This is a genomic window from Roseovarius sp. (genome assembly GCF_027019125.1).
GTDB lineage: Bacteria > Pseudomonadota > Alphaproteobacteria > Rhodobacterales > Rhodobacteraceae > Roseovarius.
The window spans coordinates 168,380-225,769 of the sequence record NZ_JALUXE010000002.1 but is presented as its reverse complement, the minus strand read 5'-3'; the positions used below and the strand labels follow the sequence as shown (position 1 = coordinate 225,769).

Genomic DNA, 57,390 nt, shown 5'->3' with positions numbered 1-57,390 from the left:
TTTATATTCCAGGGTATGACCCGATCCCGCCGCGCCGCTACCGCGAGCTCTATCGCAAGGAAAGCGCGGCGCAAGCGACAATTTCAGGCTATGAAGTCAAGGTATTGCAAGCCAAAGCTCAGGCGCATTTTGGCTGGAATGTCTCCGCGCGGCTTGAGGGGGCAGAGGTCGAGAGCGCGTTCGAAGTGCTGGTCTGGTCCGATATCGTCAAGGGCAGCATGGATCAGGGGATTTGGGCCACCTATGCACAACTGATCCGCACGGCGACGATTTATATCGGCACCGGCGCGCTCTTTCGGTTGATGCGATTGCGCAAGGGGCCGGTGATCGCGGCGCTCTACCCGGTGGGGTTCTTGCTGGTGCAGCTTGGGATAGCTCTCTTGGCGGCATGGGGATTGGGGCGCGTTCTGGCCCTATGGCAGCCGTGGGCAGCCTGGGGTGGCCTGTTGGTCGTGCCCTTCATCCTCGAATGGTTCCGGCGATTGGATGGCCGGTTCTTTGCCTATTACCTGATGCATGATTATGCCTATTCGGCGCGCTATCTGGGGGCCAACCCGCCTGAGTTGGAGGCGCGGATGGCAGAGTTTACCGCCGAGATTGCGCAGGCCATGCGGGGGGATTGCGACGAGGTGCTGGTGGTCGGTCATTCCTCGGGGGCGCATCTGGGGGTTTCGATTCTGGCGGATCTGATCCGGGGCGGGCAGGTGCCGGACCGTGGCCCGGTGTTGTCGTTCCTGAGCCTTGGGCAGGTGGTGCCGATGGTATCCTTTCTGCCGCGCGCGCACCGCTTGCGGGCGGACCTGGCCTATCTGAGTGCGCGGGACGAGGTGACTTGGGTCGATGTCACCGCCCCCGGCGATGGCTGCGCCTTTGCGCTTTGTGATCCGGTGGCCGTGTCGGGCGTGGCACCGCAGGACAAGCGTTGGCCGCTGGTGATCTCGGCGGCGTTTACCCAGACGTTGAGCCCGGAGCGCTGGCGCGCCCTGCGCTGGCGGTTCTTCCGGCTGCATTTCCAGTATCTCTGCGCCTTTGATCGGCCCAAGGATTACGATTATTTCCGCATCACGGCGGGGCCGCTGACGCTGGCGGATCGGTTCCGTGGCCGCGTCCCGTCGAAAAGCCGGATCGAGCGCGCCACGTCGGGCTATACGAGCCTTGCGCCATGATGCCACCCAAACCGCCCGCGCGCCCGGATACTGTATCGCTCTGGCGCTATCTGCGGCTGTTTCGGGCCGATATTCTGTCGGCGCAACCGGCGCGGCTCTACCGTGCGTGGATGGCCGAGTTTCGCACGCCGTTCTTTCGCTCTTACCTGTGCAACGACACGGGGCTGGTTGATCTGGTGCTGCGCGCGCGGCCCGATGACTTCCCGAAATCCACCCGTGTGTCCGAAGGGTTGCGGCCTCTGCTTGGGCAATCGGTCTTTGTCACCAATGGCGCGACATGGAGGCGGCAGAGGCGCATCATTGATCCCGCGTTCGAGGGCGGGCGACTGCGCGATACCTTTGCGGCGATGGTGACGGCGGGGCAGGGTGCGGTGGCGCGACTGGCCCCGTTGGCCGATGGCGAAGCGCGTGAAATCGAGTTTCACACCAGCCACGTCGCCGCCGATGTGATCTTTCGCACGCTTTTTTCACTGCCGATCGAGGATGCAACGGCGGCGCAGGTGTTTGACGCCTTCAAGGCGCATCAACGCACGCAGCCGGTGCTGAACCTTGCCGCGTTCATTCCCTTGCCGCGCTGGTTCCCGCGGTTTCACCGGCGTCAGACACGGGCGACGGCGCGGACCATCCGAGCGCTGATCACCGGCCTGACCGCGCGGCGACAGGCCGAGATTGCGGCGGGGACCGCGCCCGATGATCTGGCGACCAAGATCATGACCACCGCCGATCCCGAAACCGGCGCGCGGTTCGAGACCGAGGAAATGGTCGATCAGGTCGCGATCTTCTTTCTGGCCGGGCATGAAACGAGTGCGTCTGCGCTGGCCTGGGCGCTCTACCTGCTGGCGCTTTACCCGGAGTGGCAGGACAAGGTCGCCGCAGAGGCCGAGGCAGTCTTTGGCGCCCGCGCGCCGGAATTTGGCGATATGGCGCAGTTGCGCATCACCCGCGACGTGTTCCGCGAGACGCTGCGCCTCTATCCGCCGGTGCCGATGATGGTGCGCGAGACGGCTTGTCCCGAGCGGTTCCGCGACCGCGAGATTGCCCCCGGCGCGCAGGTGGTGATCAGCCCCTGGCATTTGCACCGGCACGAGCGGCTCTGGGACAATCCCGACGGGTTCGATCCGGCGCGTTATGGCACCGAGAATGGCAAGACCTGTCTGCGCGAGGCGTTCATCCCGTTCTCTGCCGGTCAGCGGGTCTGCACCGGGGCGGGGTTTGCGATGATCGAGGGGCCGCTCTTGCTTGCGATGCTGGTGCGGGCCTATCGCCTGAGCCCGGTCGAGGGGCGCCCGCCCATGCCGGTGGCGCATCTGACGGTGCGCGGGCGCGATGGCATCTGGCTGAAACTTTTGCCGCGCTGATCCGACACCCCTTTGCAAGCAGCATCAGAGCGCCTATGTATGGGTCGTCCGCGCAAGCGGACTATGGACATAAACGCGCTCGTAATAAGCGGATCGGACCCGGGGGCGGTACCCGGCGACTCCACCAATCATCCTTCGTTTGGGGATCATGGGGTCGAAACAGGATCGACGAACGTCTAAAGGGGTTATGCTTTGTCCCGGTGAGGTACCACCGTTATCGGTCCGAAACGTACAGTTGCAAACGACAACCGTGCTCCGGTGGCCGTTGCTGCGTAAGCAGTAACCAAACCGAAACTTAAGTCCTTGCGCTTAGCCGCGTAAGGCGGGGTTCGCAGGCACCTGGCAACAGAAGCCTGCACTTTCACACCAGCCTTGACAGAGTTCGCCCCTTGCGTGCAAAAAGCGGCATGGGGCTTCACGCGACTGCCCCGTGAGGCCAAGGCCCAAAGTCGCATCCACTGAAATGCCAGAGGATGTGCCATGCCTGCCACCACTGAAATCACCGTATCGCAGCTTAATCGGCTGATCGGCACGCCCGATTGTCCGGTCATCGTCGATATTCGTCTACCAGAGGATTTTGAGACAGATCCGTCTGTCATTCCCGGATCTATCCGTCATTCCCACAGCGATATCAGGGGGTTGATCGTGCATCTTGAGGGGCGCCGCGCGGTCATCGTCTGTCACAAGGGGCTGAAACTCAGTCAGGGGATGGTGGCCTTGCTCGCGTGCGAGGGGGGAAAGGCCGAGTATCTTCAGGGCGGAATCCAAGCGTGGCGCGCGGCTGAGGAGACGCTCTGCGTGCCCGTTGCAGCGGTGCCTGCGCCGGTTGAGGGGGCAACCCTCTGGGTCACGCGCCACAGGCCCAAGGTGGACCGGATCGCCTGTCCTTGGCTGATCCGGCGGTTTATCGATCCGTCCGCGCGGTTTCTTTTTGTCTCGCCCTCCGAAGTCTTGGGCGTGGCCGAGCGTTTTGGGGCGACGCCCTTTGACATCGAGGGCGTTTATTTCAGTCACCGTGGCGAGACCTGCACATTCGACACGATGCTTGAGAGCTTTGGTTTGAGTTCGCCCGCTTTGCAGCGGCTGGCGGCTGTCGTGCGCGGGGCGGATACCAACAGACATGATCTGCATCCGGTTGCGGCAGGGTTGCTGGCGATTTCGGTGGGGCTGTCGCGGCAATATCGCGATGATCTTGGTCAGTTGGACGCTGGCATGACGCTTTATGATGCTCTTTATCGCTGGGCGCGTGACGGATTTGACGAGGGCCATGACTGGCCAGCCGCGCGGGGGTGAGAGATGACGGATGTATCCACAAGCCAGCTTTTCCGCAGCTTTACCCGTATCGGCCTCCTGAGCTTTGGCGGGCCTGCGGCGCAAATCTCGATGATGCATGACGAACTGGTCGTACGGCGCGGCTGGCTGAGCGAGCAGCAATTCCTCGGTGCGCTGTCGTTTTGCATGCTCTTGCCGGGGCCAGAGGCGATGCAGCTTTGCACCTATGCGGGTTGGCGGCTGCGCGGGGTGCTGGGCGGGCTGATCGCGGGGCTGCTTTTCGTGCTGCCGGGCGCGGCGGTGATCCTGGCGCTTGGCCTTGGATATGCGACCTATGGCGATTTGCCCATGGTTCAGGCGGTCTTTCTGGGCGTCAAGGCGGCGGTGGTGGTGATCGTGTTGCAGGCGCTTTTGAAACTTGCGCAGCGCGCGCTCAAGGGGCGGGCATCCTGGGTCTTGGCGGGCTTGGGCTTTGTCGCGATGTTTTTCCTCTCTGTGCCCTTTCCGCTCATCATCGCGGCGGCGGGAGTTTGGGGAGCGTGGAGCACACGGGGGGCGATTGCGGTGCCCGCGCCTGCCGATGGTGTGGTGTCATTCCGCCAGACGGTCCGAACGGCGCTGATATGGGGCGCGCTCTGGGCGGCTCCGGTGCTGTTGGCCTGGGGCATGGGGGCCGAGTTTCTGACGGATCTGGCGCTTTTCTTCAGCAAGCTGGCGGTCGTGACCTTTGGCGGCGCCTATGCCGTGCTGGCCTATATGACCGACACGGTGGTGGCGACAAAGGGGTGGCTGACCACCGCCGAGATGATCGACGCGCTCGGACTGGCCGAGACCACGCCGGGGCCGCTGATCCTTGTGACAGAATTTGTGGGCCTCTTGGCGGGCTATGCGCAGGGAGGGGCAGGCACGGCGGTGCTGGCGGCCTGTCTCACGCTCTGGGTTACGTTCATTCCCTGCTTTTTGTGGATCTTCACCGGCGCGCCTTATATCGCGCATATCCTCGCGCGGCCCCGTCTCAAGGGGGCGCTCGCAGGAATTTCAGCGGCGGTGGTGGGGGTCATCCTGAACCTTTCGGTGTGGTTCGCACTGCATGTGCTCTTTGGACAGGTGACGAATGGTGCGCTTGGACCGCGCCCCGAGATCAGCAGCTTTTCGCCGCGCGATGCCGCCTACATCGTGGTGGCGGGCGTGATGTTGCTCGGTCTGCGGCTGTCCATGGTGCCGGTTCTGGCGCTTATGGCGGCGCTGGCGGGGCTGGTTCATGTTTTGACCTGAGGGGCGCATTGCAGGTCTTTTGTTTTGCTTCGAATCCCCTATGCTGGCGTGCAGCAATTCCCCAAGGGTCAACCATGTCTCGTTCAATCGACTACGGCAATCTCATGCATCGTGCCATGCGCGGCCTCATTCAGGAGGTGCTGAGCAAGGTGCAGGCCGAGGGGCTGCCGGGGGCACACCATTTTTTCATCACCTTCGACACCAAACACCCCGAGGCCAAGCTCGCGGATTGGTTGAAGCAGCGTTATCCGTCCGAAATGACGGTGGTGATGCAGCACTGGTATGATGACCTCAAGGTCACGAATGACGGTTTTGCCGTGACGCTGAATTTCGGCGATGCGCCAGAGCGGCTTTATGTGCCCTATGATTCGATCCAGACTTTTGTCGATCCGTCGGTGGAATTCGGCCTGCGGTTCGAGACGCAGGAAGTGGACGAGGATATCGACGATCTGGACGATACCGATCCCCCCGATGACGATCCCAGCCCCGGCAAGGCCGAGGTGGTTCGGTTGGATAGTTTTCGCAAGTAACAGGCGCTTTGTCGCGGCCTGAGGGCTTTGTATTCCGTCGTATACAGCATTGATCTTTTGGCAAACTGCGGTATGAACGGGGCAAACCCGTCACGAAAGGCTTTGCCATGACCGCCACCCGCACCGAAACCGATAGTTTTGGCCCCCTTGAGGTGCCCAACGACAAATACTGGGGCGCGCAAACGCAGCGCTCGATCATGAATTTTCCGATCGGCTGGGAGAAACAGCCGGTGGCCATCGTGCGCGCGCTTGGGGTCATCAAGCAAGCCTGCGCGCAGGCCAACAAGGCCAGTGGCAAACTCGAGGCGCGTCTGGCCGATGCTGTCATTCAGGCCGCACAAGAGGTGGTCGCGGGCAAGTTCGACGACAATTTCCCGCTGGTCGTCTGGCAGACGGGGTCGGGCACGCAATCCAACATGAACGCCAACGAGGTCATTGCCAACCGGGCGATCGAGATTCTGGGCGGCGTCATCGGTTCCAAGGACCCGGTGCATCCCAATGATCATGTGAACATGGGGCAATCCTCGAACGACACCTTCCCCACCGCCATGCATATCGCGTCCGCAATGACGGCGCGCGACGTGCTCTTGCCGGGGTTGGAGAAGCTCTTGGCGGGGCTCGAGGCCAAGTCGGAAGAGTTCAAGGACATCATCAAGATCGGTCGCACCCATACGCAGGATGCCACGCCGCTGACCTTGGGACAGGAGTTTTCGGGCTATGCGCATCAGATCCGGCAGGGGATCGTGCGGATCAAGCTGTGCCTGCCCGGCATCTATGAGCTGGCGCAGGGCGGCACCGCCGTGGGCACCGGCCTGAATACCGCGAAGGGCTGGGACACGACCGTGGCCGCGCAGATCGCCGAGATCACCGGCCTGCCGTTTGTCACTGCGCCCAACAAGTTCGAGGCGCTGGCGGCGCATGATGCGATGGTGTTCATGTCCGGCGCACTCGCGACTGTGGCGGGCTCTTGCTACAAGATCGCCAATGACATCCGCTTTCTTGGCTCGGGTCCGCGTTCGGGCCTCGGGGAATTGATCCTGCCCGAGAACGAGCCGGGATCGTCGATCATGCCCGGCAAGGTCAACCCGACGCAGGCCGAAGCCCTGACGCAGGTGGCGGCGCATGTCATGGGCAATGACGCCGCGATCAAGTTCGCAGGTTCCCAGGGACATTTCGAATTGAATGTCTACAACCCGATGATGGCCTACAACCTCTTGCAATCCATGCAGCTTTTGGGTGATGCGGCGGACAGTTTCACCGAACGGATGCTGAATGGCATCGAGGCGAACGGGCCGCGCATCGAAAAGCTGATGAAAGAAAGCCTGATGCTGGTTACGGCGCTTGCCCCCACCATCGGCTATGACAACGCCACCAAGGTCGCCAAGACCGCGCACAAGAACGGCACGACCCTGCGCGAAGAGGCGATTGCGCTTGGCTTTGTCGACGGCGAGACCTTTGATCGCGTGGTGCGCCCCGAAGACATGATCGGCCCGAAATGAGCGAGGGCCCGGTCAATCTGAACCGGGTGCGCAAGCAAAAGGCGCGGGCCGCGGACAAGGCCCGCGCGGATGAAAACGCCGCGCGCTTTGGCCGGACCAAGGCGCAAAAGGCGCTGGAGCGGGCGCAGGCCGACAAGGCACGCGCCGTGCTCGACCAGCATCGGCGGGATGAGGACTGAGCTTGGCTTCATCTGGCCCAAAATACCTCGGGGGCGTCCTCGATATCATCCAGGACGGGGGCGGCGCCCCCATATCTGACCAATGACGGGCGCGCGCCCTGTAAAGCGCTCGCTTACCCTGCGCGGTCATCGCACCAGCGTATCGCTTGAGGATGCCTTCTGGCAGGCGTTTCGAGAGATTGCCGATGAAAAATCAATGGCAATCAATGTCCTGGCGGCGGAAATTGATGCGGGACGCGGGGTCGAGACAGGATTGGCCACGGCAATCCGGTTGTATGTGCTTGCCCATTATCGGAACCGGATGCCGCAAAGAGAATGACGCCGCGCGATGGCGCGGCGTCATTTGCTTTTTCTTTAGGGTGGTCACTCGGCCGGTTGTTCGGCGATGATCCCATGCTTTTCGCGCAGATAGTCGCGGTAGAGCGCCTTGGTCAGGGCGACGACCATCAGCACCATCACCATGGCAAAGGGCAGCGCACCGATGATCATGGCGTTTTTCAGCGCCTCGAACGGATCGGCCGCAGCGCCGGAGTTGCCCGCGATGATCAGCGCGCCGATGACCAGGGTCAGGATAACACCCCAGATGACGCGGTGCTTGATCCCGGTTTCGGCCTGACCGCCCGACATGATCGTGTTCATCACAAGGATACCCGAGTCTGCCGAGGTCACGAGGAAGGTGAGGATCAGCACCACGCACATGATGGTCACAGCGGTAAGCAGGCCGCCGTCGATCATGAAGCCCAGGGTGACAAAGAGCTTGTTGGTGTTGGAGGCCCCGATGATGGCACCCTGCGCCACGCCGCTGAGCTCGAGGTCAATCGCCGTCGCGCCAAGGATGGTCATCCAGGCAAAGCACACAAGCGCCGGGGCGATCACGCAGCCAAGGATGAACTCGCGCACCGAGCGCCCCTTTGAGATGCGTGCGAGGAACAGGCCGACAAAGGGCGAGAACGCGATCCACCAGGCCCAGTAGAAGGTGGTCCAGCCCGCTTGCCAGCCAAACAGGCGGCCTTGGGCGCCCGCCTCGTATGCGGCAACTTTAGCCGTATCGGGCAGGTCTGCGGCAGCACCGCTCAGACCGCCGACAAAGCCGTCAAAGCTGCCCCATGCGTTCGTTGCGCCACCGTAGAGGTCGGCGGCCAGCGGGGCCGCTTCGGCGGGCAGGGCGGCGGCAAAGGCCTCGGAGGTGAGCGGCCCATAGGCGTTGAAGGACAGCGACGCAAAATGCAGGAGGTAATCTGCAAAGGCCGTTGCGTATTTGGTCATGGCAAAGGCAAAGGACCCGAACACGATGAAGACCAGCAACAGGACCACCGACAGCACGAGGTTGAGGTTGGAAAGATACTTGATGCCGCGTCCCACGCCCGAGACTGCCGACAGGATCGACAGGCCCATGATCGCCAGCAGAGCCGCAATAAGACCCGTCGTGGTGGGCTTGGGGGCTTCGCCTGCGGTGTTCATCAGCCATTCCATGCCGCTGACCGCATAGACGCCGTCCACGAATTGCGACACGCCAAAACCGATGGTCACAGAGACACCCAGAATGGTGGCCACGACGCCCAGAACATCCACGACATCGCCCAGAATGCCGTTGGCGGCACGCCCCAGAAGCGGGGTCAGAGCCGATCGGATGGTGAGCGGCATGTCACGGGTATAGGCGTAATAGGCAAGGCTCAGCCCGGTCACCACGTAGATCGCCCAAGCGTGAAAGCCATAATGCGCAAAGGTGTAGCGATAGGCAGGGGTGACGCCTTCGACGGTGTTGCCGATGACTGCCCCGGTCACGGTCTCGGGGTTCGAGCCCCAGAGGCCCAGCGGTTCCGCCGTTGCGAACACCATGAGGCCAACGCCAAGACCCGCGCCGAACATCATCGAGAACCAGGAGAAATTGGAAAACTCCGGTTTTTCGCCTGCGCGCCCCATGATGCGTTTGCCCGTTGCGGGCAAGAGCGCCACGATAAAGAGGAAAAAGGCGAACATGCCGGTGGCGAGAATGTAAAAGGTGTTGAACCCCTCCAGCAGCGACCAATTGAGGCTCGAGAGGGTGGCATTGGCATTCAGAGGCCAGACCAGCGCCCAGATAACCAAAATCGCCATCGAAGTTTTGGAGATCAGCGCAATGGGCAAACTGTAGCCCTCATAGAACCCCTGCGGGGCGGTTTTGATCTCGAGATCGGTAAAGGGTGGTTTTATACTCATCAGTGACGTCCCTGATCCATTTCGATTGAACGGGGGTCTTTTTGTGGCTCTGCAGTCGGCCCTTTGCCCCATCGTGGCAGTTTCCCATGATGAGGCCTGCCTATCGAGCGAGTATTCCGGCGCTCTGTGCGATAATTACGACCAGTGGAGCATCAGAAAGCGGCGATTTGGCCCTGAGGTTCAACCGGATTGATCCGCCACGCAACGAAACTGAAGTTCGGTTTGATTAAAATTCGCGCGGGCGAATCCTTGTTTACTTGTACTTTTACGACATTTGATAGGTCGCAAACGTGACGTCACCCCGCCATCAGGTTGCAGATTCTGGCGGTTTCTTGCTAAAAGGGTGGCGACGACCCGGGCCTTTGGGGCCCGGTGCGCCTGCGGACCATTGTCCGCCACTTTTGGCGCAAGACCTCGGAACGCCGCGACATGCCGCAACAAAGCGGTGTGTATCTCCTGCGATCAGGATCTGACAGGCGGCAGAAAAACAAGAAAAGGAGGCCATATGGCCGACGAGACAATCAACCAAGGCATCCCCGCGCCTGAAGGGCAATCGGATCTGATCGAGACCGGATACGAAATCGGACAGGATAATGTGCAGCCCCAGGTGGGGCCCTTTGGTCTGGACATTCATAACCCGGTGTTTTTCATCTCGGGCCTCAGCATCGTGATCTTCGTATTCTATGCACTGGCGCTGCCGGATCAGGCGGCGGCAGTGTTTGACTGGCTCTTTGCGGCGGTGACGAAAGGCTTTGACTGGTTTTTCCTGAGCGCCGCGAATGTCTTTGTGCTGTTCTGCCTCTTTCTGATTGTCAGCCCGTTTGGCCGGATTCGCCTTGGTGGGGATGAGGCCACGCCGGACTACAGCTATCTGGGCTGGTTCGCGATGCTGTTTGCGGCGGGCATGGGCATTGGTCTCATGTTCTTTGGCGTGTCCGAACCGATGAGCCATTTCTCGAGCGCTCTGGGCGGCACGGCGATGGAGGGCGGCGCGCGCAGCGACTGGGCACCGCTTGGGGCCGCGGGCGGTGATCCCGAGGCGGCATCGCGCCTTGGGATGGCCGCCACGATCTTTCACTGGGGGCTGCATCCCTGGGCGATCTATGCGGTGGTGGCACTGGCGCTGGCGCTCTTCAGCTATAACAAGGGACTGCCGCTCACGCTGCGCTCGGCCTTCTATCCGATCCTGGGCGAGCGCGTCTGGGGCTGGTGGGGCCATCTGATCGACACGCTGGCGGTCTTTGCCACGCTCTTTGGTCTGGCCACCTCGCTTGGGTTTGGCGCCGAGCAGGCGGCCTCGGGGCTGACGTTTCTCTATGGATCGGGGGATGCGGCCGAGGGCACGCGCGCCTTTCTGGGCATCGCCTATGGCAATACGGCCGAAAGCGGCGTCGAGAATTCCAGCCTGCTCCTGGTGCTGCTGATTTCCGGCATCACGGCGATTGCCCTCATTTCGGTGGTGCGTGGCCTTGATGGCGGGGTCAAGGTGCTGTCCGAGATCAACATGGGCTTGGCGGCGCTGCTGCTGCTGTTCGTGTTCTTCGTGGGCGGGCCGATTTTCCTGCTGACGTTCTTTTTCGACAGCCTTTGGGCCTATCTGCAAAACCTCGTGGCGCTGTCCAATCCCTTTGGGCGCGAAGATACGAATTTCATGCAGGGTTGGACCGCGTTTTACTGGGCGTGGTGGATCAGTTGGTCGCCCTTCGTGGGCATGTTCATCGCCCGTGTCAGCCGGGGGCGCACCGTGCGGGAATTCGTGATCTGCGTGCTGCTCATTCCGTCGCTGGTCTGCGTCCTGTGGATGAGCGTGTTTGGCGGCACCGCCCTCAATCAGGTGATTGCCGATGGCTATGAGGCGGCCAAAGCCGCGCCGCTGGAACTCAAACTGTTCCAGATGCTCGATCCCTTGCCCTTGGCGACGATCACCTCGACCATCGGGATCATTCTCGTGGTGGTGTTCTTTGTCACCTCGTCGGATTCAGGCTCGTTGGTGATCGACACGATCACGGCGGGGGGCAAGGTCGATGCGCCGGTGCCGCAGCGGGTGTTCTGGTGCATTTTCGAGGGGGCTGTGGCGATTGTGCTCTTGATCGGCGGTGGTTTGGCGTCCCTGCAGTCGGCGGTGATTTCCACCGGCTTGCCGTTCACGCTGGTGCTCTTGGTCATGTGCTGGGCAATCTTTCGCGGTCTGCAAAGCGAGCGCAAGGTCCTGTAACGCCCCAAGATCCTGGGAACTCTGCCCCCCGGCGCTTGCGTGCCGGGGGGCTTTGCTGTTTTGTGGTGGCAAAAAGGGACAATGGGGACAGTGATGACTCTCGACAGCGATTTCGTGCGCGCGCAATTTCCGGCCTTTGCCGAGCCAAGTCTTGCCGGGCAGGCCTTTTTCGAGAACGCGGGCGGCTCTTATACCTGCGGTCCGGTGATCGCGCGGCTCGAGCGATATTACCGTCAGCGCAAGGTGCAGCCCTATGCACCCTATGAGGCAAGCCGCCTCGCCGGCGCCGAGATGGACGAGGCGCGGGCGCGGCTGGCGGCGATGATGGGGGTGGCCACGGATGAGCTGAGCTTTGGCCCCTCGACCACGCAGAACACCTATGTTCTGGCGCAGGCGTTCCGGCAATGGATGGAGCCGGGCGATGCGATCATCGTCACCAATCAGGATCACGAGGCCAATTCCGGGCCGTGGCGGCGGTTGGCGGATGCGGGGTTCGAGGTGCGCGAGTGGAAGATCAATCCCGAGAGTGGCTTGCTCGACCCCACAGACCTCGAGAACCTGCTCGATGATCGGGTGCGGTTGGTGTGTTTTCCGCATTGTTCGAATGTGGTCGGCGCGATCAACCCGGTGGTCGAGATCACGGCGCTGGCCCATGCCGCGGGGGCCTTTGTCTGTGTCGATGGGGTCAGCTATGCGCCCCATGGATTGCCCGATGTGGGCGGAATGGGCCCGGATATCTACCTATTCTCGGCCTACAAGACCTACGGGCCGCATCAGGGGATCATGGTGATCCGGCGGGAATTGGGCAATCTCCTGCCCAATCAGGCGCATTATTTCAACGCGGACACGCTCTACAAACGCTTCACACCTGCTGGCCCGGATCACGCGCAGGTGGCAGCGGGCGCGGGCATGGCGGATTATATCGACGATCTTGCGGCGCATCACGGGATCACCGGCGATGCCGTGGCGCGGGCGACGGGGGTGCATGACCTGATGCGCGCGCATGAAACAGCCCTCTTGCAGCCTCTCTTGGATTTCCTCAAGGATCGCAACTCGGCGCGGTTGATCGGCCCGGTGGACGCTGCGCAAAAGGCCCCGACCGTGGCTGTGGCCCTCAACCGGCCGGGGGCCGCGGCGGCAGAGCAACTGGCGGCGCATGGGATCATGGCGGGAGGCGGCGATTTCTACGCCGTGCGACCCTTGAGTGCGATGGGCGTGGACCCCGAGCGCGGCGTGTTGCGTCTGAGTTTCGTGCATTACACGACCCGCGCCGAGCTGGACAAACTCTTGACTGCACTTGATGATATTCTTTGATCCGCCAGCGCCCTCGGCCCGTATTGCAGGAAAAGACCGGGGCAGGGGATGACCGAGAAATCACCGACATTATTGTGGCTCAGACGCGATTTGCGTCTGGCCGACCACCCGGCTCTCTGCGCGGCGCTTGCGCGCGGCGGGCCAGTCATACCTGTTTTCATCCATGATGAGAGCGTCGAGAGCCTCGGTGCCGCGCCGAAATGGCGGTTGGGTCTGTCGCTGGCGTCGCTGTCGCGGGATCTGGAGGACTTGGACAGTCGCCTGATCCTGCGGCGGGGTGAGGCGCTGGAGGTGTTGCGCGCGCTGGTGGATGAAACCGGGGCAGGGGCTGTGCATTGGTCGCGCCTTTACGATCCGCAGGCGATTGACCGCGACAAGGCGGTGAAATCCGCGCTGCGCGAGGCAGGGGTGGACGCGCAGAGCCACGCCGGTCACGTGATGTTCGAGCCTTGGACAGTCGAGACCAAGAGCGGCGGATTCTACCGTGTCTATACCCCCATGTGGCGCGCGGTGAAGGATCGCGAGGTGCCAGAGCCTCTTTCGGCACCGTCGCGTATGCCAGCCCCCGAAACCTGGCCTGCCTCTGACACTTTGGAGGATTGGCAGATGGGCGCGGCCATGCGGCGCGGGGCCGAGGTGTGCTTGCCCCATCAGCGTGTGGGCGAAGCGGCGGCGATGTCGCGGTTGCATGAATTCACCGACGGGGCCATTGCGGACTATCAGGAAAAGCGGAACTTTCCGGCGGTGGATGCCACGTCGCAGCTGTCGGAGAACCTGACCTACGGGGAAATCTCGCCGCGCCAATGCTGGCATGCGGGGCAGCGGGCGTTGCATGAGGGGGCAAAGGGCGCCGAGACATGGCTCAAGGAACTGGTCTGGCGCGAGTTTGCCTATCATTTGATGTATCACACGCCACGTATCCTGAGCGATAACTGGCGCGAGGAATGGGATGCCTTTCCGTGGTCCACGGATGCGGATCACCCAGAGGTCGTGGCGTGGAAGCAGGGCCGCACGGGCGAGCCCTTCGTGGATGCTGCCATGCGCGAGATGTATGTGACGGGCAAGATGCACAACCGCGCGCGCATGATCGTGGCATCCTACCTCACCAAGCATGTCATGACCCATTGGAAAATCGGTCTGGACTGGTTTGCGGATTGCCTCACGGATTGGGACCCGGCCTCGAACGCGATGGGCTGGCAGTGGGCGGCGGGCTGTGGCCCGGATGCGGCCCCCTATTTCCGGGTGTTCAATCCCGAGACACAACTGGACAAGTTTGACCCCGACGGGGCCTATACCCGGCGCTGGATCGCCGAGGGCCAGCGCAACGCGCCTGCATCTGCCCTGTCCTATTTTGATGCCGTGCCGCGCCGATGGGCGCTTGACCCGGCTAAGACCTATCCCAAGCGGATCGTTGATCTGTCTCAGGGGCGGCAGCGCGCGCTTGATGCCTATGAAGCGCGGGAGTTTTGACCCATGTCGAGTGTGACGACGAATTTGGCGCCAGAGGCACCACAGAAGGAAAGAGGGACCGAGCGCATGATCCTGACCGATACGACCGGCCAGACGGGCCTGCCCCGGTATTTTGCCCGTTGCTTTGGGGTGGCCCGCAACATCGACGCGGGACGGCTCGACATCCGCCTTCCCGATGGCCGCGTGTTTCGGGCAGAGGGCAAGCGCCCCGGCCCGGTGGCGGTGCTGGACATCCACGACACAGAGGTCTTTGCCCGGCTGGTGCGCGAGGGCTATCTGGGCTTTTGCGAGGCCTATCTCGATGGGGATTGGTCAACGCCCGATCTGCAGGCCTTCATGGATCTGCTCAACGATGACAACGACGGGATCTATAACGGCTATCCCGGTCAGCGCGTGGCGCAGATCTACGAGCGCATCCGCTTTTGGTTCAAGCGCAATTCCAAGACACAGGCGCGGCGCAACATCAGCTATCATTATGACCTCGGGAATGAGTTCTACAGCCTCTGGCTGGATGAAACGATGACCTATTCGAGCGCCATCTTTCAGCCCGGCCAGAACAGTCTCGAACAGGCGCAGATCGCCAAATACGCCAGCATGGTCGATCAGATGGGGGTGAAACCCGGCGATCATGTGCTGGAAATCGGCTGTGGCTGGGGGGGCTTTGCCGAGTATGCCGCCAAGGAACGCGGCCTGCGCGTGACCGGCCTGACGATCAGCGCGGAGCAGTTGAAATATGCGCAGGACCGGATGGCGCGGGCCGGGCTCTCGGACCGTGTCACGCTCAAATTGCAGGATTATCGCGACGAGCGCGGCACCTATGACGGCATTGCCAGCATCGAGATGTTCGAGGCGGTGGGCGAACGCTATTGGCCGGTGTTTTTCAACTCCCTGCGCGAGCGGCTCAATCCCGGCGCTCTGGCCACGCTCCAGATCATAACGGTCGAGGACCAGCGGTGGGAAAGCTATCGCACCGATGTGGACTTCATCCAGAAATACATTTTTCCCGGAGGTATGTTGCCCAGCCCGACCGCGCTGCGCACCGAGATCGAACGGGCAGGGCTGAGCGTTGCGCGGTCCATCGAGTTTGGCGAAAGCTATAGCCAGACCCTGCGCCGCTGGCATCAGACCTTCAACGAGAAATGGGGTGAAATCGCCGAGATGGGCTTTGACGAGCGGTTTCGCCGGATGTGGAATTTCTACCTGACCTCTTGCGCGGGGGCCTTCAAAGGGGGTAGTTGCGATGTGACACAGATCACCATCGCAAGGCCCGGATAGATGCCCGTTACAGATCACATGCCCACCGCCGCGCGGCTGGTCGCGGCGATCGGACTTGGTGCCTTGGGGTGGTTCGGATCAGAGCTCTTTCGCCCGCTCATGCCCGAGGACACCAATTTTGGCTGGTTCAATGAGGTCAATGTGGCCCTTGGCGCGATCTGCGGTTGGCGGGTGACGGGCCGGCGGCTGGGGTATGGCTATGCCGAAGGCTTCAGTGCGGGATTGACCGGCGTCGGTGCCTTGGTCTTTTGGGCGATCTTTCTCCAGAGCCTCAACGAGATGCTCAAGCGCGCGCTCGAGAACCGTTATGACGGGGTGATCGAGGGGCTGACCTCGATGTTCGAACTGATGGTAGATTACGGGCTGACGATGCTCAACGGGCCGCTGATCGGCACGTTGGTGACGGGTGGGATCGTGGTGGGTGTCGTCTCGGAATGGGTCTCGCACCGGTGGTCGTGACACCGCTGTTTCTTTACGGTCCCCTGGCTGAAATTCATTTCCTGCAAGGTATTTTCCCGGGGTTTGATGCGCCCGAGGCGCGGGCGGAGGGCTGGCAGATCACTTGTGAGGATACGCCCTTGCCCTTGGCGGGGCTGATCCCCGGGGCCGAGAGCGTCAAAGGGTATCTCGTGGATCATCCTGAGACCATGGCGGACTTGATCTTTGTCCTCAGCGCTCTTGGCCTCGGTCCGGCAAAGCCGCTCAGCGTCGAGTGCCGGGGCGAAACCTTTGCGGCTCAGGTGTTTCCCGGCCAGCCGGGTCCGCTTGTATGGGATGCCACGGCGTTGCGCGGGCGCGGTGCGTTGATCCTGCAGGACGCCATCATGGAAATCCTGAACCTCAAGGGGCGCGTCGCGCCAGGGGATTTCGCCCACCGTCGGGCCATGATCCTGTCACGCGCCGGGGCGCGGGTGGCCGCCGCGCAGCCCGCCCCGGTTGCGGTACGCAGCGCCACCCATGCCGATCAGGTGACACAAGAGGCGAACGAGATCACCCACGCGGGATTCTTTGTCAGCCGCAAGTACACGCTTCGGCATCCGCGCTTTGACGGCACGCAGAGCGATCGCCTTGAGCGCGAGGTGTTTGTCGCGACCGACGCATCTCTCGTGCTGCCCTATGATCCGGTGCGCGACCGGGTGCTCCTGGTGGAACAGTTCCGCATGGGGCCCTTTGGGCGCGGTGATCCGCACCCCTGGATGCTGGAGCCGGTGGCAGGGCGGATTGACGGGGGCGAGAGCCCGGAAGAGGCCGCGCATCGTGAATGTCTGGAAGAGGCGGGTCTGACGCTGCGCGGGTTGGAAGAGATTTCCAGGCATTATTGCACGCCGGGCTATTCGACCGAGTTCTTTCATCTCTTTCTGGGGATTTGCGACCTGCCCGATCTGGAACAGGGGCGTGGCGGTCTGGCCACCGAGCATGAGGATATTCGCACCCATGTGATTGATTTCCCGCAGGCAATGGCGCTGGTCCAGAGTGGCGAGGCCAATAATGGGCCGCTGATCCTCTGCCTTCTGTGGCTTGAGCGTGAACGCGCAAGGCTGCGCGCATCCGCTTGAGTTCCCGTTCTCAAGCGCCTAAACCGAAAAGAACACGCTGACCACAGGAGCATGAAAGATGCGCATCGCACAGGATCTGGCCGCCGCTGTCGGGAATACACCGCTCATTCGTTTGCGCCGCGCCAGTGAGGAAACGGGATGCGACATCCTTGGCAAATGCGAGTTTCTCAATCCCGGTCAATCGGTCAAGGACCGCGCCGCCCTCTATATCATCCGTGACGCGATTGCGCGCGGTGATCTGAAACCCGGCGGCACGATTGTCGAGGGCACGGCAGGCAATACCGGGATCGGTCTGGCGCTGGTCGGGGCCTCGCTTGGCTTCAAGACGGTGATCGTGATCCCCGAAACGCAGAGTCAGGAAAAGAAGGATATGCTGCGTCTGGCCGGGGCCGATCTGGTGCAGGTTCCAGCGGCACCTTATTCGAATCCGAACAATTTCGTGCGCTATTCCGAAAGATTGGCGGCAGAACTTGCGAAAACGGAACCTAACGGGGTGATCTGGGCCAATCAGTTCGACAATGTCGCGAACCGTCAGGCCCATATCGAGACAACCGGCCCCGAGATATGGGAGCAGACCGGCGGCAAGGTGGACGGCTTTATCTGCGCGGTGGGCTCTGGTGGCACGCTGGCCGGGGTCGGCATGGCGCTGCAACCCAAGGGCGTCAAGGTGGGCATTGCCGATCCGATGGGGGCCAAGCTGTATTCCTGGTACACCAAAGGCGAGCTGGAAAGCGAAGGCTCCTCCATTGCCGAGGGGATCGGGCAGGTGCGCATCACCGCCAATCTTGACGGATTCACGCCAGATTTCGCCTGTCAGGTGCCCGACGCCGAGGCGCTGCCGATTGTATTCGACCTCTTGCAGCACGAAGGGCTGTGCATGGGGGCCTCGACCGGGGTCAATGTCGCCGGGGCCATTCGGATGGCGCGCGAAATGGGGCCGGGGCATACCATCGTGACGATCCTGTGCGATTACGGCACGCGCTATCAGTCCAAGCTGTTCAATCCGGAATTCCTGCGCGCCAACAACCTGCCGACGCCGGAATGGCTGGATCAGGCACCGCGTTCGATCCCCGGAGTTTTTTCGGGGTGACGGCGATGCTACGGCGGCTGTGCGTCATCCTTTGCCTCGCGCTTGGAGTGGCGGCGGCCCTGCCTGCCATGGCCCCCGCGCAGGGGCAGCACACGCCCGACGCGGTGGATTACGTCACATGGGAAGAGCTTGCGGCCGAGGCGGATGATCTGATCGCCAATGGCGACGCGACGACCTCGGACCTCGAGAACATGCGCGCCCAGATCAACGGGTGGCGGCAACAGTTCCTCGAGATGCAGACGCTCAACTCCTCGGCGATCCGAACCGTCCGCGACCAGATCGCGGCCTTGGGTCCGGTGCCCGAGACAGGGGAAGAGGCCGAGGATGTCGCGTCACAGCGTGCCGAGCTCAACCGCCGTCTGACCCGGCTGGAGGCGCCGGTCAAGCTGGCGGATCTGGCGCGCAGCCGCGCCGACGGGCTGATTGCAAGCATCGACACGGCCATTCGGGACCGCCAGACGCAGGCGCTGTTGCGGCTTGGACCTTCGCCGGTCAACCCGCTGCATTGGCCCGAGGCGGTCAAGGCGCTCTACCGTGCGGTGGACACGGTTCGGGCAGAGACAGCGACCAACTGGCAGAGCAGTTTTCGCCGCACGCGGTTTCACAGCAACCTGCCGGGGGTGATCGTTCTCGGCCTGCTCGGCATCCTGCTGATTGCGCGGGGACGGGTCTGGACCACGCGTCTGGCGACGCGGGTCTTGGGAGAAACCCCGACGGCTGGCCGCCGCTTGGCCGCCTTCGCCCTCTCTCTGGGGGAATGGCTGCTGCCTTATCTGGGCGTTATCGCCATTGTCGTAGGGGCGGTGATTGCGGGTCTCTTGGGGGCCAAGGGCACGCTTGTGGTCGACTCGCTGCCCGCTGCGGCTTTTATCCTGCTCTTGGCGCGATGGCTGACCTTGCGGGTCTTTCCGCGCGACGAGCGGCAATTGCCCTTGCTCACGCTCAGCGCGTCAGAGCGCGCGACCGGGCGGCTCTGCGGGGGCTCTCTGGGTCTTGTGGTGGCGGGTTTTGCCTATGTGCAGGATCTGGCCGATGGCTTTGACTGGTCCGAAGAAGCCCGCAACGTCATGATCTTTCCGCTCATGGTGCTGGCCTCGCTGCTCTTGCTGCGTCTGGCACGGCTCTTGATGCGCCACAGCAAGGCGGCCGAAAACGAGCCGGAGACCGAACAGACCTTCCGCAGCAAGCTGGTGCGTATCCTTGCGCGCGCGCTTTGGGCCTTGGCGATCCTTGCGCCGCTCTTGTCTGCGGTCGGCTATATGTCCGCCGCCGAGGCCATGATGCTGCCGGCGCTTCTGTCGCTGATGATGATCGCGGCGCTTTTGTTGATCCAGCGGGTGTTGTCCGAAGTCTATATCATGCTGCGGGGCAACGCGCAGAGCATCGACGACTCGCTCTTTCCGGTGCTCTTGGGCTTTTTCCTTGTTCTGGCCTCGATACCGATTTTCGCGCTCATCTGGGGCGCACGGCCTGCGCAACTGCAAGAGGCGTGGCTGAGCTTCACCCAAGGGATCAGTCTTGGCGGCATCACGCTGTCACCGACCGGGTTCTTGATCCTTGCGGGGGTTTTCACCCTTGGCTACCTGCTGACCCGGCTCATTCAGGGCGCGCTCAAGAATTCGATCCTCCCCAAGACCAAGCTCGATATGGGCGGGCGCAATGCCATCGTGTCGGGTGTGGGCTATGTGGGTATCTTCCTCGCGGCGCTGGTATCTATCACGGCGGCGGGGATTGATCTCAGTTCGCTGGCGATTGTTGCGGGTGCCCTGTCCGTTGGCATCGGTTTTGGTCTTCAAAACATCGTGTCCAACTTTGTCTCGGGCATCATCCTCTTGATCGAGCGGCCCATTTCCGAAGGCGACTGGATCGAGGTAGGCGGGCAGCACGGCTATGTACGCTCGATCTCTGTCCGCTCGACCCGGATCGAGACCTTTGACCGCACCGATGTGATCGTGCCCAATGCCGATTTCGTCAGCGGCACAGTGACGAACTACACCCGCGGCAATACCGTGGGTCGGGTGATCGTGCCGGTGGGCGTGGCCTATGGCACCGATACGCGCCGGGTCGAGACAATCCTGCGCGAGGTGGCCGAGGCACATCCGATGGTGTTGATGCAGCCGCCGCCGAACATCCTGTTTCAGAATTTTGGGGCGAGTTCGCTGGATTTCGAAATCCGGGCGATCCTGCGCGATGTCAACTGGGTGGCCAGCGTGAAATCCGACATGAACCACGAGATTGCACGCCGCTTTGCCGAAGAGGGAATAGAGATTCCCTTCCCGCAACAGGATGTATGGTTCCGTAATGCGCCCTCTGGCGCGCCGGAGCCGAAAGAGCCTGCCGCGCAGATCACAAGTCAACGCCCCGCCGCCCTGACCGAGGGCGATGTCGACGGCGATGGTGGCGGCGAGGGTGACGGCCGATGAGCACTCCGCTTTTTCGGCAGGACGCCTACCAGACCGAGGCGTCCGGTATTGTCGTGGCGCATACGCCCGAGGGCGGGATCGTTCTGGACCAGACGCTCTTTTACCCTACGGGCGGCGGTCAGCCGGGTGATAGCGGGCGGCTCAGCTGGCAAGGGCACAGCCTGAGCATTGCCACGGCGGTCAAGGCCGAGGGCGCGCAGATCGCCCTTTTGATGGCCGAGCCGCTGCCGCTGCCGCCCATCGGCACGGCGGTGCGGCAGGCGATCGACTGGCCAAGGCGGCACCGTCTGATGCGGATGCACACGGCCTTGCATCTCCTGTCGGTGGTGATCCCGTTGCCGGTCTCGGGCGGCGCGATTGCCGAGACACGCAGCCGGCTCGATTTCGACATGCCCGAAGCGCCCGAGGATCGCGAAACGCTGGAGGAGTATCTCAATCAACTGGTGGATCGGGATTTGCCCGTGACCGAGGATTGGATCACCGATGACGAACTGCGCGCCAATCCGGGGCTGGTCAAGACCATGTCGGTGGCCCCGCCGATGGGCTCTGGCCGGGTGCGTCTGGTGCGCATCGGGCAGGGGCGGGATCAGGTCGATCTGCAGCCCTGCGGCGGCACCCATGTGGCGCGCACCGGGGAAATCGGGCGATTGCGGCTTGGAAAGTTCGAAAAGAAAGGTCGCCAGAACCGCCGGGTTTATCTGCATCTCGAAGACTGAGCGCGTTCAGCCCATGGCAAAATCGGTGATGGCCTGCGTCAGGCAATCGAGGCTGTCGGTATGGGGCGCGGCGGTCGGCAGGGCATCGGTCATCAAGGAGAGTTCCGTGCAGGCCACCAGCAGGTGATCGGCCCCCTGGGCCAGGAGCGCCTCGGCCTCTTGGGCAAGCCGTGGTTTGAGGGTTGCCAGCGCCTCGCCCGCCTTGACCGCGCGGATGATGGCGAGCAGGCCACTGTCATCGGGCAGGAATACGGGCGTCAGCCCATGCGCCGCAAAGGGCGCGGCAAAGACACCCGCCAGCCGCGTGGCAGGCGAGGCAAGCATTCCGATCCGGCGCGCCCCCTGGGCCGCGAGCGTTTGGGCCGTCAGCTCGAGCATGTTGAGAAAGGGCAGGGGCGTGGCATTGGCCACGGCAAGGGCGTAGTGATGCGCGGTGTTGCAGGGCATGGCCAGCGCCTGCGCGCCCGCCGCCTGCAGGTCACGCGCCATTCGGGCCAGAACCGGACCGGGGTCCTCGCCCGTGCCCTCGATCAGCGCCTTGATCCGGCTGGGCACCTGCGGGTTCTGATGCACGATCAGCGGGATGTGGTCGCTGTCATCGCGTGCGGGCACGGCGGCCAGCACCTTTTGCATCAAGAGCACGGTCGCTTCGGGGCCCATGCCCCCCAGAATGCCCACGGTTTTCATCTGGCGGTGTTATCCTGTCGAAATGGCCGCCTGAGCGATGGGCCCAAGGCGGATGTCTGCACTGCGGGCATGCCCCTCCATCCGTTCGGCCCGGCTGAGGCTGGCAGTGACGCGCGCGAGATCGGGCAGCGCGCAGGCGTCCACCTCTTGCCAGGTGACGGTTTTCAGGAACTTGTGCACCGATAGACCCCCGGTATAGCGCGCGGCCCCGGAGGTGGGCAAGACGTGGTTGGGACCTGCGGCCTTGTCGCCAAAGGCCACGGTGGTGTTCTCGCCGAGGAAAAGCGAACCATAGGCGCGCAGGCGTGCGCGCCACCACGGCAGGTCGCGCGCCTGCACATGCAGATGCTCGGGCGCCTTGGTATCGGCATACTGCGCCATCTCTTCCGCGCTGTCGCAGAGCACCACCTCGGCCAGATCGCGCCACGCGGCGGTGGCAGCAGAGCGGTTCGGCTCTGGCAGGCTGGCGATAAGGGCGGGGACACGGGCCATTACGGCCTCGGCCAGCGGGCGATGGGTGGTGGCAAGCCACACCGGGGAATTTGCGCCATGCTCCGCCTGTCCGACCAGATCGGCGGCGACGGTTTCGGCATCCGCCGTGTCATCGGCGAGAATGAGGCTGTCGGTGGGACCTGCGAACATATCTATGCCGATAGGGCCAAAAAGCTGGCGCTTGGCCTCGGCCACATAGGCATTGCCGGGACCGACCAGAATGTCTGCGGGCGGTGCGCCAAAGAGACCAAAGGCCATGGCCGCCACCCCCTGCACCCCGCCGATGGTCAGGATGCGCGTGGCCCCGGCCAGATCCATCGCATAGAGCATGGCATCGGGAATACCCTGATCGCCGCAGGGGGGCGAAACCGCGGTAATGTCCGCGACGCCCGCCTCGCGCGCCGTGGCGATGGTCATCAGCGCGGATGCGATATGGCTGTAGCGCCCACCGGGCACGTAACAGCCCGCAGCCCCAAGCGGAATCTGGCGTTGGCCCGCCCGCAGGCCGGGGCGCAATTCGATTTCCATATCCTGCGCCGTGGCGCGCTGTGCGGCGGCAAAGCGCGAGATATTGTCATGTGCCCATTGGATATCCGCCTTGAGCGTTTGCGGCACGCGGGACACGGCGGCGTCAATCTCGGCGCGGGTCACGGTGATGCCGCCCTGCCAGCCATCGAGTTGCCGCGCGTATTCCAGCGCCACCTGTGCGCCCCCCGTGCGCAGCCGCGCGAGCATGATCTGAACTGTATCGGCCACGTCATGCGCGGTCTGCGGTGGTTCTCCGGGGGCGATCTTGAGCGGGATGATGGGCATGGCGCGAACTCCTTTGCCCAAGGAATGGGGGGCGTTGCGGTCAACGGCAAGAGATTTGCCGGGCCAAGGCCCCGGTTTTTCCAGCGGCTTAATCCCGTTTTCGGAATTTCCGAAAAGGGCCGTGTGCTAGCCTCGTCTGCGTTTGGGCGCGTCGAGATCCTGATCGGTTTCGGGCAGCCCCTCGCGCGACAAAAGGACCGCGATGGCGCGAAACCCGGGCACATGGCTGCAGACGATCATCAGGGCCACCATGATCGGCACCGCCAGAAACATCCCCGGGATTCCCCAGACCGCCGCCCAGAACGCAAGGCTGATGATGATCCCAAAGGAGGACACCCGCAGCGCACGGCCCATCAGCATCGGGTCGATGATATTGCCGTTCACGAACTGGATGACCCCCACGATCAGGAATATGACCAGCGCCATCGTGCCATCGGCCAGTTGCACATAGGCCACCAGCGCCACCAGTACCGTCGCCACGATCGAGCCAATCGACGGGATGTAATTGAGCACGAAGGTCAGAATCCCCAGGGCTCCGGCCAGATCGAGGGCAAAGAACCGCGCCACGCCATAGACCATCAGGCCGGTCACGACACTGACCAAGGTCTTGACCAGCAGATAATAATTCACCCGGTGGATGATCGAACTGACGATCCGGCCCACGCGTTCGGCCTGCTTCACATCGCCAAACAGGCTTTCGAGTTTGGTCGTGAACCAGATCCGCTCGGCAAAGAGAAAGCCCACGAAGAGAATGACCAGCACCGTACCCTGCATGATGCCCCCCGCCTGACCTGCGAGGGTCCGCAGATAGCCTGCGACATCAAGGGTCGACACCGCGTTGAACACGGCCTTTTCAGCATCCGGGCCCAGCCAGGCCACCATCGCAGAGATCGCCTGCGGGGCGCGGTCGGTATAGGCGAGGGTGGTCGAGAGCACCGTGTTGATCTGCGACAGGATCACCGCCGAGAGGCTGAGCAACGCCGCCGAAATGAGCAAGAGCGCCACGATGCTGGCCAGCCAGTTGGGCACGCGCACCGGCCCGAGATGCACCCGTGCGATGGATGTGATCGCATCCGAGGTCAGGCTGAACAGAATGATCGCCGTGGCCAGCGAAATCAGCAGGAACCGCGCCTGCACCAGCAAAAAGAGCACCACCGCAAAGGCGATGATGATTTGCGCCACGGTGCGGATGCGCTGCAGTTCCGGCGTGCTCTGGCTGGTGGTGTGCGTGTCGTGGTCTGCTGGTGTCACCGTCTGGCCTGTCCTTGATGTGGCTTGGCGCAGTATCGGGAAATTCGCGGCGGGTGACAATCGAAGAACGCTGCCTTTCGGCTATAAAATCAGGTGTTTCCAGCACCTGCCCGGATTTGCGGCGGCCCTCAGACATTCCCCAGGATCAGATCGGCGGCGCGCCAGGCCAGCATCATCGTGGGCGCGTTGGTATTGCCCGAGGTGACATTGGGAAAGACCGAGGCATCGACCACCCGCAAGCCCGTGATCCCATGTACCCGAAGGTTTGGATCGACGACGGAGTGCGCCGGATCGCTGCCCATCCGGCAGGTTCCCACCGGATGAAACACCGTGCCGCAGCGTTTGCGGAAATCGTCGAGAATGGCGTCATCGTCCATCTCGCGCAGATCCTGATACATGGCGCCCTCGACAAGGGCGGTCAGCGCCGCCGTTGACATGATCCGCTGACAGAGCCGCCCCCCGGCCACCACCTGCGCGCGGTCCTCTGCGGTGGCCAGCGAATTGGGCTGAATGAGGGGGGGTGCCTCGGGGTTGGCGCTGCTGATGTCGATGCGTCCGCGGCTGGTGGGGCGTGAGGGCTGGAACGAGATGATAAAGCCCGGAAAAGGATCGGGCCGCACCACCGAGCGTGTGCCGGCGGGGGTGGTCGTATAGGTGACGGGATTGAAATAGAGCTGCTGGTCGGGATGGTTCCGGCCGGGCTCCGAGCGGAAATAGCCGCCGCATTGGTTGACCGAGAGCGACAGCGGGCCGCGCCGGGTAAGGGCAAAGCGCAAGGCGGCCCGCACCTTGCCCATGAACGGTGCAAGATCGTTGTTCAGCGTGGGTTCGGTGGCGCGAAAGTAATAGTTGATCCCCAGATGATCCTGAAGATTGCCGCCCACATGCACGCAGTCGCGCAGCGGCGTGATGCCATGCTGGCGGAGCAGCTCTGCCGGGCCGATGCCCGAGAGCTGCAACAGACGCGGCGAGGTGACGGCCCCGGCACTCAGGATGATTTCGCGTGCCGCGCGCGCCACATGCCGTTTCCCGCCCCGGCGGTAATGCACGGCCACCGCGCGGGTGCCGTCGAATTCGATACGGTCGACATGAGCGCCGGTCACCAGCGTCACATTGCTGCGTTTCAGCGCGGGTTTGAGGCAGGCGCGCGCCGATGAGTTGCGCAATCCGCCCGCGGTGTTGATGCGGTAAATGGTGCCGCCTTCGCCCCTTGGGTCATTGAGATCGTCGGTGCGGGGCAGACCCAGTTCATCGAGCGCGGCAAAGTAATGCCGGTTGACCGGGTGGATCTGGTCCGAGACATCCTGCACCGTGATCGGGCCGGTCCCGCGCCGCGTGCCATCCGGTGCCACCTGCGTTTCGAGCGCGTCATACGTGGCACGCACGGTTTCCCAGCCCCAGCCGGTCGCGCCTGCGGCCTCCCAATCGTCGAAATCATGGGGCAGGCCGCGCGCATAGACCATGGCGTTGATCGCGCCCGATCCCCCCACCGTCTTGCCACGTGGCCAGTAGCCGCGCCGCCCGTCGAGCGCGTCTTCCGGCTGTGCTTCGTATTTCCAGTTCAGACGCGCGTCAAAAAAGGTTTTGCCATAGCCCAGGGGCAGGGCGATCCACGGGCTGCGCCCACGCCCCCCCGCCTCGAGAATCAGGACCCGGTGGTGTCCATTCGCGCTCAACCGCTCTGCCAGAACCGAGCCCGCCGAGCCTGCGCCGACGATGATATAGTCGTGATCTGTCACGGTTAGCCTGCCTCTGCCCTTTGCTTGCGCGCCAGCGTTACAAATCGGTTCCGTGCCAGATTGCCGGAAAACGGCAGGGCTGACAGTTTTCCGACAGAACCTTGCGGCAGGCGCGTGTCACACGCTTTGTTCTTTTCCCCGGTTAATCTGCATTCTTCCCCTTGCAAAGCCCGCCCCCCTGCGGCTAGAACCCGCGCGATGGAGCGGTGGCCGAGTGGTCGAAGGCGCACGCCTGGAAAGTGTGTAGGCGGGGAACCGTCTCGAGGGTTCGAATCCCTCCCGCTCCGCCATATTCCCTGTTGCGCACACGGACATGCGCCCATCGTGGAGCGGAAATAGTCGTGTTTTCAAAGGGCTTTGCCTCCCTCATGCGAACCTCTGAGACTGCGCGCCAGGCCCGTTCCGGGCTCTGAACGTCGCTCCATCTCTGTTCGGGCGAACCTCGCCGTTTTCGGTTCGGTCGGATTTTCTCTATTCTTTTCAGTGCCCTGAGTTTCAATCCGGCCAAAACTTCGCCCCTTGTTTCCATCGCCTTCGAGGGGAACAGAGCCACAACACGCGAGAGGCGCAGTCGCTGGGCGCGCTGGCCGAATGGCGCGTAGCGGTGGCGGTGTCCTCCCCTGGCGAGCACCGGAAAACCCCGACGACAAAAGGACTTGAACTCGTTAGCGTTACACGGCGCGGGGCGGTGACCAGCGGCACTTGCGAACCAGCCATCAGCATATTGAACGACTTTCAGGAGAGTGCATGGGAACAGTCGATATCATCCCCGACATTCACGGGCAGATCGCCAAACTACGGGGAGCGCTCGATGCCCTCGGATGGCGCCGGAGTCCGGCGGGCTGGATCCATCCCGACCCGGAGCGGACCATCGTCTTTCTGGGCGACTTCATCGACCGTGGACCGGAAAACAGGGCCGTCATTCACCTGGTGCGCGACCTGATCGACAACGGCAAGGCCCGCGCGATCATGGGTAATCACGAGCTCAATGCCATTCACTTCCACACGGCCCATCCCGAGACCGGTCAGCCCCTCCGCGCTCATTCGGAGAAGAACCTGCGGCAGCATGCAAGCTTCCTGGCTGAGTTCCCCGTCGGTGCCGGCGAGACCCACGAGGCGCTGGCGTGGATGCGCAGCCTCCCACTTTTTCTTGAGGGCGAGGGGTTTCGTGCTGTGCATGCCTGCTGGATCGAAAGCACGATTGATCGAGTGCGGGCGCTTACCGCGGACGGCGTGCTATCCGAGGAACAGCTGATCAGGGCTGCTGATCCGGCCGACGAGCTTTTCCACCTCGCTGAGGAAGTCACGAAGGGCCCGGAACACCGCCTTCCCGATGGCTTTTCCTTCCGGGACAAGGACGGCACCCACCGCGATCACGTCCGGCTGCAATGGTGGAACGCGGGCGCCGGGACGTGGCGCGACATCGCGATCTCGGTGCCGGTGCCCGACGATCTGCCTGATGCTCCGTTGCCGGGCACGCTGATGGCGCAGACCTATCCCGTCCATGAACGCCCCGTCTTTTTCGGCCACTACTGGCTCAGCGGTGATCCAGTCCTGCAGGGCCGGAACGCGCTGTGCCTCGACTATTCCGCAGGCAAGGACGGGCCATTGGTTACCTACGAACTGCAAGCGGGCGAGAGGTTGCTCTCCCCCGACCGCGTCTGCGTTCATCCGATCCCCGTTTGATTGGATCCCGGCTCCCGGAGAGACCATAGGCCATGCAGAAACCAGAGACCGAGCTGTCCATCAACCGGCTGAGCGATGCGCTTCGGACGAGTTTCGAATGGATCGTGAGGCGTGACCTGGCGCGCGCCCACGCAACGACGTGGCCTGCCAGCGGCCGGTTCTTCTTTCGCAAGCTCAAGCTCTAGGCGCTCAGCAAGACGGCGGCGTTCGCCGGAGATGAGGTTGCCAGCGAGGTTCTGCTAATTGATCAGGAGGCCTTCTGGGACATAGAAGCGGATAACTGACTGACAGCCGTCTCGGCGACCGGTCGACAATCAGGTCTGGTATTGCTCGTCCGTGACCTTTTCCATCCATGTCACCGCAGAGCCATCGATGCTCTCCTGGATGGCGATGTGGCTCATCGCCGTCTCTGGCGCGGCCCCGTGCCAGTGCTTCTCGCCGGCCGGGAACCAGACGACATCGCCCTGCGAGATTTCCTCGATCGGCCCGCCCTCACGCTGGACGCGCCCGCGCCCGAAGGTGACGATCAGGGTCTGCCCCGCAGGGTGCGTATGCCAGGCGGTGCGGGCGCCGGGCTCGAAGGTGACATGGGCGCCTGCCACACGCCCCGGTTCTTCCGCCTGAAACAGCGGGTCCAGACGGACCGTGCCGGTGAACCAGTCGGCGGTCCCCGGGCTGGAGGACGTCGTGCCGGCTTTCGTGATCTTCATGTCTTTTCTCCTTTCGGTGTGTGGCGTCAGCCGTTGAGCTTCTCGAAGCGATAGATCAGCGCCGGACCGCCGGGTTGGCCGTAGGCGAGTTCCGCGGTGATCATGGCGAACGGCTCGACGAAGCGAGCGGTTCGGAGGCTGCCGGCTTCGAGTGGCTCGAAGCCCACGTCCCGGATCAGGCCGCCCGCAACCTCCTTGGCGCCGGCGTCGTCGCCATAGATCAGAAGGTGCGGCCGTGGCGCGTCGTCCTTGCGGGCGAAGACCGGCGCGAAGCTCTCCGAAGGGCTCGTGTTGAAGCACGAGACCCAGCGTGCCTTCGGGCGCAGGGACGCGAGTTCTTCTGCACCGGAGGTGGACGTCCCGACGACGAGATCGGTGTTGCTCTCGTCGAGGGGGACACAGCAGTTCAGGACGATCATCGCAGCCAGCTCGCCCGCCTGATCCAGCACATCGTGGATGCGCGACCAGTGAACGGCCAGCAGGACCGCAGCCGCGCCGTCGACGGCTTCGGCAACCGAGACGGCCGCGCCGCCGGCGTCCTGCGCGAGCCGGGCAAGCTTCGCTGGGTCGCGGGTATAGGCAAATTTCACATTATGTCCGCAAGCCGCCCAGATGCGGCCGAGCTTGGCGCCCATCAGGCCCGACCCAAGTATTCCGATTCTCATGATAGGTCTCCATTCGGGGGTTCTTGGGGCGGCACTGGCCGGCGCCGGCAGCGGTGCGATCAGTTTGTACGGCTCTCGAAGACCTGCGCTGCCACCGGCATGGCCGAGAACACGCGGGGCCAGCCGGTGTAGAACGCGAGATGCGCGAGCATTTCGCCGGCCTCGTCCTGCGTGAGCCCGTTGTCCATCGCCCGGTTGAGGTGAAACGTCATCTGCTCCGGCTGACCGGCAGCGATGAGAGCAGCGACGGTCACGAGGCTGCGGTCGCGCGGCTCGAGCGCCGGTCGCAGCCACAGGTCCAGAAACAGCAGCTCCTCGGTGTTGTCGACGACGCCCTGGCTGACCTCGCCATAAGTGTTCTCGACGTTCGTTTGGCAAGCGGCCTCGGCCTCTTCGTTGAGCGGCAGGAACTCGGGGTTGATCGCCGGAAGATCGTCAGCAACAACGCCGCGCTCCGCGAAGACCGGAGCGATGGCCTCGGCCGCTGCGACGGCGTTGCCCCAGCCGGAATAGAAGGCGAGATGGGTGATCGTCTCCGACAGTTCCGAAGGCGTGACCCCGGCGTCGAGTGCGAGTGCTGTGTGCTCGGCCATCCGGCCGGTCTCGTGCCGCGTAACCATCGCGGCGAAGGTCACTAGCGCCCGATCGCGTGTGGAGAACGCGTCGCCTTGCCAGACATTGGAAAAGAGCTCAGTCTCGGAATAGGCTTCGAGCGCGGGGGCCACTTGGCCGACAGCGTCGGGCAGCGTTGTGGAGAGGTCCTGCGCGGCGATGGACGTGGCGGACAGAGTGAAAGCGGTTGCGGCGAATAGTGTCTTCATTGGGCGGCTCCTTTCGGTTTTCGATCACCTCACCAATGTGGACGACACCCCGCGAAGCATAATGGTCTGTCTGGCCACTCCACTCATGAGCGCGCCTAATGAATGTCACACCCGTTCGCGCAATGCGTCGAGCACGACCTGAAACGCCGGGGACGGCCGGAGGCGGCTCGGATAGTAGAGATGAAAACCGGGAAAGTAAGGCGAATGGTTTTCGATGCAGAGCTGCAGCGCGCCAGACGCGAGATGCCGTTCGACGAGACGCTCCGGAACCAGCCCAAGGCCGAGGCCGTCTAGGGCGGCGTACATCACAGGATTGATCGTGTTGAAGCAGACCTGGCCCTGAACCTTGACGCGAACCTCCTCGCCATCGGCGTCCTCGAACTCCCACGCGTAGAGACCGCCGTGGTTCGACAGGCGCAGGTTTATGCACCGGTGCCCGGCGAGGTCCTGTGGTGTCTCGGGGATACCTGCGCGTTCGAAATACTCAGGCGAGCCGACGCAGACCATCCGCTCATCGGGGCCGATGCGCACAGAAATCATGCCCTCGCTCACCTGCTCGCCGTAGCGCACTCCTGCATCGCACTGTGCACTGGCAAGATCGGTGTAGCCGTAGTCCATCACGAACTCGACATTCACTGCGGGGTGTTCTTTCAGGACCGGCGCAAGCTTCGGCAGCAGCAGGGACTCGATGGCGTATTCCACGCCGACGATCCGAACCGTGCCTGTCGGCTGATCGCGTGCCTCGTTGAGCGCCTGAAGCCGCGCCTCAATCCTCTCGAAGCACGGGTTCAGTGTCGCGAGCAGATCCTCGCATTCGAGCGTCGGTGCTACCGACCGTGTCGTGCGGGTCAGGAGCCGCATCCCGAGCCGGGTTTCCAGCCCCTTGATGGTGTGGCTGAGAGCGGATTGCGAGACGTTCAGCCGGGCGGCCGCGCGCGTGAAGTTTCTCTCTTCGGCGACGGCAGCAAGTGCGATGAGGTCGTGAATGTTCTCGCGGAGCATGAGGGTGGCCTCGATCTGCCTCTCGGTGGTCGTTGAGAGGCCACTCTTAAGATACATGAGAGTAGCTCATGAAGTCCACCGATTATGCCGTCACGATCCGAGACGGATCAGCCGGTCGTCCGAGTCGCCGTCGCGGCGTGGTGAGCGGTTTGTCGTGATGACATAGACATCGTCGCCGACCACCAGCACGTCGCGAATACGCTCGCCGGTCGGATGATAGGTCGAGACGGCACCGTCGAGACTGACGGAGAGAACGCCCTCTGCCCGGAGTCCGGCGAGAAGCAGATCGTCACCTCTCCACGCAAGCCCCGATGGCGCCCAGGTGTCGCTTCCTGAATGTGTCAGTGGCGTCCGCATGCCATCGGTCGTTTCGTCTCCCTGAATGATCGGCCAGCCGTAATTCGCGCCCGGCTCGATCAGGTTGACCTCGTCGTGGCCGGACCGGCCGTGCTCGGCCGCGAAGAGCCGACCTGCGCTGTCCCAGGCAAGTCCTTGCGGATTGCGATGTCCAAGAGACCAGACGGGCGATCCGGGGAACGGATTGTCCGCCGGAACGGCGCCATCCGGCGTGACCCGTAGGATCTTGCCGGCAAGGCTCTCCAGATCCTGAGGTCGCGCGCGGCTCTCGGTCCAGCCCGTGGTGACGTAGAGCATGCCGTCCGGCCCGAAGGCGACCCGTCCGCCATTGTAGAGCGGATGACCCGGAATGCCATCGATCAGAACCCGCGTCTCGCGCCAGGCGTCGCCGTCGAGCTCCACCTCGATAACGCGGTTTGTGCGGGTCAGGCCTGGGCCACTTTCGACACCCGCGGCGGCTTTGCACCTCACACCATTACGCAGCGCGAGGCCGCGAGGCCGGCCCAAAGGATGTCGTGGTCGAGATCATGTACAGCTCGATCTGCCATTCCGACATCCACACCTTCAAGGGCGACTGGGGCATGCCGACCTTACCGCTCGTGCCTAGGCACGAGATGGTCGGCCGGGTCATTGGCGTCGGGTCAGAGGTCATCAAGTTCCGTGAGGGTGACATCGCGGGCGTTGGCACCATGGTCGACAGCTGCGGCGTGTGCCCGAACTGCCACGCGGACCGCGAGCAGAACTGCCTGAACGGCACGACCTTCACTTACAACTCGCCCGACCCGATCTCGGGTGGCGTGACCTATGGCGGCTACTCTAAGCGGATTTTGGTGAGCGAGGACTTCGCCCTGCGCATCCCGCCCGGCGTCGATCTGGCGGGCTTCGCGCCGCTGCTCTGCGCCGGGATTACGACGTTCTCGCCGATCAACCACTGGAACCTGCAGCCGGGGCAGCGCTACGGCGTTGTCGGGATGGGCGGCCTCGGCCACCTTGCCGTCAAGCTTGCTGCTGCAAGGGACGCCGAAGTGGTCGTCTTCACGACCTCGGAGGAAAAGCTCGAGGACGCGCGCACATTCGGGGCGGCCGAGGCATATCTCTGGTCCGACGACGACGCGATGACGCGCAACCGTGCCAGCTTCGACCTGATGCTCTCGACCGTGCCTGTCGCCTATCCGATGCAGCCTTTCCTCAACCTCCTGAAGCTTGACAAGACACTCGTGAACGTGGGCGCGCTCTTTCCGGTGGAGGGGGCGCACGGAATGCTGATGGGCTTCGGCCGGCAAAGCCTCGCTGGCTCGGTGACCGGCGGCATCGCCGAGACTCAGGCGGTGATCGACTTCGCGGCAGACCACGGGATCGCTGCGACTTATGAACTGATCACGCTGGATCAGATCACTGATGCCTTCTCGCGCGTGGTGAACAAGGAGGCGCGTTATCGTTATGTCATCGACATGACGAGCGCCTGATTGGTGAGCTTGGTTCATGAGTGGTCGCGTGTTTTCGACTATAATTCCGTCGGAGGCGAGTACCCACATTGCGGATGAGAAGAAGAAGGGAAGATCAGGATGGCGGCGCCCGGTTTTTTGCGAATGGCAACGGCAGCAGCGTTTCTTCCTTTTTTCTGTCTGGCATCAGGCGCTTTGGCCGAAGAAACGGGAAACGAGGGCACAATGATGAGAATCCATGTGATCTTGGGTGATGCGGTGCTGCCGGCGACACTCGACGACACGACCGCCGGACGGGATTTCGCGGCGATGCTGCCGCTCGACCTGAGCCTCAGGGATTACCACGGCATCGAGAAGGTGGCGGACCTGCCGCGTAAGCTCGACACCTCCGATGCACCCCCAAGCTACAAACCGGAAACGGGCGACATCACGCTTTATGCGCCCTGGGGGAACCTCGCGATCTTCTACAAGCCGTTCCAGGAGTCACGCGGTCTGGTCCGGCTTGGAGCATTCGACGGACCCATCGATGCGCTGCTTCAGGACGGAGCCTTTCCGGCGCGCATCGAAATGGCTGACTGATATCGCTTCCGCCCGCAGTACCGAAACGTCCGAACCGGGGCCCTCAAAGTGCTGATTTGACAATGGCTTCCTACTTGCATCCCGTTTATCCCACGCGCCGATCCGTGCTCGCTGGCGGTGGCGCGACCTTCGTTGCTTGGTCGCTTCCGCTGAGGGCACAGAGCGGCGGCGCTCCGGTAGTGGAGACAGCAGCAGGTCCCGTTCGCGGCGAGAACTTCGGGCCGGTCAACCGCTTCCTCGGAATTCCCTATGCCCAGAGCATCTCTGGCGCGAACCGCTTCGCCCCGCCGCAACCCGTCGTTCCCTGGACCGAACCGCGCTATGTGGACAGCGCGCCCCAGCAGGCCGCCGACCTCACGGGCGGCACGCCGGTGACGCCAACCTTCGACCCGCCGGCCTATGTTCAGGCGGGCGACGACTGCCTCGCTCTGAACGTCTGGGCACCGGACGGCGCGGACGGCAGCCTGCCCGTGATGGTCTGGCTGCATGGCGGCGGCTGGACCAGCGGCAGCGGTTCCTGCGCGATCTATGACGGCGAAAACCTTGCGCGCCGCGGCGACGTCCTGGTCGTGACGATCAGTCTGCCGTCGAATGTTCCGCTCGGCCCGGTGGCCGGCATGGGAGTGGGCCTGTTCTTCGTCGCGCCGTGGATCTGGATGACGAACTTCGTCGACGGGCGGTCCTCCCGTCTTGTTCTTATCGACGGTGGCTTTGCGACAATCGCAACCTCCATCATGGGCGCGCTTCTGGACGCGTTCTGAAAGGGTAAGCCAAAGGAAGCCGCCTCTCCAGAGGCCCATGAACAGCGCTCATGAATGGCATTACAGCTGAACCGATTATCCGAGCCGCTCAATTAGTCCAGATACGAGGGGCAGGCCCAGCGTCCCACGCGGGCCGACGGAAAACAGAAGCCGCCCGGGGGTGGCCGCGCAAGAACGGAAGTACTCAATGGTGCTGCAAGAGACACAAACCCTACCAAACGGCGTCGAGATCCCGAAGCTGGCGCTCGGCACCTGGATGATCGACGATGACAAGGTGGCAGATGCGGTCAAGGCAGCCGTCGAGATCGGCTACCGTCACATCGACACCGCGCAAGCCTATGGCAACGAGCGCGGCGTTGGCGAAGGCATCCGTGGCTGCGGCGTCGACCGCAAGGACCTCTTCGTCCAGACGAAGCTCGACGCTGGCATCAAGGATTACGAGGGCGCGAAGGCCGCGATCAACGGTTCGCTCGAAACGCTCGGCCTCGACTACGTCGATCTTCTCATCATCCATAGCCCGCAGCCATGGGATCGCTTCGGTGACGACGACCGGTTCTTTGAGGGCAACCTCGCGGCCTGGAAGGCCATGGAAAATGCGCTTCATGTCGGCAAGGTGCGCGCGATTGGCGTGTCGAACTTCCAGAAGGAAGATCTCGACAATCTGATCGACAACGCGCGCGTGGCGCCGATGATCAACCAGGTGCTAGCCCATGTCGGCAACACGCCCTTCGAGTTGATCGACTACGCCAAGAGCAAGGGCATGCTGGTCGAGGCCTACTCGCCAATCGGCCACGGCAAGATCCTTCAGAACGTCGAAATCGGCGAGATCGCCGCGAAGTACGGGGTGAGCGTCCCGCAACTCTGCATCCGCTACGTCCTGCAGCTAGGTCTGCTCGCGCTGCCGAAGACCGCCAACCCGGCACACATGAAGTCCAATGCCGACGTGGACTTCGAGATTGCCGAAGCGGACATGGATGCGCTGAAGGTCATCGATGCGCGGGACTACGGCGATGCAAGCGTTTTCCCCGTCTACAGCGGCGCTGCATAATAATGACGTGCGGGGGCGCCTCGGTTCGCCGGGGCGCCCCCGCCATTCATCCGGCGATATCAACTGAACCAGCTTCACCCGCCGTGTTGCCATACATTTCAAGCACTTGCGCTGGAGAAGGTTGGACGTCAGGCCCATCCCGCTCCGCCACAGATCATTCCGTAATTCGTATGACAGAAACTGCGCCTGCCGTCATGGCCATGCAGTAGGCCGATTGCTTGGTTTCGAAGACGGGGCATGTGCCCGGTGATCGACTGCACGCGGGGCGCTACGCGACGCCCAGATGCTGTATCTTGTGAAGATGTTACGACTTGGAAACCAAATGTGACATCAGGGGCAAGTTGTTGCCGATCGCCTTTTTCCGTGTTTCGGGCGAGGTTCACGTCGTTTTGCAAGGCCCGCGCAGGCCATCACGACAGGGCGTGGCTGCGTCCCAGGCTGAGGGGCGGTCCGGGGGCCAAGGGCTAGGGCAGGGCGGCTGGCCCTGATGTCGGAATATCAGAGCCTCCGAGGGTCGGGCAATAGGGGAATGGGGCCGGACGTGGCGCGCGGGCATGTGACGTGTTCATTGTAGAAATGCTCCACATACCATTGTTATCAAAAGAATAATCTTGAACCCGGCTGCGAGTGTTCATGCCGGATCGCGCCTGCATCGCACGCCGAATGCAATCCGCGTCTGAAACAAGACCACAACAACGCGGCGCGCAACATGCGCCACGGATTGCCACCACGTCTCTTGCCGAACCTGCACCTGAACAAAGGCAAGATTATGGCCACTACCCCGGTCACCATGAGCCCGCGATTGCTGCGTGCCGAGGGCGTTTGGGCCAGTCCAGAGCGCCTTTGCGGGGCATTCCGTCGATGGGCCAAGTCCTTGACCTGAAACGCCAGCTTGTGCCATCAGGCCGCCAAATGCCATATACTTGGTATGGAAAAGGGCAAACCGACAGCAGTCGGAAGCGAAACAAGGAAAAATGGGATGCAGGCGACAGGCAGTTCGCACAGTCTCGCGTTGCGGCGCGGAGAGTTCACGACGTTGATCGAGGCGCTCGACTATGCCGCCAAGGGCGACACGGGCGTCAACTTCTACAATGCGCGCGGCGAGCTTTATGCAACCTCCACCTATGCCGATCTGCAGACCGAGGTGATCGCGCTCGCGCATCGCCTGATGGGTCTTGGTCTCGAGCCGGGCGCGCGGGTTGGCCTTGTGGCTGAAACCTCGCCGCATTTCGTGCGGTTCTTCTGGGCGTGCCAATATGCCGGGCTGGTGCCGGTGCCGCTGCCGGCCACGATGCATATCGGTGGCCACGCAGGCTATGTCGCGCAGCTGCGCGGCCTGATCGAGAATTGCGGCGCGGCGGTGGCCATGGCCCCCGTGGAATGGATGAGCTTTCTGGAAGAGGCGACCAGCGGCCTCACGCTGAGCTTTGTCGGCGCACCCGAAGATTTCGACCGGCTGGCCCCCTCCAGCGCGACCTTGCCGACGGTGGCACCGGACAGCATCGCCTATATCCAATATACCTCGGGCAGCACGCGCTTTCCGCGCGGCGTGGTCATCGACCACACCACCGTGCTGGCCAACATCAACGACATGGCGACCAACGGTCTCAAGATGAACGATCAGGACCGGTTCGGATCCTGGTTGCCGTTCTATCATGACATGGGCCTTGTGGCCTTTATCATGATGCCGATGGCGACACAGCGCTCGGTCGATTTCCTTGGCACGCAAGACTTCGCGATGCGTCCGCGCAAGTGGCTGGAAATGATGTCGGTCAATCGCACCACGATCACCTCTGGCCCGCCGTTCGGTTATGACCTCGCCGCGATGCGCGTGCGTCCCAGCGATGCCGCGCAATGGGACCTCAGCGCCTTGCGCGTGGCCTGTGTGGGGGCGGAAATGATCAATCCCGAGCCGCTTCAGCGCTTTGCCGATGCGCTGGCCCCGTCCGGGTTCAAATCGACCGCGTTCCTGCCTTCCTACGGCATGGCCGAATGTTCGCTGGGCATCAGCTTTGCAGGGCTCGATGAAGAGTTGCAGATTGATTATGTCGATGCCGAGTCGATGCAGGAAGACAGCATCGCCACGCCGCTCGACCCGGAAGAAGCGCAAAAATCCAAGCGCCGCGTTGCCCGTTACGTGGATTGCGGTGCGCTGCTGCCGACTTTCGAGATTTCGATCCGAGACGAGCATGGCAACGACCTGCCCGAGCGTCAGGCCGGTGTCATCCACCTGCGTGGCCCCAGTGTGATGAGCCACTACTTTCAGGAAGAGGCGATCACCCGCGAATGTCTGAGCGCGGATGGCTGGCTGGATACCGGCGATATCGGCTATCTCGCCAATGGCCGTCTGTTTGTCACCGGACGGCGCAAGGACATGATCATCATCCATGGGCGCAACATCTGGCCCGAGGATCTGGAGTATCTGGCCAAGACGCAGCCCGGTGTGAACTACACCGATGCCGCGGCCTTCTCGGTGCCCTCCGAGGTGGATCAACAGGAAACCGCGGTGCTCGTGGTGCAATGCCGCGAACGTGACCAAGCCAAGCGCGACGCATTGGTCAAGAACATCGCCTCGCTCGTGCGCTCGGAATTCGGCATCGACGTTGTGGTTGAACTGGTGCCGACGCGCACCTTGCCGCGCACCTCGTCGGGCAAACTGGCACGGGCGCGGGCACGGCTCGACTATCTGGGGCGGCGTCATGCGGCCAAGCTCTTGCAACAGCAGGACGCGGCCAACGACACCCCTGTCGAAGAGCCGTTTGAGCAGGTCCGTTACATCGCATGACCGGACCCGTGGCCGTCACGGGCGCCTCCGGCTTTGTCGGGCGCGCCCTGATCGGGCAATTGCTGGACGCGAACCGTCCGGTGCGCGCGCTGGTGCACCGTCAGGGGCTGGGGATCACCCATCCTCTTCTGGATACGGTGACGGGCGGTCTGTCTGACAAGGCAGCTTTGGCCAAACTGATGGCGGGTGCCGAGGCGGTCATTCATGTTGCAGGGCAGGTGCGTGGACGCGACCTGAAGGACTTCTTGGGTGTCAACGCGGATGGCGTAACCCATGTTGCAGAGGCCGGGCAGGCGGCTGGGGTGCGGCGCGTGATCCTCATTTCCTCGCTCGCGGCACGCGAGCCGCATCTGTCGCCCTATGCTGCCAGCAAACGCGCGGGCGAAGACCGGCTGGCGCAAGCGGCGCAGGGCGCGGAATTCACCTCTGCCATACTGCGCCCGCCTGCGATCTACGGCCCCGAGGACCGCGAACTCGTGCCACTCCTTCAGACCATGGCGCGGGGCATCGTGCCATTGCCGGGGGTGCCCGGTGCGCGGGCGTCACTCTTGCATGTCGATGACCTTGCGCGCGCCATCGTCAAACTTCTGGACAGCGCGGCAGAGGCTACCTATGAACTCCACGACGGGCATGAGGCAGGCTACAGCTGGGACGAGATCGCGACCATTGTCGAACAGGTTGCGGGGCGCGGGGCCGGCTGGCGCGTGAAACTGCCGGGGGGCGTCTTGCGGGCGGTGGCCACGATCAATCTGCTGGCGTCCAAGCTCTTGGGGTATCCCCCGATGCTCACGCCCGGCAAAGTCAATGAACTGCGCCACCCCGACTGGGTGTGCGACAACACCGAAATCAGCCGCGACACCGGGTGGCAACCGCTGATTTCTCTGGAAAATGGGCTATCCTCGATCCTGCGCGGAACGCCGTTGAAATCTGATAGGGGCATCACCAATGTCACATGACACCCAAGACCTTGAACAGGAAATCCTCGACGTGCTGTTCGAGCGTCTGTCGAAATTTCCGGTGAAATCCGGCGCCTTGACCGCTGAAACCAGCCTTGTCGCCGACATGAGCCTCGATTCCGTCAACATGATGGAACTGCTGATGGAGGTGGAGGACACGTTCGACGTGAGTTTTCCGCTCAACATGATGGCCAATGTCGAAACGGTCCAGAACCTTGCCGATCAGATCAAACTGCTTGTGGAGAAAAAAGCATGAGCATTGCAGACCGTTTTGCCGAATTGGCGCATCTGCGCGATGCCTTGGGCGCGGAAGAGGCTGATCCGACCCGGATCGTGATGGACCGCATCCTGTCGCCGACAGAGGCGATGATCGGCAACCGCCCGACCATCCTTGTGGGCACCAACAACTATCTCGGCCTGACCTTTGATCCGGCCGTTCTGGCCGCCGCCGACGCCGCCTTGCACGAGCAGGGCAGCGGCACGACGGGATCGCGCATGGCCAATGGCAGCTTTGCCTGCCATGCGGCCCTGGAGCGATCCTTTGCCGCGTTTTACGGCGTGCCGTCGGCCATGGTGTTTTCCACCGGCTATCAGACCAATCTCGGTCTCTTGATGGGCATCCTGCGCCCGGGTGACAAGGTCGTGCTGGATAGCCACAGCCACGCCTGCATCTATGATGGATGCCGCATCAGCGGGGCCGATTTCCTGGCCTTCCGTCATAATGACCCCGAGGACCTGCGCAAGCGCCTGCGGCGTCTGGGCGACGAGGCCAAGGGCGCGCTTGTCATTGCCGAAGGGCTCTACAGCATGTTGGGCGATACCGCGCCGCTGGCCGAGCTTTGCGCCATCGCCAAGGAATATGGCGCGTGGTTCATGGTGGACGAGGCCCATTCCTTTGGTGTCTACGGCGAGCGCGGCCTGGGTCTCTGCGAAGAGGCGGGCATTCTCGATCAGGTGGATTTCATCACCGGCACCTTCTCCAAGAGCCTCGCGTCGCTGGGTGGCTTCTGCGTGAGCCGCCATCCCGAGTTGCAATTGCTGCGCTATGGCAGCCGTCCCTATATCTTTACCGCCTCGCCCAGCCCTGCCAGCATCGCGGCCGCGGCCGCGGCGCTGGACGCGATCCGCACGCGCCCCGAACTCAAGGCAAGCCTCTGGGCCAACGCCACGCGCCTGCATGACGGGCTGAGTGCGGCGGGCTATGATCTGGCGTCCCCCGTGAGCCCGGTCATCGCGGTGCGCGTGCCCTCGCGCGAAGAAGGCGCGCGGATCTGGAATGCGCTGATGGAGCATGGCGTCTATGTCAACCTCGTGCTGCCGCCTGCGGCACCCGAAGGGGCCGCGCTCTTGCGGTGCAGCCTGAGTGCGGCGCACAGCTTTGACCAGATCGACGCCATCATCGCGGCCTTCAAGACGGTCGCGCCCGAGGCGGCCACGGGCGGCGCCCAGAGCACGGCGGCACAATAGAATGGCAGGCCGGGCCATGCCCGGCCGCCCAACCCAAGACGGATATCAGAGACATGAACGGGCAGGGGCGATCCGACCCAGACTCAGGTGATGGCCTCACGCTGGCACATCTGTCCGACCCGCATCTGCCGCTACCGGCACCGGTGCCGTGGCAGAGCGTGCTGAACAAGCGGGCGCTCAGCCTCCTGTCCTGGCATCGCAAGCGCCGCCATCACCACCGGCCCGAAATTCTGACAGCACTCGTTGCCGACCTTGAGGCGCATCATCCCGATCTGATCGCGGTGACGGGCGATCTGACCAACCTGGGCCTGGCGCAGGAATATCGCGCGGCGCGGCTCTGGCTGGATCGCTTGGGCGATCCCGCGCGGGTGACGGTGATCCCTGGCAATCACGAGGCGCTGATTGCGGGCGCGTGGGAGGCGGGTGCGCCCGAGTGGGGGCCCTATTGGCAGGGGGATGGCGCGCCTTTGGGGGCGGGTTTACCCGATGCCTTTCCGGCTTTGCGGCGGCGTGGGGATTTGGCGCTCATCAGCCTATCCAGCGCCATCGCCACGGCCCCGGCCTTGGCCTGCGGGGCGGTGGGAGCGGCGCAATTGGCGCGGTTGGGGCCGATGCTGCGCGCGGCGCGCAATGCGGGCCTCTGCCGGGTGCTGATGATCCATCACCCGCCGCTTGATGGTACGGTCTCGCCGCGCAAGGCCTTGCGGGACGGGGCCGCCCTGCGCGCGCTGTTGCAGGCGGAAGGGGTCGAACTGGTGCTGCATGGCCATAGCCACCGCAGCCACCATCAGACGCTTGACACCCGCGATGGAACGGCACCGGTCATCGGCGTGCCCTCTGCCTCGTCGCGGCATCCCGAGGCGGCGGCCTATCATCTTTACCATATTCGCCGCATGACGGGGGGATGGGAAATTGACGTTACGGCGCGAAGACTGGGACCGGCGGACGAGATGGAACCCGCGCTTTGCACCCGGTTGACACTGCCGCGTGCGCATGCAGATTGCGCGCCGCTATGATAGACCAGACCCAAGACCTCTGCCCGGCGTGTCCATTGCGCATACCGTCCCAAAAGATCATGAAAGACTGCCCATGCGTTTGATGCTGAACCTGTTTCGCGCCTATCCGATGGCCAGTTTCCTCATGGTGCTGGCGCTGTTCTTTTCGGGTCTGGCCGAAGGGTTGGGCCTGTCGGCGATGTTGCCGATGCTCAAGATCGTGCTCAATGCCGATCCCAATGCCGCCTCGACAGAGCCGCCGGGGCAAATGGAACAGATGGTGCTCGACGTGCTCAACTGGGCCGGGATTCCCGTCACGTTGGGCGCCTTGCTGATCCTGATCGTGATTGCGGCCACGTTCAAGGCGGTGCTTCTCCTGATCGCGCAACGGCAGGTCGGCTATACCGCTGCACGCGTGGCCACCGATCTACGCTTGCAGATCCTGCGCAACATGATGCGCAGCCGGTGGCATTTTTTCCTGCATCAACCGGCGGGCAAGCTGACCAACACGCTGGCCACCGAAGCACAGCGCGCGGCGGATGCCTATATGTATGGGGCCACCGCGCTAACCTTTTTCATTCAGGCGTTGGTCTATGGCTCGGTTGCGGTGCTGATTTCCTGGAAAACCACGCTGCTCAGCCTGATTGGTGGGATCGTCATCATTGGCCTGTCGCATTTCCTTGTGCGCATGACGCGCAAGGCAGGCAAGAAACAGACCGATCTCATGGTCTCGCTGATGTCGCATCTGACGGATACGCTGCAATCGGTCAAACCGCTCAAGGCAATGGCGCGCGAGCATCTGGCGGATGAATTGCTCAAGAACGAGACCAACCGCCTCAACAAGGCGCTGCGGCGTCAGGTTCTGGCCAGCGCCGCGCTCAACTCCGGTCAGGACCTGATGTTCATCATCGTCATCGCGTTCGGCGTCTATCTGGCGCTTGGCGTGCTGTCGATGGATTTCACCATCGTTCTAATGCTCGCGGTGACATTGGGGCGCGGCTATAACTTTCTGGGCAAGGTCCAGAAACAGTATCAAAAGCTGGTTCAGAGCGAGAGCGCCTATTGGTCGCTGGTCGAAACCAACCGGCGCGCCGAAGCCGAGCAAGAGCATCTGGGCGGCCATGTCACCCCCGCGCTGACCCGGGGCATCACGCTACGCGACATCGGCTTTTCCTATGACGGCAACACGGTGCTCTCGGGCCTTGATCTTGAAATCCCGGCGCATCAGATGACCACGCTCGTCGGCCCGTCCGGATCGGGCAAGACCACGATCATTGATCTGGTGATCGGTCTCCTGCGACCCGATGCAGGCCAGATCACCATCGACGAGCGCCCGTTCGAAGAGATCGACCTCAAGGCGTGGCGGCGCATGGTGGGCTATGTCCCGCAGGAAACCGTGCTGCTGCATGACAGTATCCTGCACAATGTCGGCCTGGGTGATCCACAGATTTCCGAGGCGCGGGTTGAGGCCGCGTTGAAGCAGGCCGGCGCGTGGGACTTCGTGCAAGACCTGCCCGAGGGTATTCACACCGTCGTCGGCGAGCGAGGCGGGCGTCTGTCGGGCGGGCAACGCCAACGGGTTGCGATCGCGCGGGCGCTGATCAATGCGCCGCAGCTTTTGATCCTCGATGAGGCGACCAGCGCGCTTGACCCCGAGAGCGAAGCCGCGATCATCGAAACACTGCGCGGCCTGCGCGAACAGCTGACAATTCTTGCCATCACCCATAACAGCAGCCTCTCGGATGCCGCTGATCTGGTTCACCGGCTGGAACCCGTGGCAACGGTCAGGACTGAGGCCGCTGAGGTCTAGAACGTTTTTCTCCCCATCGAAACCACACCCGTCCCGGACTTGATCCGGGACCTCGCCAAGGTAGGCTACAGGCCCCGGCTGGGGGGCCGGGGCGGTGGGACCTTGATCAGGCGCGGCGGTTAATCCCGCCCCAAAAGCGCCGTGATCCGCGCCACCGCGCGCGCCATGTCGCTGGGTGGGGTCGTGTCGGACGCCGGGCGAACGGGCTCTCCCAGCCATGTCATACGGCCCGAGCGCGCCAGCCGCAGATGCATCTGGCTGATGTCGCGCGACAGATGCTTCCATCCCCATCGCATCAGCGCGCGATAGGCCAGAGCCCCAAGGCTCAGGTCAGAGCGGTCCTTGTCCTGCCGGGCAAGGTCGCGTGCCTGTGCGCGCTCGCCAATGGCCACCAGCGCATCGTGCCGCATACTTAGCGATCCCGCCCCCAGATCGAACATATGCACCGGCTTGCCCGTGGCATAGGCCTCGGACAGCATCGAGATACTGTCGGCGGTCACGACGATCTCGTCCGCGACCGCAAGAAACCCCAGATAGGGGTTGTCGGGATCATTGGGTCGAAAGCGATAGAACTGCATCGGCACGTCCGTTTGCGCGGAAAAGGCGGCGATGGCCTCGGGCGGGGTGCGCGCGCTGGAACTGACAAGCAGCGATCCACCCCGCGCCCGCGCCAGAGCCAGCGTATCGCGCAAAAGCCGCGCGGAGGCCCGTACGCCAAAGGCATAGGGCCCGCTTGGCCCCCCGATATTCAGCGTGAGATACGGGCGGGGCAGGTGGGCCAGCTTCGGCTCCCAATGCGCCCGCGCCACCTCCAGCCGTTCGGGGGTCAGCGGATGCAAGGGCAGGGCGTTGCGCAGCACGTTGGGCCGGTCGGGAACCCGGTATTGCGGTGTCGTGATGACCAGATCGAAATGCTTAGGGTCAGCCCAGAGCCGCCCCAGAAACACCAGCTTTGTCCGCCCGCCGGACTGATCCCGGACCCAACGCGCCACAGGTTCGTTGCGCATCCCCATGGAAATCACCAGATCGGGCCAAGGGGGCGTCAGCGGGTCAGAGACGGGCAGGTCCACGCCCCGCAGATCGCACCCGCGAAAGAGCGTCGTGCGGATTTCGGTCTTGCGATAGGTCAGGCTCTTGATCTCATAGGGCCAGCCCAGCCCCTGCGCCAGCGCGCGCACCTGCGTTTTCTCGCCAGAGCGGTAGGCATCCAGCACCCAGACACGCGGGCTTTGATCCGGTTCAGGCATCGGGCGACTGCGGATCGGTGGCGCGGACCTTGGCCCAGCGGCGTTTCATGCAGACCCATTCGCCGGGGTATTCGCGTATCCAGTCTTCGAAAATCAGGTTCAGGCGATGCGTCATGTCGATAATGCGGTCCTTGCGCGGCAAGTCAGGATCGGGTGGCGCGAGAGGGGCCAGAACCTCGATCCGGAAACGCGCGTTTGGCAGGCGCACGGTGCGAATGGGCACAAGCGGATGACCACGCAACGCCAGCATGGCGGGCAAGGTGCTGGTGGGTGTGGGCGTGCCGAAAAAGGGCACCATCTCGCCCTGGTCGATGCGGGTGTCAAAGGCCGCGCCAACCGCATGGCCCTTGGCCAATTCGCGCAAGAGTTCGCGCGCGCCACCCGCGCTTGGAACCAGCGGTCCGCCAAAGGCGCGACGCAGCGAGAGAAAGAACCCATGCAGCCAGGGGTTCGGTTCGGGCGTGTAGATCACCGAAATCGGCAGGTCCCGCTCGCGCCCGATGAAATTGCAAAGTTGCCATGCGCTGACATGCGCGGTGGCAAAGACGATCGCCTCCTTGCGTGCGATGAGGGCCTCGGCCTCGGGGTGCACGGAAAATTCCAGATGGCGTGCGCGGTGCCGCCAGAGGCGTTCAAGCAGGAACAATTCCGCCGCGGCAAGCCCTGTCGAGCGAAAGATACTGCGCATGACCGCGTCGCGCTCTTCCTCGGTTGCCTCGGGTAGCACGTGCAACAGGTTGCGCCCGACTGTGCGGCGCTTTTGTGCCTTGCGATAGCCCAGCCATCCCAGTCCCCGCCCAAAAGTTGCGGCCACGACCGAAAAAGGCAAAAGCCGCGCAAACCCGAGCAAGAGATAGAAAACGCCCGCCTCAATCATCCAAGCCGGGGTCTGAACCCACGGAAACCGTGCGATCAGCCCCTTGGGCGTGAGGAAAAACTTGGCCATGCGCTATTCGGTCCGGGGCTGAGGGCGAGGAGAGACCCCGCGCTTAGGACCGCTCGGACCGCTCCGGCTTGGTCGGGTAGGTACGAAAGATCATGTCCCAGAGCGGCGAGCTGACCCCATAGCGCCCGGCGTCATCCGAGAAATGGTGCCGCATGTGGTAATGCTTGAGGAATTTCAGCGCAGGATGCCGCATCGGGAAATGATGCGTGGCATAGTGGATGTAGTCGTAAATCAGATAACCCACGATGAAAAAGCCGGTGAACGGCTCGGCCCAGGGGTAAGGCAACACCAGGTAGAACATGAGATAGAGCACGGCGATGATCGGCAACGCCCCCGCCGGCGGCATCAAAAGGCGCGTCTTGTCCTGCGGTGTGTCATGGTGCACGCCGTGAAAGAGATAGATGAACCGCCGCCCCAGATCAGTCTTGGGTTCAAAGTGGAACAGGTAGCGGTGCAGCAGGTACTCGGCCAGCGTCCAGGTAAAGAGACCGGCCACACCAATCATCGCCAAGCCGCCCAAGCCGATGCCATGCACCGTCGCCGCGCGTGCAATCAACCAGACCGCCACAGGCCCCCAGACCAGCAAGGGAACGATGGGGTGCACATGGCTCAGCTTCTCAAGAAGCGGGTTCTCGAACAGCCGAACCGACTCGTCGACGCGATGCGTGCGACTGGGTTGATGACTTGTCATGTTAGGCACTCCTGATCTGCGCCGACTTATGCGTCTTCATATATGTCGGTTCTTGCCCGAAGAATAGAAGACGGCCAGATTTTGCTCGTGCAAAGCCAATCACCGGGCTTTGCCGTTATCCATTGCTCGAACTTTTCGTTGATCTGGCGTGCAAGGTCAACTGTCTGATTGTCGCGGTCCATCGTGGGATCACTGGGCACCAGCGGCGGATGAAAGCGGACGCGAAAGCGCGCGCCGGGCAGCCGTTCGGCCTGAACGGGCACCAGCGGCACGCCAAACCGCAGCGCCAGACGCGCGGGCAGCAGCGAGGAATCCTTCTCCTCGTCAAAGAACGGGATCGGCTTGCCGCCGTCGACGCGCCGGTCGGTCAGCATGATTGGCGAACGCCCCGATTTCAGGGCATCGACAAAGGCGCGCAGCCCTTCGGTGCGCGACACCAACTCGGCCCCCAACATCCCCCGGTAATGCAGCATCGTGCGATCAAGCCACGGGTTTGTCAGCGGCGCATACATGGCGCAGGGGCGAACGCCCAAGCGTGCAATGGCGCAGGCCATCATCTCCCAATTGGCAAGGTGTGCAGACACGAACACCGCCGGCTGATTGGGGTCGGCATAGGCGGGAATATGCTCAAGCACCTCGATGTCCAACGTGTCCCGCCCGGGATTGCAGAGCTTGCCGAGATTTGGATACTCGCCCAGCACCGCACCGGCATTGGCCCAGACCTCGCCGGCCAGTGCGTCAATCTCGGCGGGGGTCTTGTCACGCAGCGAAACCGTGAGATTGGCGCGCACATGCTGGTTGCGCCGGGTAAAGATACGGCCGAATACCCGCCCCAGACGCGCCCCGAGCGTCGAGGCCCATGTCACGGGCAACAAACGGAAAAACCCCATGACCGAGGCAACGACAACATAATCGACGAACCACAGGACGCTGCGCGCTATGCGGTTGTTGAACAGCCTGTCACGATGGGCATTTGCGAGAATGAATTTGGCCAAGGGGGACTCGACTTCTTCTGATGCAGTGTGGATACTTGCAACGTTAATTGAGGCAAGGTGCCGGAATTGCAAGCAGTTTCCATGGTTGGTTCCGCCACTCTGGCATGCGTGCCACGCAAGTCGGCGCGCAGCGCAGCCGCTATCATCGCAAGAAAGGCCCAAGATGTCGCCAACACAGCCTGAGGGCACCGGGATAAGGCTGGTCGAGGCCAAGGATGCAGCAACGATCCGGGATTTCCTGCACCTGCCCGAGCGGATCTATGCTGATGATCCCGCTTGGGTGGCGCCGCTCGTATTTGAACAGAAACAGCGCGTGTTCGAGAATGCCCCGCTCTTTGCGCATTGCAAGGTTGCCCGTTGGGTCGCCTATCGTGGCGCCGAGCCGGTAGGACGGATCACGGCGCAGCTCGATACGCTTCAGCCCGAGGCCGAGGAGGGCGGCAAGATCGGCTATTTCGGGATGCTCGAGGCGCGCGATGACGAGACCGTGTTCGATGCGCTGTTCGGCGTGGCCGAAGACTGGTTGCGCAGTCAGGGTGCCGCCCATATCCGCGGCCCCTACAACCTCTCGATCAACGAAGACCTTGGGCTCTTGGTCGAGAATTTCGACGATCCGCCCTTTGTGATGATGGGCCACGCGCGGCCCTATTATCAGACCCGGATCGAGGCGCGCGGCTTTGCCACGATCAAGGACCTTCTGACCTACAAGGTGCGCCCCGATTTCGTGGCTCCCGAGGTCATGACCAAACTGGCCGAGCGCGCCAGCCGGACCGTGACCATCCGCCCCCTCAACAGCAAGTCGAGAAAGGCGGATTACGAGGCGATGCGCGACATCTTCAACGATGCCTGGTCCGACAACTGGGGGTTTGTCCCGTTCACCGAAGAGGAATTTGCCGAAACTGCCAAGGTTCTGTCGTTCCTCCTGTCGGATGATTACATCCAGTTCGCCGAAATCGAGGGGCGTCCCGTGGCCTTCATCACGGCCTTTCCCAACCTCAACGAATTGATCGGCGATCTGCGGGGGCGGCTCTTGCCCTTTGGCTGGGCCAAACTGCTGTGGCGGCTCAAGGTGCGAGGCCCCAAGAGCGCGCGGGTGGCCCTCATGGGGGTGCGCAAGGAATACCAGAACTCCCGCCTTGGACCGACTCTGGCCTTTCTGGTGATTGACGCGGTGCGCAAGGCGATGCAGCAACGAGGCGTCACAACGGTCGAGATGGGCTGGATACTCGAGGATAATCATGGCATGCGGCATATCATCGAGGCCATCGGCAGCACCATCTACAAGCGCTATCGCGTTTATCAAAAGCCCTTGTAGAGCGACCGAGGACCGGACCAAGGCACTGGGAAAGTGAGACCGTGACAGAGTTTGCTTCTGTAATCCTTGCAGGCGAGCGCGACAGCCGCGACGCCCTGCGTGACGAGACCGGCGTGGCCTGCAAGGCGTTGCTCGACATCGGGGGCACACCGATGATCCTGCGGGTGATCGCGGCGCTGCGCGCGGCCCGGACCATCGGGTCCATCAATCTGAGCGGGCCGACCGAGGCTTGCGTGCGAAGCGATGCCGGTCTGGCCGGGATGGTCGCCCGTCAAGAGGTGACCTGGGCCCCCTCTGGCCCGTCCCCCAGCACCAGCGCCCATCAGATGCTGAGCCGCTTTCCCGCAACGCAGCCGGTGCTGATCACCACCGCGGATCATCCGCTTTTGACCGGCGAAATCGTCGATCATTTTTGCCAAGGTGCGGCGCAGAGTGGCTGTGACGTGGTGATCGGTTTGGCCCCCTATGATCTGGTGCGCGCAACCTATCCTGAATTGAAGAAAACGGTGCTCCGCTTTCGCGATGGCGGTTATTGCGGCTGCAACCTCTTTGGCTTTCTGACCGAGGATGGGCGGCGCGTGGCGGATTTCTGGCGGCAGGTCGAGAAGGACCGCAAGAAACCGCTGGTGGTGATCCGGCTCTTGGGGCTGTGGTCTCTGCTCAGCTATCGCATGGGCTGGCTCACGCTGGACAGGGCGCTGGCGCGCCTGTCGCGGCGGGTGGGTGTGCGCATCGGCGTAGTGATCCTGCCCTATGCCCATGCGTCGGTCGATGTCGATTCGGTGTCGGACTATGTGCTTGTGCAGCAGTATAGCGCCGAGGGGCGCAGCGGGGCGTAGGGGGGATTTCCTAGTTCAGGATGTTAGTCCCAACCGTCCCGCGCGGAACAAGGCGCGTAGCGCCGCCGCGCGGATCGCTGGGCCGTCCCGCGGCCTAGCGATTCTGAGAGGGATCAACTTACTGAAAGGTCACACGTACTTGGCTGGCATAAAGTGACAGCCACGACTGTTGCTTCGCTAGTCCCCGGCCCAGCGACCGCGCAGCTCATCGCGAGGGGTCTACTCCCTCACGCCTCGTTATACCCGAACACCGGATCGAGCTTGCCCTCGACCAGCCCATCGACCACCGCCACCTCTTCAGGCGTGAAATAGTCGCGATAGCCGCCGACCTTGCCGCGCCGCACCTTGAAGGAATCCGGGTTGCTCTCATCCCCCGGTTTGACCCGCTGGCCGCTGCCGCGCATACCCTCGCTCGTGGCCTCGCGCTTTTTCATGTTTTCATAGGCGGCGTAGTCCTTGGCCGCCTCGATATGCGCGGGATCAGGGTCAACGCCGGTAAAGGTCACAACCTGCCGCAGCACTTCGGCCGGGTCACGGCGCAAATCCTCATAGCGCACCACCAGCACATCATCGCCCAAGCGGGGCAACGACCGCGCCCAGGCGTTGAAGGCGGCGACAATGCGCGGGATGCCGCAGTCGGGGTTGCGCACGAAATCATAGATCGCCACCTCGCTGCCATGCGCAGGATAGGCGTTCAGCGCCTTCTTGCGTGGCCGCATGCGATAGGACCACTGGAAATACTGCGACACCGCCACATCGCGCGGATCACGCACCAAGAGCACCAGCTTTTTGCCGCGATACTGGTCCAGATCGTCGCCATGGTTGTAATGGTCGCGGATGTAGTTGTTATGGCTGAAAAGCACCTTGGGTGCAGCCGGGTTCAGCGCGTGAAAGTTGTCGAATTCCAGCATGTAGTCGGTTTCGAGCCCGTAATGCAGCTGATAGAACCGCGACAGCATCACCCGAAACCACGTCCGCCCACTCTTGCCCCAGGAAACCAGCGCCCAATCCGCCTCTTGCAGCTTGGCATTCTCCTGACGTCCGCGCAGGCGGCGCTCAAGGGCGATCTTCTTGCCCTTGGGTAGAAAGAACAGGGCAGAGAGGATGAGGTGACGCGAGGCCACGTCCCGGATCTCGCGGTAGGATAAATTGGTCATGGGCGTCATTCTGGTCAGGTATCGGGGTTTCGTGCGGTCCTCATAGAGGGTATCGCTCGGTCTTTGTATCGGTAATTTTGTCCCGGAACGCATCGGGCGTGATTCCGCGCCCGACCAGAGCAGCAGGAGAGAGACGTTTGCCGCGTCGCAACACAACGCAAGAGCCAAGGGTCTGGTGCCTCCTGGGCCGCAAGGCAGGCGATAACACGCAGGTCTTGGCCCTGGCCGATGAACTGGGTTGGCCGATGGAGCGGAAAACCATTCTTGCGCGCGGATGGGAACTCTTGCCGCATCTGATGTTGCGGGTCACGCTCTTGGGCATTGACCGGCAGGCATCCAGCCCGCTCGGCCCGCCCTGGCCCGATCTCGTGATCAGCGCAGGACGGCGGAACGAGCCTGTGGCACGCTGGATCAAGCGGCAGTCGGGCGGGCACACAAGGCTGGTGCATATGGGGCGCCCCTGGGCCCCTCTGGACAGTTACGATCTGATCGTCAGCACGCCGCAGTATTTTCTCACGCCCGGCCCAAATGTCCTGATCAATCCGCTGCCCTTGCACCAATTCACCCGCGCAGGTGTGGATCAGGCGGCGCAAGAGGCGGCCCCGGCGCTCGCCCATCTGCCGCGCCCCTACACCAGCGTGCTCATCGGCGGGGACAGCGGCCCCTTCGTCTTTACCCCCGAAAAGGGGCGGCTTTTAGCGCAAGGGATCAACCGCCTTGTACAGCAGACGGGCGGCACTGCGCTCGTGAGCGGCAGCCCCCGCACCCCGCGTGCCGTGGCCGAGGCTGTCAGCGCCACGCTGGATGTGCCGGCCAAATGCTATTGGTGGCATGACCGCGACCCGGCCGCGCCCAATCCCTACGCCGCCTATCTGGGCCTTGCGGATCGTTTCGTCGTCACCGGCGAGAGCATGTCGATGCTGGCCGAGGCCTCCAGCCTGGGGCGGCCACTCTATGTCTTTGATCCGGGCGACGAACCGGGGGCCTGGTGGTCACACAGGCACAATTTCCGACCCAAGCCGCTCAGCCACGCGCTTGCCATGCGCCTTGCCCCGCGCCGGATGCGGCGGGATGTATCGCGTATCCAGCAGGCGCTGGTGCAGGCGGGGCAGGCGCGCTGGCTGGACGAGGCCCCCGCCTTGATCGCCGCAGGCGAGACTTGGGCAAAGAAAATGCGCCCCGACCCTTCGGTCGGAGCGCAGATTGCGGCGGAACGTATCCGCGCGTTGTTTTGAACGTCCAGGCGCTTAGGCGGCCTTGGCCAGATTGCCGGTGCTGAGCGGATGCGCCGGTGCGGGCGGCAGGCTCGGCACGCGCGCGATCACCTCGAGCGCATCGTGGCGCACGTGGTTCTCTTCCATTTCCTTGCGCAGGAACTCTTCGGTCAGCTTGCCTTGCTCCACGCATTCCTTGACCAGACCCCAGAAGAAGTTTTCCTGGTTCTTGTCCGGATGCTCCTTGTAATTGCCCATGAGGCCATATTCGCCGAAAATCTTGCGGCGCAGGCGCAGCACCCATGCGGCTGGCGGGAACAGGCGGAAACGCTCTGCGGGGCGCCAATCCACCGGCAGGCCGGTTTTCCACGGCTGGGTCTTGCGGCGGGTCGTGTGCAGCATCTTGGTTTCGGTGGTGAACTTGTCAAAGTCGTTCCACTCGTTCTCGATGAACTCGATCGTGTTCGGATCCTCGTTGCGCAGACCGATCCAGCGGGAATAGTCGTGGTCGCCGTCGAACATCGCGTTGAACTGCTCTTCGACCTTCCAATGCTTGAGCTGCGCACAGTCGAGCAGCATCACCGAGCTGGCATAGGCCTTGTCGATCAGACCCTTGGTGCCAGAGCGCATGCGCGCCATGATCGCCTTGCCCTTCATGTCGCGGTTCAGCAATTCCCAGATGTCAGAGCAGGCAAACACATCGGGGTCGATAACCACGGCGCGGCCCTCATAGCCCATGAGCTCCGGGGGCATGAAACGGGTGGGGGTGAAGGATTGCAAATCCTCGTTCAGCCAGACCCGCTTGACGCCGTCGCGCATGTATTCCTGACCTTCACGGGCAAGGAAGAAGGGGTAATCGCGGCTGTTGACGATATGCACCTCGAACTTGTCATTGTTTGTGGAGTAGCGACGCAGCGCGTGTTCAGCGACGATGGCGCCGACAATCTGCTTGTGGTTCGTCTGGATGAATACAGCGTGTTTCATGATGAGTGATCCGCAACCTCGGTTTTTGTTCTGAGCGGCTCTATACAGCAGAATTTGCAGAGACGCCATGTCCAGAAACACAATAAAAACTGTCGTGTATTGATCTGGATCAGAGAATAGCCCCAATCTTACACGTTTGTAACGCAAGATGATCGCGATACGCGGGTTCTCGCCCAAGGTGGGCGGCCCTAACGGAACACACCCCTGCGGTAGAGATGACGCATGAAGCCCCAGATGTGGATCAGCGGGCGGCGGCGCACCTTGTCCGGGATTTCCACCACCTGACCCGAATGGCGCGAGAGCTTCCACGCAAGATAATCCAATCCGCCCTCGAAGGTGAACAAGCCCTTGATGAGCCGTGCCACCGACAACGCCTTGCCTTGCACCCGCCGCAGCGCCCAGAGCGCGGGGGCCAAACGACGTGCGCGGGCTGTAACCGTGCCGTGATAGGTCAGGCTGCCATCGGCGCGTGTTTCAAGGCGCAGAACATCGCCCATGCGCGGCAAGAGCGCCTGCGTCATCGCCGCATAGAATGCGCGCCCATGGCCTGCCAGTTCCGCCGCGCGGCCTTGCCTTTCGGCGCGCAGTTCTGTGGCATAGCTCAGCGCCAGCGCCCCCTGCCATAGTTCATCAAGCGACCCCTCGGGCGGCAGGGCGGGCAGGGCGCGGCGCAAGAGCGTTTCGCCCGACCGGAAAAAAGCGGCGTGCAACCGATGCTCCACGTCCGTTGACTGGCACCAGACGGGTTTGACCGGCTGCGCAAAGCGCCCCCAGAGATAGGATTGAAACCAGCCGGGTCCGGCACCGCGTTCAAACTGCCGCAGGCTGAGGACGGCATATTTGCAGCGCACCGTTTCTGCGCCCACCGGGGTCTCAAGATAATAGACATTGGGGGGCAAGATGCGCCCGGCCAGACGCAACCACAGCCTTGGTTCGGCCCTTGGCGTGCTCTCGACCAGAACATAGAAATCGACCAGCCCGTCAAGCAGATCGGTGCTGCGCAGGCACGATCCATAGAGGATCACCGCCTGCAACCCCTCGCCGAACCGGGCGCTAAGCGCGTCCATCAACGCCCGGAGCGGCGCAGAGCTTTCCAGCGTGGGGCCGTCCGGTGTGGGATACTGCGCGGCGGTCATCGAGTTCTTGCCTCATGTCGGGTCTTGGCCGTGTTTTTATACGCGCGGGATGCCCGCGCCAACAGCCTGCGCTATTTTGCGCGCAGAAAGCGGATCGGCCCTTCCGCCTCGATCACCAGCGGCACATCGCCCCCGGCGGTGGCGAATAACTCGCCATCCAGGTTCAATTCGCCCTCAAAGCGCAGTTCGATCCGCGCCCCACCAAAGCTCTCATAGCCGTTCTCGACCGTGACATGGCGGTTGGGACGCCCGCGCAACACCGAGGGAAAGGCGCGGGCAAAGCGCCGTGCGCCGCCTTGAATCGCGGTCAGGCCGATGGGTTCCTCGCCTTTGGCCCAAAACGGTCGAATACCCAGAAAAAGCCGCCCCAGCGTGCTGGCCACAAGGATCAGCATCGGCGCCTTGTCGCGTGAAGCATCCGCCCCTGATCCATTCTGCACCGCCATCGCAACATGGGTCGGTTGGTAGAATCTCGGGTCTTGCCGGATCAGTCCCCAGACCGACCGAACCAACACCATACCAAGGCTCAGCTCGCCGCCCAGCCCGCGCGAATGTACATTCTTGTGGGCAAAGCGGGTGGCCTGCATGATTGCGCCCGTGCCCAGAAACATCCCGTGGCGGACATGGCCATCGGCCGCCCCGGTGACCCGCATGATGTGGCGCGTGCGAATATCCCCGGTCAGCGGCGCGCCGCGATCCAGCCAGCGGAAAAAGCGCTTGAGCGCCTGTTTGTGCGACGACGCAACCCCGATATCCCCCGCCGTCATATTGGCGGTGCCACCGGGCAAAAGCACGATGAGCGGTAGCTGGCCCTGCGCCCAGTGGCGCAGTATCATGCCCAAAGCTGCGGCAATCGTGCCATCGCCGCCATTGATCACCACCACATCCGGGCAGGACGCTGCCAGTTGCGGAACCAGCGCTTCGGCCTCATGCGGCGAGCGGGTGACGTGATGCGCAACCTGCGGATAAGCGGCCAGCCGCGCAACGATGCGTGCCTGCCATTTGCGGTTGTTGCCGCTGGTTGGATTGCTGATCATGCAGATGCGGGTCGCGCCGCCGGTGTTGCCCATGTCAGCGCCCCGACAAGAGCGGATCAATCCGCGCAAGGATACGCGCGACATCGGCATCCGTGGCCGACAGCGCCGGACGCTCGCCCCTGCCGGCAGTCTCGCTTTCGCCCATCCATGTCGCCAGACCGCGATCAATCAGGATCTGGTGAAACCGGGGGAAATGCCGGGTCTGTTGCAACATCCGCATGTGATAGAGCCCGCGCGCCAGGGCAAGGCGCAGGCGCTCGGCCAGCCCCGCGTTGCGGCGGTTCTGAAACATCCACGCGGCCGCCCGTCGTCGTGCATCGTCGAATTTGCCCAAGGGACCATAGGGCAGGGCCACGATTTCCAGCGCCTTGCCCAGTCGCGCCACCTCGACCAGCATCGAAATGCTGTCGCCTGTCACGACGAAACGATCCGCCAGCGCCAGAAGGCCGGTATAGGGGTTATCGTCGTCGGACTGACCCCAGTCAAAGCGCTGCACCCCCTCGGGCAGACCGGCCGTCACGCGGTCGAGAAATCCCTTGGGCGTGCGGCGCGACCCCACGATATAGGGCGTGCCGCCCGTCGCCAGCACCTGCGCCATACGGGCGCGCACCTGCGCCTCCATCTCGGCGTTATAGACAAAGGGGCTGGTTGGCCCACCGATCAGGAACACAACCAAGGGCCGGGGCAGGGCATCCAGCCGTGCCTGCCAGGCCTTGCGCCCCGCCTCCAGCCGCTCGGGGCTGATCTTCATCAAGGGCAGATCGATCTGCATCACATTGTCAAACGGCGCGGGCAGGGTTTCCGCGCTGGTCACGATCAGGTCGAACTGCGCCATCTGATGCGAGAACCAGCCCGCAGGCTTGCCCACAAGGACGATCCGCGTCCGCCCGCCCGATTGCTTCTTGATCCAGAGCGCGACATTGGCCGGGCGACGGCCCCGCGTCAGGATCAGATCGGGCCATGGCGGCTCGATCGGATCACTCAGGCTCTGGTCGATATGATAGAGCGTCGGGCCCACGCGCGGTTTGCCCACGACGAATTTCGGCAGCATTTCGAGATGCCGCAGTTCCGACACCCAGCCGCGTTCGCGCGCCAGCGCCTCGGCCACGATCTCGACCTGGGCATTATCGCCGCGCTTGTCGCCCAGAACCCGCCAGATGCGGGGCGTTGCGTCAGGCTGGTGCATTTAACCCGCGCTATCCGGTTTGGCGGACGCGCCGTAGCGATAGACGGGATCAAGCCGCGCCTCGACCAGCGCGTCGATCACCGCAACTTGCGCGTCGTCGAAATAATCGCGGTAGCCGCCCACCTTGGCGCGCCGGGTCTTGTAGCTGTCCGGGTTGCTCTTGTCTCCGGGGGCGACGCGCGCGCCACTCAGACGGAATCCGCTGTCGGCCTCTTTCTTCTTCATATTCTCGAAATCCGCATACTCCACGGCCTCCTGGATCACGGCGGCATCGGCGGGAATTTCGAGAAACTGTGCGACCTCGGTCAGCACCGTGTGGGGATTGGCGCGCATGTCCTCATAGCGGATGAGGCAGAGCGCGCGCATCTTGTCCATTTCCCGCGCCCAGAGGTTCATGAAGTCGATGATCTTGGGCAGGCCACCGCCCTCGTGCAGCACAAAGTCGTAAATCGGCGTATCTTCGTCATGGGCCGGGTATTCGTTGAGCAGTTTCTTTTCCGACGGCATGCGATAGCGCCATTGAAAGAATTGCGACACCGCGACATCGCGCGGGTCGCGCATCATCAAGAGCACCTTCTTGTCGTAGAAATCCGCTTTGTTGTCGGTGTTTCCGGTGAAATCGCCGATGTAATTGTCATGGGTAAAGAACAGGCGTGGCGCGCGGCGGTCCATGTTGTGGAAATTGTCAAAGCCGATGAGAATATCCTCGGGCAGATCATAGACCTGTTGATAGAGCCGCGAGATCATGACCCTCAGCCATGTGCGCCCGCTCTTGCCAAAGGACACGACCACCGCATCGGCGCGTTGCAGGCTGGCGAATTGCTCGCGCCCGCGCATCTGGCGTTCGGCGCGGATGCGCGTCTGCTGATCCGCTCCCGTCATGTCCATCTTGAGCTTGAGCAGGCGTCGGCTGGCCTTGCGCCAGACGACCTTGCTGGCCTCGGGAAAGGAGGCACGAAGAAGACGGAGGGTGTCACGCATGGTTTTGGGCCTTTTCTGCCGGTGTCACGACAGACCTGTGCGCCGTGACCGGTTTT

At 63.0% G+C, this 57,390-nt stretch carries 52 protein-coding genes, 1 tRNA gene and 1 other RNA gene (1 of these 54 running past the window's edge); 34 read left to right on the top strand and 20 right to left on the bottom strand.

Features of this window, described 5'->3' with window-relative positions; translation table 11 throughout:
- The 9 genes from MVC20_RS01290 to MVC20_RS01250 all read left to right on the top strand — a co-directional run.
- Nucleotides 1–1,166 carry the 3' portion of a hypothetical protein gene (locus MVC20_RS01290; RefSeq protein ID WP_297537695.1) on the top strand. Its footprint begins 37 nt before the window's first position, so the window shows 1,166 of its 1,203 coding nt (coding positions 38–1,203); its start codon lies off the left edge, out of view; its stop codon occupies nt 1,164–1,166.
- On the top strand, nt 1,163–2,524 hold the full coding sequence (locus MVC20_RS01285) for a cytochrome P450 (RefSeq protein WP_297537693.1): 1,362 nt from the start codon (nt 1,163–1,165) through the stop codon (nt 2,522–2,524). Before MVC20_RS01290 ends, MVC20_RS01285 begins: the two co-directional genes overlap by 4 nt.
- A 7-nt stretch (nt 2,525–2,531) precedes the next feature.
- Nucleotides 2,532–2,884: a transfer-messenger RNA gene (gene ssrA, locus MVC20_RS01280) on the top strand.
- A 120-nt stretch (nt 2,885–3,004) separates the two neighbouring features.
- On the top strand, nt 3,005–3,817 hold the full coding sequence (locus tag MVC20_RS01275; RefSeq protein ID WP_297537691.1) for a sulfurtransferase/chromate resistance protein: 813 nt from the start codon (nt 3,005–3,007) through the stop codon (nt 3,815–3,817).
- Between the two features lie 3 nt (nt 3,818–3,820).
- A complete protein-coding gene (gene chrA, locus MVC20_RS01270; protein ID WP_297537689.1) occupies nt 3,821–5,071 on the top strand; it encodes a chromate efflux transporter in 1,251 nt (416 codons plus the stop codon).
- A 74-nt stretch (nt 5,072–5,145) separates the two neighbouring features.
- Entirely contained in the window at nt 5,146–5,601 is a 456-nt protein-coding gene (locus MVC20_RS01265) for a ClpXP protease specificity-enhancing factor SspB (protein ID WP_297537687.1), read from the top strand.
- 107 nt (nt 5,602–5,708) lie between these two features.
- Nucleotides 5,709–7,100, top strand: coding sequence for a class II fumarate hydratase (fumC, locus tag MVC20_RS01260; protein ID WP_297537685.1), 1,392 nt, complete (start codon nt 5,709–5,711; stop codon nt 7,098–7,100).
- A complete protein-coding gene (locus MVC20_RS01255; protein WP_297537683.1) occupies nt 7,097–7,279 on the top strand; it encodes a DUF4169 family protein in 183 nt (60 codons plus the stop codon). The genes fumC and MVC20_RS01255 overlap by 4 nt, the downstream gene beginning before the upstream one ends.
- Nucleotides 7,280–7,361: 82 nt before the next feature.
- The gene (locus MVC20_RS01250) at nt 7,362–7,598 is read left to right on the top strand and encodes a ribbon-helix-helix domain-containing protein (protein ID WP_297537681.1); all 237 of its coding nucleotides are present in this window, start codon (nt 7,362–7,364) and stop codon (nt 7,596–7,598) included.
- A 44-nt stretch (nt 7,599–7,642) separates the two neighbouring features.
- Here the strand turns inward: MVC20_RS01250 and MVC20_RS01245 are convergent, their stop codons facing one another.
- Nucleotides 7,643–9,478: a BCCT family transporter gene (locus MVC20_RS01245; protein WP_297537679.1), complete on the bottom strand. Its 1,836-nt coding sequence runs from the start codon at nt 9,476–9,478 to the stop codon at nt 7,643–7,645.
- A 505-nt stretch (nt 9,479–9,983) separates the two neighbouring features.
- On the opposite strand from MVC20_RS01245, the gene MVC20_RS01240 reads away from it, so the two are divergent.
- From MVC20_RS01240 to MVC20_RS01200, 9 genes are all read left to right on the top strand, one after another.
- On the top strand, nt 9,984–11,693 hold the full coding sequence (locus MVC20_RS01240) for a BCCT family transporter (protein ID WP_297537677.1): 1,710 nt from the start codon (nt 9,984–9,986) through the stop codon (nt 11,691–11,693).
- Nucleotides 11,694–11,786: 93 nt separating this feature from the next.
- Nucleotides 11,787–13,007 carry an aminotransferase class V-fold PLP-dependent enzyme gene (locus MVC20_RS01235; RefSeq protein ID WP_297537675.1) on the top strand — a complete coding sequence of 407 codons (1,221 nt, stop codon included), beginning with the start codon at nt 11,787–11,789 and terminating at the stop codon, nt 13,005–13,007.
- Between the two features lie 48 nt (nt 13,008–13,055).
- Nucleotides 13,056–14,477, top strand: coding sequence for a deoxyribodipyrimidine photo-lyase (locus MVC20_RS01230; RefSeq protein ID WP_297537673.1), 1,422 nt, complete (start codon nt 13,056–13,058; stop codon nt 14,475–14,477).
- A gap of 66 nt (nt 14,478–14,543) precedes the next feature.
- A complete protein-coding gene (locus MVC20_RS01225; protein ID WP_297537671.1) occupies nt 14,544–15,752 on the top strand; it encodes a cyclopropane-fatty-acyl-phospholipid synthase family protein in 1,209 nt (402 codons plus the stop codon).
- Entirely contained in the window at nt 15,753–16,211 is a 459-nt protein-coding gene (locus tag MVC20_RS01220) for a TrgA family protein (RefSeq protein WP_297537669.1), read from the top strand. It begins immediately after the preceding gene.
- Nucleotides 16,187–17,308, top strand: a complete 1,122-nt coding sequence (locus tag MVC20_RS01215) for an NUDIX domain-containing protein (protein WP_297537667.1) — start codon at nt 16,187–16,189, stop codon at nt 17,306–17,308. Before MVC20_RS01220 ends, MVC20_RS01215 begins: the two co-directional genes overlap by 25 nt.
- Nucleotides 17,309–17,366: 58 nt before the next feature.
- The gene (locus MVC20_RS01210) at nt 17,367–18,398 is read left to right on the top strand and encodes a cysteine synthase A (protein WP_297537665.1); all 1,032 of its coding nucleotides are present in this window, start codon (nt 17,367–17,369) and stop codon (nt 18,396–18,398) included.
- A 5-nt stretch (nt 18,399–18,403) separates the two neighbouring features.
- A complete protein-coding gene (locus MVC20_RS01205) occupies nt 18,404–20,821 on the top strand; it encodes a DUF3772 domain-containing protein (protein WP_297537663.1) in 2,418 nt (805 codons plus the stop codon).
- The gene (locus MVC20_RS01200) at nt 20,818–21,537 is read left to right on the top strand and encodes an alanyl-tRNA editing protein (protein WP_297537661.1); all 720 of its coding nucleotides are present in this window, start codon (nt 20,818–20,820) and stop codon (nt 21,535–21,537) included. The genes MVC20_RS01205 and MVC20_RS01200 overlap by 4 nt, the downstream gene beginning before the upstream one ends.
- 6 nt (nt 21,538–21,543) lie before the next feature.
- Here the strand turns inward: MVC20_RS01200 and MVC20_RS01195 are convergent, their stop codons facing one another.
- The 4 genes from MVC20_RS01195 to MVC20_RS01180 all read right to left on the bottom strand — a co-directional run bounded on the left by MVC20_RS01195 (nt 21,544) and on the right by MVC20_RS01180 (nt 26,519).
- On the bottom strand, nt 21,544–22,224 hold the full coding sequence (locus tag MVC20_RS01195; RefSeq protein ID WP_297537659.1) for an amino acid racemase: 681 nt from the start codon (nt 22,222–22,224) through the stop codon (nt 21,544–21,546).
- Between the two features lie 9 nt (nt 22,225–22,233).
- The gene (hisD, locus tag MVC20_RS01190) at nt 22,234–23,529 is read right to left on the bottom strand and encodes a histidinol dehydrogenase (protein ID WP_297537657.1); all 1,296 of its coding nucleotides are present in this window, start codon (nt 23,527–23,529) and stop codon (nt 22,234–22,236) included.
- 126 nt (nt 23,530–23,655) lie between these two features.
- Complete coding sequence (locus MVC20_RS01185; RefSeq protein ID WP_363320676.1) at nt 23,656–24,711, bottom strand: AI-2E family transporter; 1,056 nt, start codon at nt 24,709–24,711, stop codon at nt 23,656–23,658.
- Nucleotides 24,712–24,908: 197 nt separating this feature from the next.
- Nucleotides 24,909–26,519: a GMC family oxidoreductase N-terminal domain-containing protein gene (locus MVC20_RS01180; RefSeq protein ID WP_297537653.1), complete on the bottom strand. Its 1,611-nt coding sequence runs from the start codon at nt 26,517–26,519 to the stop codon at nt 24,909–24,911.
- Nucleotides 26,520–26,719: 200 nt separating this feature from the next.
- On the opposite strand from MVC20_RS01180, the gene MVC20_RS01175 reads away from it, so the two are divergent.
- The 3 genes from MVC20_RS01175 (at nt 26,720) to MVC20_RS01165 (ending at nt 28,390) form a co-directional block, all read left to right on the top strand.
- Nucleotides 26,720–26,809: transfer RNA gene (locus MVC20_RS01175), tRNA-Ser, on the top strand.
- 457 nt (nt 26,810–27,266) lie between these two features.
- Complete coding sequence (locus MVC20_RS01170; RefSeq protein ID WP_297537650.1) at nt 27,267–28,205, top strand: metallophosphoesterase; 939 nt, start codon at nt 27,267–27,269, stop codon at nt 28,203–28,205.
- Nucleotides 28,206–28,237: 32 nt separating this feature from the next.
- Nucleotides 28,238–28,390 (top strand): hypothetical protein, encoded by a 153-nt coding sequence (locus MVC20_RS01165; RefSeq protein WP_297537648.1) that lies wholly within the window; start codon nt 28,238–28,240, stop codon nt 28,388–28,390.
- Between the two features lie 129 nt (nt 28,391–28,519).
- Here the strand turns inward: MVC20_RS01165 and MVC20_RS01160 are convergent, their stop codons facing one another.
- The 5 genes from MVC20_RS01160 to MVC20_RS01140 all read right to left on the bottom strand — a co-directional run bounded on the left by MVC20_RS01160 (nt 28,520) and on the right by MVC20_RS01140 (nt 32,231).
- Nucleotides 28,520–28,915 carry a cupin domain-containing protein gene (locus MVC20_RS01160; protein ID WP_297537646.1) on the bottom strand — a complete coding sequence of 132 codons (396 nt, stop codon included), beginning with the start codon at nt 28,913–28,915 and terminating at the stop codon, nt 28,520–28,522.
- A gap of 26 nt (nt 28,916–28,941) precedes the next feature.
- Nucleotides 28,942–29,580, bottom strand: a complete 639-nt coding sequence (locus tag MVC20_RS01155) for an NAD(P)-binding domain-containing protein (RefSeq protein WP_297537645.1) — start codon at nt 29,578–29,580, stop codon at nt 28,942–28,944.
- 59 nt (nt 29,581–29,639) lie between these two features.
- Entirely contained in the window at nt 29,640–30,401 is a 762-nt protein-coding gene (locus MVC20_RS01150; RefSeq protein ID WP_297537644.1) for a carboxymuconolactone decarboxylase family protein, read from the bottom strand.
- 105 nt (nt 30,402–30,506) lie between these two features.
- Nucleotides 30,507–31,403, bottom strand: coding sequence for a LysR family transcriptional regulator (locus tag MVC20_RS01145; protein ID WP_297537643.1), 897 nt, complete (start codon nt 31,401–31,403; stop codon nt 30,507–30,509).
- Nucleotides 31,404–31,493: 90 nt separating this feature from the next.
- Nucleotides 31,494–32,231: a PQQ-dependent sugar dehydrogenase gene (locus MVC20_RS01140; protein ID WP_297537642.1), complete on the bottom strand. Its 738-nt coding sequence runs from the start codon at nt 32,229–32,231 to the stop codon at nt 31,494–31,496.
- Between the two features lie 44 nt (nt 32,232–32,275).
- Between MVC20_RS01140 and MVC20_RS01135 the strand changes: the two genes are divergently transcribed.
- The 10 genes from MVC20_RS01135 (at nt 32,276) to MVC20_RS01090 (ending at nt 43,606) form a co-directional block, all read left to right on the top strand.
- Nucleotides 32,276–33,226 (top strand): NAD(P)-dependent alcohol dehydrogenase, encoded by a 951-nt coding sequence (locus tag MVC20_RS01135; protein WP_297537640.1) that lies wholly within the window; start codon nt 32,276–32,278, stop codon nt 33,224–33,226.
- Between the two features lie 99 nt (nt 33,227–33,325).
- On the top strand, nt 33,326–33,784 hold the full coding sequence (locus MVC20_RS01130; RefSeq protein WP_297537638.1) for a cyclophilin-like fold protein: 459 nt from the start codon (nt 33,326–33,328) through the stop codon (nt 33,782–33,784).
- A 179-nt stretch (nt 33,785–33,963) separates the two neighbouring features.
- The gene (locus MVC20_RS01125) at nt 33,964–34,545 is read left to right on the top strand and encodes a carboxylesterase family protein (RefSeq protein WP_297537636.1); all 582 of its coding nucleotides are present in this window, start codon (nt 33,964–33,966) and stop codon (nt 34,543–34,545) included.
- A gap of 187 nt (nt 34,546–34,732) precedes the next feature.
- Entirely contained in the window at nt 34,733–35,593 is an 861-nt protein-coding gene (locus MVC20_RS01120) for an aldo/keto reductase (RefSeq protein WP_297537634.1), read from the top strand.
- A gap of 979 nt (nt 35,594–36,572) precedes the next feature.
- Complete coding sequence (locus MVC20_RS01115) at nt 36,573–38,378, top strand: fatty acyl-AMP ligase (RefSeq protein ID WP_297537632.1); 1,806 nt, start codon at nt 36,573–36,575, stop codon at nt 38,376–38,378.
- Nucleotides 38,379–38,386: 8 nt separating this feature from the next.
- Complete coding sequence (locus MVC20_RS01110; RefSeq protein ID WP_297537630.1) at nt 38,387–39,334, top strand: NAD-dependent epimerase/dehydratase family protein; 948 nt, start codon at nt 38,387–38,389, stop codon at nt 39,332–39,334.
- Nucleotides 39,324–39,590 carry an acyl carrier protein gene (locus MVC20_RS01105; RefSeq protein ID WP_297537628.1) on the top strand — a complete coding sequence of 89 codons (267 nt, stop codon included), beginning with the start codon at nt 39,324–39,326 and terminating at the stop codon, nt 39,588–39,590. The genes MVC20_RS01110 and MVC20_RS01105 overlap by 11 nt, the downstream gene beginning before the upstream one ends.
- Nucleotides 39,587–40,801: an aminotransferase class I/II-fold pyridoxal phosphate-dependent enzyme gene (locus MVC20_RS01100; protein WP_297537626.1), complete on the top strand. Its 1,215-nt coding sequence runs from the start codon at nt 39,587–39,589 to the stop codon at nt 40,799–40,801. Before MVC20_RS01105 ends, MVC20_RS01100 begins: the two co-directional genes overlap by 4 nt.
- Nucleotides 40,802–40,854: 53 nt before the next feature.
- Nucleotides 40,855–41,817: a metallophosphoesterase gene (locus tag MVC20_RS01095; protein ID WP_297537624.1), complete on the top strand. Its 963-nt coding sequence runs from the start codon at nt 40,855–40,857 to the stop codon at nt 41,815–41,817.
- A gap of 73 nt (nt 41,818–41,890) precedes the next feature.
- Nucleotides 41,891–43,606 (top strand): ABC transporter ATP-binding protein, encoded by a 1,716-nt coding sequence (locus MVC20_RS01090; protein ID WP_297537622.1) that lies wholly within the window; start codon nt 41,891–41,893, stop codon nt 43,604–43,606.
- A 119-nt stretch (nt 43,607–43,725) separates the two neighbouring features.
- On the opposite strand, the gene MVC20_RS01085 is transcribed toward MVC20_RS01090, so the two are convergent.
- From MVC20_RS01085 to MVC20_RS01070, 4 genes are read right to left on the bottom strand one after another with little or no spacing between them, the layout of a single operon-like run.
- Nucleotides 43,726–44,853: a mitochondrial fission ELM1 family protein gene (locus tag MVC20_RS01085; RefSeq protein ID WP_297537620.1), complete on the bottom strand. Its 1,128-nt coding sequence runs from the start codon at nt 44,851–44,853 to the stop codon at nt 43,726–43,728.
- A complete protein-coding gene (locus MVC20_RS01080) occupies nt 44,846–45,799 on the bottom strand; it encodes a lysophospholipid acyltransferase family protein (protein WP_297537618.1) in 954 nt (317 codons plus the stop codon). The genes MVC20_RS01085 and MVC20_RS01080 overlap by 8 nt, the downstream gene beginning before the upstream one ends.
- Before the next feature lie 43 nt (nt 45,800–45,842).
- Nucleotides 45,843–46,490 carry a sterol desaturase family protein gene (locus MVC20_RS01075; RefSeq protein WP_297537616.1) on the bottom strand — a complete coding sequence of 216 codons (648 nt, stop codon included), beginning with the start codon at nt 46,488–46,490 and terminating at the stop codon, nt 45,843–45,845.
- A gap of 26 nt (nt 46,491–46,516) precedes the next feature.
- Nucleotides 46,517–47,485 carry a lauroyl acyltransferase gene (locus MVC20_RS01070; RefSeq protein WP_297537614.1) on the bottom strand — a complete coding sequence of 323 codons (969 nt, stop codon included), beginning with the start codon at nt 47,483–47,485 and terminating at the stop codon, nt 46,517–46,519.
- Between the two features lie 163 nt (nt 47,486–47,648).
- Here MVC20_RS01070 and MVC20_RS01065 point away from each other — a divergent pair, with 163 nt between their 5' ends.
- Nucleotides 47,649–48,800, top strand: a complete 1,152-nt coding sequence (locus tag MVC20_RS01065) for a GNAT family N-acetyltransferase (RefSeq protein ID WP_297537612.1) — start codon at nt 47,649–47,651, stop codon at nt 48,798–48,800.
- Between the two features lie 41 nt (nt 48,801–48,841).
- Nucleotides 48,842–49,639 carry a nucleotidyltransferase family protein gene (locus MVC20_RS01060; RefSeq protein WP_297537610.1) on the top strand — a complete coding sequence of 266 codons (798 nt, stop codon included), beginning with the start codon at nt 48,842–48,844 and terminating at the stop codon, nt 49,637–49,639.
- A 227-nt stretch (nt 49,640–49,866) separates the two neighbouring features.
- On the opposite strand, the gene MVC20_RS01055 is transcribed toward MVC20_RS01060, so the two are convergent.
- Nucleotides 49,867–50,796, bottom strand: a complete 930-nt coding sequence (locus MVC20_RS01055; protein WP_297537608.1) for a sulfotransferase domain-containing protein — start codon at nt 50,794–50,796, stop codon at nt 49,867–49,869.
- 137 nt (nt 50,797–50,933) lie between these two features.
- Here MVC20_RS01055 and MVC20_RS01050 point away from each other — a divergent pair, with 137 nt between their 5' ends.
- Complete coding sequence (locus MVC20_RS01050) at nt 50,934–52,031, top strand: ELM1/GtrOC1 family putative glycosyltransferase (RefSeq protein ID WP_297537606.1); 1,098 nt, start codon at nt 50,934–50,936, stop codon at nt 52,029–52,031.
- Nucleotides 52,032–52,043: 12 nt separating this feature from the next.
- Here MVC20_RS01050 and MVC20_RS01045 read toward each other — a convergent pair whose 3' ends face one another.
- The 5 genes from MVC20_RS01045 to MVC20_RS01025 all read right to left on the bottom strand — a co-directional run bounded on the left by MVC20_RS01045 (nt 52,044) and on the right by MVC20_RS01025 (nt 57,334).
- The gene (locus tag MVC20_RS01045) at nt 52,044–52,994 is read right to left on the bottom strand and encodes a hypothetical protein (RefSeq protein ID WP_297537604.1); all 951 of its coding nucleotides are present in this window, start codon (nt 52,992–52,994) and stop codon (nt 52,044–52,046) included.
- Nucleotides 52,995–53,182: 188 nt separating this feature from the next.
- The gene (locus tag MVC20_RS01040; protein WP_297537602.1) at nt 53,183–54,130 is read right to left on the bottom strand and encodes a hypothetical protein; all 948 of its coding nucleotides are present in this window, start codon (nt 54,128–54,130) and stop codon (nt 53,183–53,185) included.
- Between the two features lie 71 nt (nt 54,131–54,201).
- Complete coding sequence (locus tag MVC20_RS01035) at nt 54,202–55,200, bottom strand: diacylglycerol kinase family protein (protein WP_297537600.1); 999 nt, start codon at nt 55,198–55,200, stop codon at nt 54,202–54,204.
- 1 nt (nt 55,201) lies between these two features.
- Nucleotides 55,202–56,353, bottom strand: coding sequence for an ELM1/GtrOC1 family putative glycosyltransferase (locus MVC20_RS01030; RefSeq protein WP_297537598.1), 1,152 nt, complete (start codon nt 56,351–56,353; stop codon nt 55,202–55,204).
- Nucleotides 56,354–57,334 (bottom strand): sulfotransferase domain-containing protein, encoded by a 981-nt coding sequence (locus tag MVC20_RS01025; RefSeq protein WP_297537596.1) that lies wholly within the window; start codon nt 57,332–57,334, stop codon nt 56,354–56,356.
- Nucleotides 57,335–57,390: the final 56 nt, after the last annotated feature.

Coding starts and splice junctions, on each gene's coding strand:
- MVC20_RS01055 (WP_297537608.1), bottom strand. CDS start 50,796: ATGACCAATTTATCCTACCGCGAGATCCGGGACGTGGCCTCGCGTCAC.
- MVC20_RS01095 (WP_297537624.1), top strand. CDS start 40,855: ATGAACGGGCAGGGGCGATCCGACCCAGACTCAGGTGATGGCCTCACG.
- MVC20_RS01225 (WP_297537671.1), top strand. CDS start 14,544: ATGATCCTGACCGATACGACCGGCCAGACGGGCCTGCCCCGGTATTTT.
- MVC20_RS01195 (WP_297537659.1), bottom strand. CDS start 22,224: ATGAAAACCGTGGGCATTCTGGGGGGCATGGGCCCCGAAGCGACCGTG.
- MVC20_RS01165 (WP_297537648.1), top strand. CDS start 28,238: ATGCAGAAACCAGAGACCGAGCTGTCCATCAACCGGCTGAGCGATGCG.
- MVC20_RS01235 (WP_297537675.1), top strand. CDS start 11,787: ATGACTCTCGACAGCGATTTCGTGCGCGCGCAATTTCCGGCCTTTGCC.
- MVC20_RS01080 (WP_297537618.1), bottom strand. CDS start 45,799: ATGGCCAAGTTTTTCCTCACGCCCAAGGGGCTGATCGCACGGTTTCCG.
- MVC20_RS01105 (WP_297537628.1), top strand. CDS start 39,324: ATGTCACATGACACCCAAGACCTTGAACAGGAAATCCTCGACGTGCTG.
- MVC20_RS01040 (WP_297537602.1), bottom strand. CDS start 54,130: ATGACCGCCGCGCAGTATCCCACACCGGACGGCCCCACGCTGGAAAGC.
- MVC20_RS01120 (WP_297537634.1), top strand. CDS start 34,733: ATGGTGCTGCAAGAGACACAAACCCTACCAAACGGCGTCGAGATCCCG.
- MVC20_RS01230 (WP_297537673.1), top strand. CDS start 13,056: ATGACCGAGAAATCACCGACATTATTGTGGCTCAGACGCGATTTGCGT.
- MVC20_RS01285 (WP_297537693.1), top strand. CDS start 1,163: ATGATGCCACCCAAACCGCCCGCGCGCCCGGATACTGTATCGCTCTGG.
- MVC20_RS01155 (WP_297537645.1), bottom strand. CDS start 29,580: ATGAGAATCGGAATACTTGGGTCGGGCCTGATGGGCGCCAAGCTCGGC.
- MVC20_RS01075 (WP_297537616.1), bottom strand. CDS start 46,490: ATGACAAGTCATCAACCCAGTCGCACGCATCGCGTCGACGAGTCGGTT.
- MVC20_RS01275 (WP_297537691.1), top strand. CDS start 3,005: ATGCCTGCCACCACTGAAATCACCGTATCGCAGCTTAATCGGCTGATC.
- MVC20_RS01170 (WP_297537650.1), top strand. CDS start 27,267: ATGGGAACAGTCGATATCATCCCCGACATTCACGGGCAGATCGCCAAA.
- MVC20_RS01215 (WP_297537667.1), top strand. CDS start 16,187: ATGGGTCTCGCACCGGTGGTCGTGACACCGCTGTTTCTTTACGGTCCC.
- MVC20_RS01240 (WP_297537677.1), top strand. CDS start 9,984: ATGGCCGACGAGACAATCAACCAAGGCATCCCCGCGCCTGAAGGGCAA.
- MVC20_RS01090 (WP_297537622.1), top strand. CDS start 41,891: ATGCGTTTGATGCTGAACCTGTTTCGCGCCTATCCGATGGCCAGTTTC.
- MVC20_RS01205 (WP_297537663.1), top strand. CDS start 18,404: ATGCTACGGCGGCTGTGCGTCATCCTTTGCCTCGCGCTTGGAGTGGCG.
- MVC20_RS01085 (WP_297537620.1), bottom strand. CDS start 44,853: ATGCCTGAACCGGATCAAAGCCCGCGTGTCTGGGTGCTGGATGCCTAC.
- MVC20_RS01045 (WP_297537604.1), bottom strand. CDS start 52,994: ATGAAACACGCTGTATTCATCCAGACGAACCACAAGCAGATTGTCGGC.
- MVC20_RS01245 (WP_297537679.1), bottom strand. CDS start 9,478: ATGAGTATAAAACCACCCTTTACCGATCTCGAGATCAAAACCGCCCCG.
- MVC20_RS01145 (WP_297537643.1), bottom strand. CDS start 31,403: ATGCTCCGCGAGAACATTCACGACCTCATCGCACTTGCTGCCGTCGCC.
- fumC (WP_297537685.1), top strand. CDS start 5,709: ATGACCGCCACCCGCACCGAAACCGATAGTTTTGGCCCCCTTGAGGTG.
- MVC20_RS01130 (WP_297537638.1), top strand. CDS start 33,326: ATGGCGGCGCCCGGTTTTTTGCGAATGGCAACGGCAGCAGCGTTTCTT.
- hisD (WP_297537657.1), bottom strand. CDS start 23,529: ATGCCCATCATCCCGCTCAAGATCGCCCCCGGAGAACCACCGCAGACC.
- chrA (WP_297537689.1), top strand. CDS start 3,821: ATGACGGATGTATCCACAAGCCAGCTTTTCCGCAGCTTTACCCGTATC.
- MVC20_RS01035 (WP_297537600.1), bottom strand. CDS start 55,200: ATGGGCAACACCGGCGGCGCGACCCGCATCTGCATGATCAGCAATCCA.
- MVC20_RS01250 (WP_297537681.1), top strand. CDS start 7,362: ATGACGGGCGCGCGCCCTGTAAAGCGCTCGCTTACCCTGCGCGGTCAT.
- MVC20_RS01025 (WP_297537596.1), bottom strand. CDS start 57,334: ATGCGTGACACCCTCCGTCTTCTTCGTGCCTCCTTTCCCGAGGCCAGC.
- MVC20_RS01255 (WP_297537683.1), top strand. CDS start 7,097: ATGAGCGAGGGCCCGGTCAATCTGAACCGGGTGCGCAAGCAAAAGGCG.
- MVC20_RS01115 (WP_297537632.1), top strand. CDS start 36,573: ATGCAGGCGACAGGCAGTTCGCACAGTCTCGCGTTGCGGCGCGGAGAG.
- MVC20_RS01065 (WP_297537612.1), top strand. CDS start 47,649: ATGTCGCCAACACAGCCTGAGGGCACCGGGATAAGGCTGGTCGAGGCC.
- MVC20_RS01200 (WP_297537661.1), top strand. CDS start 20,818: ATGAGCACTCCGCTTTTTCGGCAGGACGCCTACCAGACCGAGGCGTCC.
- MVC20_RS01030 (WP_297537598.1), bottom strand. CDS start 56,353: ATGCACCAGCCTGACGCAACGCCCCGCATCTGGCGGGTTCTGGGCGAC.
- MVC20_RS01100 (WP_297537626.1), top strand. CDS start 39,587: ATGAGCATTGCAGACCGTTTTGCCGAATTGGCGCATCTGCGCGATGCC.
- MVC20_RS01150 (WP_297537644.1), bottom strand. CDS start 30,401: ATGAAGACACTATTCGCCGCAACCGCTTTCACTCTGTCCGCCACGTCC.
- MVC20_RS01220 (WP_297537669.1), top strand. CDS start 15,753: ATGCCCGTTACAGATCACATGCCCACCGCCGCGCGGCTGGTCGCGGCG.
- MVC20_RS01210 (WP_297537665.1), top strand. CDS start 17,367: ATGCGCATCGCACAGGATCTGGCCGCCGCTGTCGGGAATACACCGCTC.
- MVC20_RS01160 (WP_297537646.1), bottom strand. CDS start 28,915: ATGAAGATCACGAAAGCCGGCACGACGTCCTCCAGCCCGGGGACCGCC.
- MVC20_RS01265 (WP_297537687.1), top strand. CDS start 5,146: ATGTCTCGTTCAATCGACTACGGCAATCTCATGCATCGTGCCATGCGC.